The organism is Rummeliibacillus pycnus (assembly GCF_050459865.1).
Classification (GTDB): domain Bacteria; phylum Bacillota; class Bacilli; order Bacillales_A; family Planococcaceae; genus Rummeliibacillus; species Rummeliibacillus pycnus_B.
Window position 1 is genome coordinate 1 of the sequence record NZ_JBCMNM010000066.1, and the last position, 54,338, is coordinate 54,338.

Below are 54,338 nucleotides of genomic sequence, written 5' to 3' on the forward strand. Positions count from 1 at the left end.
GGGGTCTCACCTGTCTCGCTTTCCCGCAGGAGTCTACGCTAATTCCACATCAACAAAGATAGCTATACAAGATTTTTATTATAAATTTTCATATTTTTAAGATGATTTGTTTGGATATGCAATTCCTAAAATAGTAGAATCATTCCATTTGAAATTACTTATGAAATGTTTAGGCTCATATATTTCTATTTCTTTAATACAGTCTTCTCGTTTTTCATTTAAATGTAAAAGGTGATGCGTATAAACATTGTTTCTTTTTGTTAAAAAAGCGATAGTTTGTCTACTTTTGCCTTCGAATTTTTCGGCTTTTTTCCATTGAAAAACGTGTAATACGCTAACAAGATCACCATATACGTTTTTAGCGTTTTCAAGGTGTTTAACAAAATAATCTACCATTTTTTCGGTTTTCTGTAGTTTGTTTTTCTGTCTTATAGAGTCTTCTAACAGAGTTGCTTGGTAATAAGAATGTTGTTGTTGTTTTCTTACCGTCTCTCTGTCTATAAATGAGTTCCATTTCAACTAAATTTTTAATCCAGTTATCAATAGTTCTTGTTTTTGTACCAAAGAATTCAGCAATGCTATTTACACTATGCCAGCTATGGCCTTCTTTGTTGCTCGCGTGGAATGCGAAATAAAGATAAAGTCTAAGAGGCCCTCATTCACCAGCCCTTAAAGAATTTAAAGGGAATGCTAATTTTTTAAATAAAGGGAATTTTTAAACTATTACAGAATTTATTCTTATAACATCTAAATTTGATTTTCTAAGGAGGGAGGAATGAATGAAGAAAATATTTTTATTTCTTTTCATTTGTGTATTTTTAGTTGGTTATCAACAAAGCACAGACCAAGATACTACGAAGAATTCGAACATAAAATCAGAAGTTGCTTTTGTCCCCGACATAGAAATGGGATTAACATTAAAAGAAGCACTTGAAATGGCCCATAAAGAAGCAATTAAATGGAATAAAGAAGCGATGTTATATAGTGGAACTAGTGTTGACAAGGATAAAGCGCCAACAGGAATGGACGGCAGAAGAAAAAATTGGAACATCGAATTTGGTATACCAGGTAAAACAGACTATTATCTAGTAACTATCCGAGACGGAAAGGTACTAGATAAAGTGCATGTGCCTAATGGCATGGAAGCTATGCCTAAAAGTCAATTTATTTCTAAGGTTGAAGATTTTAAGTATGATACACCTGAATTACTAAAAGTGGCACTAAAAACCACCAAAATATATCCAGGGGACACTTTTGCTAAGGGATATAATTTTGGTTTCACTAAACACCTGAAAAAAAACGTTCCAATTGTGCAGGTTATCGGTTGGGATAAGGCCAAGAAAAATATGATCTATTTAATGTTCAACGCAGTAACAGGAAAGCTAGAAGATAATTTTGAAAGAGAACAATATAAAAACTAAAAGGGGTTGGGCAGCAACTGTTTAATCACTCGGCACCATCGATCACCATGAAATACATAGGGGTGACCGAAGATGAAGTCGATGCAACAATGGAGGATTTTTCTTTGTGAAACCAAGTAAGACGAAATTATATTAAAAAGATGATCTTCAAGAGATCATCTTTTTAATATAAATGTTCCCATTTTTATTTTGGAAAAATTTAACCGCAGATTTTTATTGTTGCAGCTGTACAACCTAGGGCACCAATCAAACCACAGACTGTAGCTAAACTAAATCCACCAATACCTGTAGTTATTCCTAGAGCAATTGCTAAAGCCCAACAAGCGGCACCCCCGCCAGCACCACATAATGCGCCTACAGCCCATTCACACCACCCCAAAGTTGAGATAGTATTTTTTTTCATTTCTTTGACAGCTTGGTCATAAAAATCATCTTGTGAGATGACATTACCATCCTTATTTATAATTTCACCTTTCTCATTAATATCCATTGAGAATGCCTTTTCATTATTAACTATCATACTGATGTTGATCAAATTATCGGATTTTTTGTATCCATACAATAATTTAGAAGTATTAACTACTTCTTTTTCTATATCATATACTAATTCAACATAAGCTAGATTATCCGATTGGATTTTCTCCCCAATTATAAAGCCAACCGTAGCTACTTCGTGACCATTAGTATCTGTATCTGTAGTATTAATAACTATATCTTTATCTTTTAATTTATTAATAACTGTTGTCTTAGCAAATTCCTTATATTCTTTGGTTTTTTTAACGTCTTTTAAAATATTTTTAAATTCTTTGTCACTTACGTTAGAAGTAGGAGTCTCTAAGCACTTTCCGTCACAATATTTTTCTCCTGCTGCAATTGCATTTGATACATTGAAAATAGGCATACAAACTAGTAAAAAAGCAAATAAGATGAGAAAACGTTGTTTAACTTTTTTAGACATATGAACACACCTTTCAATATATGATTTTGTTTTGCAAAAAATAGGAACAATTATATTATATATTCATTAACCGATAATGTATAATATAACCAAATAAAGATATTTAAAGGAGGTTCTATTTATGCTGAATATAAAAATGCTTGTAGGGATAGTGTTAGGTATATTAGTTGGCTTTTTTATAGCATTTTATTTCACTGGAAATTCAATAAATTGGAGTATATTAATCGGATTGTTAGTTGGAATAATAATAATGTTCTTCTTTACAAGTAGAAAAAAGACGTCAAGTTAGAAGATGGTTTGGAGAACATAGCTACTGATTATTTATTTACAGCAAAAAGCACCTTCTGGTGTAACAGAAGGTGCTTTTTGCCTTCAATGAGGAGATTGAAGCACAGTCCTTGGAAAACCGGTCTGTAGCGGAACATCCAAATCTGAATCTGGAAAAGTTATTTACATTTTTCTTTTAGTTGATGAATTAATATCAAAAAATAAAAGTTCCAAAAAACAATTCGTTTTTTTGGAACTTTTCAATCAATCCACTATTCATGTAAATAATTTTCTACACCTTTTGCAATGGAACTTGTTAATTTTTCTAAGTATTTTTTATCCGAGAGATTTTGATCATCTTGTGGGTTGGTGATATAACCTAATTCCAATAATATAACAGGTACTTTTGACCAGTTAAATCCTGATAAATCTGCTCGATAACTTATCCCATTTTGATAGAGAGGAAACTCTTTCCCAACATGTTGTACAATCGTTTTGGATGCCTTCTGGCTTTCTTTAAATACTCCTTTTGTGTATGGATTATTATTAGAAGGTGTTATTATAGAAAATCCTTTTGCATTAGGATTTTCTGCGCCATCCGCATGTACTCGGATGAATAACTCTGAATGATTTTTGTTCGCTATTTTAGCGCGATCACGATTGGATAGATCGACGTCATTTGAGTTCCGAGTCAAGACTACTTGATAACCTTTTTTCTTTAAATCTTTTTGGAGCATTTTAGAAAATTCTAATGTAATAGCGTATTCTGGTTTTTTCGTAACAACTCCCAATGAACCAACGGTAGCTTTATACTTAGTTTCCGATGATCCCGGTGCAACTGGTTCCTGCTCAATATTTGCACGCTGTTGATGGCCAGGGTCAATAGTGATAACTATTTTTTTAGTTTTCTGCTCCTTATTGGTGTTTTTTGGAGTATTTTCTTTCGTATTTTTCTTTGTAGCTGTTCCTATCACGCTGTTTTGATTTTTTTGCTTTTTGCTAGCTATTTCATTGGTAGAATCAATCGTATTCAAATGGTTTCTATCACTATTATTTAATAGTCCTTGATTTGTTTGATGATTGACTATCAAAATAACACTTGAGACAAAGAGCGTCATAATAATTAATGATAGTGTCAATTTTTTCATCTACATCGCCTCAATTCGTTGTTACTTATAACTATAGCAAACAAGCCTAGCTTTGGTCGCTAGGCTTTTTGACATATTCTAAAATTATACATTAACAATATCTATAACACGAACGAATTGGGCGCGTGAATGTGGATAACCTGCTTTGTCAATTTTAACTTTCACTATATTACCAATCATATCCTCAGTACCTTCGAATACAATTTTCAAATAGTTAGCAGTATAGCCAGTAAGTAAGCCAGCTTCTTCGCCTTCTTTAATCACTTCTTCTGGAATTACTTCTAGAACTTGATCTTCAAATTTCGAAGCATACTCTTTCGCAAGTTGATCATTTAAAGTTAATAAACGATGCACACGTTCATTTTTTACTTCTTCGTCAACTTGATCTTCCATACGAGCTGCAGGAGTTCCTGTTCGTTTTGAGAATGGGAATACATGTAGTTCTGCAAATTTATGTTTCGCAATAAAGTTATAAGTTTCCATAAATTCTTCTTCAGTTTCACCTGGGAAACCAACGATTACGTCAGATGTTACAGCAAGATCAGGTAACACTTCGCGTAAACGATCTAAACGTTCACCGAAGAATTCCATTGTATATTTACGACGCATACGTTTTAAAACGGTGTCAGAACCAGATTGAATTGGAATGTGTAAGTGATTTACTACAACTTTAGAGTCACGTAACACTTCAATAACTTCATCAGTTAATTGACTTGCTTCAATCGAACTAATGCGTAGACGTTTTAGACCTTTTACATTAGTTTCAATATCACGAAGAAGTTGTGCTAAGTTATAATCTTTTAAGTCTTGTCCATAACCACCAGTATGGATCCCAGTTAAAACGATTTCTAAATACCCAGCATCAACAAGTTGTTGCGCTTGGTGAACAACTTCTTTTGGGTCACGTGAACGCATTAGCCCACGTGCCCATGGGATAATACAAAAAGTACAGAAGTTATTACAACCTTCTTGAATTTTCAATGAAGCCCGTGTACGGTCTGTGAAGTATGGTACATCTAACTCTTCATATACTCTATTTTTCATGATATTTTTTACTGCATTAATTGGTTGACGTTCTTGCTTATATTGTTCAATGTACCCAAGCATCTTTTGACGATCTTGTGTACCAACAACAATATCAACACCAGGGATTGCCATAATTTCTGCGGGAGAAGTTTGGGCATAACATCCTGTAACACAAATTACTGAATCTGGGTTTTGACGAATCGCACGACGAATGACTTGGCGACTTTTTTTATCACCTGTATTCGTAACAGTACATGTATTAATGACATATACATCTGCTTGATGATCAAATTCTTTACGTTCATAACCTTCATCTTTAAACAGTTGCCAAATTGCTTCTGTTTCATAGTGATTCACTTTACATCCAAGTGTGTGAAAAGCCACTGAAGACAAGGCTGCTCACCTCTTTCATTCAAATTCATAAGAAATAGCAGAAAGCACATAGAAAGGTGCTGTTTCCGCTCGTAATATTCTAGGTCCTAGCGATATACACTGACATCCTAATTGTTTAAGAGCTTTTGCCTCTTCGCGATCGATTCCGCCTTCTGGCCCGAAGATGACAAGCATTGATTTATAATCATACACCTTTTTTAGTTGTTCAGCAAATCTTGTACGTACTTCTTGTTTGGCATCTTCTTCATCCGCTAGGAAGACAACATCATAGTTTTCCACTTCTTGTAAGAGTTTTTTGAAACTAATAGGCTCTTCAATAGTTGGGATATGTGTACGATGTGACTGTTCCGCAGCTTCTTTAGCAATTTTTTGCAAACGTTCTTGTTTCTTTTTACCTTTTTTATAGTCCCATTTTACAATCGAACGTTCTGCTTCAAAAGGAATAAATGAGTGCATCCCTAATTCGGTTGATTTTTGGACGATTAATTCTAATTTATCACCTTTTGGTAATCCACATGCGATCGTTACATCGATTGGAAGCTCAGAAGATGGTAGCGTACATTTTGTTTTTTGCACATGTACGCCCTCATCTGTAAGTTTTGCAATTTCACAAATAGTCGCTTCCCCATTATGTACGACGATAATTTCATCGCCGGAACGCATACGCATGACTTTCGAAATATGGTGAGCATCATCTCCGCTGATGATGGCTAATTCATTGTCGAATGATTCATTGATAAAATATCGTTGCATGAGTACACTCCATTAGTTTAGGCTTTACGAGAGATTATTGTTACCCAGTCTTCCATCATCATTACTTCATCAATAATGAAACCTGCACTTTCAAGAGATGCTTTAACATCCTCTTTTTTTGCTTCAATAATTCCTGAAGTGATAAAATATCCACCTGGTTTAACAACAGTATAAGCATCATCCGTAAAAGTCATAATGATTTCCGCTAATATATTCGCTACAACAATATCAGCAGGCTCTTTTACCGAATCAAGTAAGTTTCCTTGAACAACTTCAATATGATCTTGAACTTTGTTAAGTTTTACATTTATTTTTGCCGATTGTACTGCTACTTCATCCAGATCAAGTGCATGAACATGTTTTGCTCCAAGCATAGCAGCTCCAATAGCTAATACACCTGAACCAGTACCTACATCAGTGACAGTAGAATCTTTTGTTACATATTTTTCTAATGCTTGTAAACTCATAACAGTTGTGGGATGCGTTCCAGTACCAAATGCCATTCCTGGATCTAACTCAATGATTAGTTCATCACTATCAACTGGATTGTATATTTCCCATGTTGGGACGATAGTAAAACGGTTAGAAATCTTCACTGGATGGTAGTATTTTTTCCATGCAGTAGACCATTCTTCTTCGTTTATTTCACTAATAGATACTTCATTGGCCCCAATATTAATATCGAAATTAATAAGATTAGTGATTGCAAGTTTAATTTCTTCTACTGTTTCACCTAAAAAGCTTGTGACAGGTAAATAGGCTTTTACTATTACACCATCTATTGGGAAATCTATTGGATCTAATTCGTAAATTTCACCGAATACATTTTCTCTTATTTTGAATAGATCTTCTGAATCTTCAATAACGACTCCACTTGCTCCTGCCTCATGCAAAATATTTGAGATAGGTTCTACAGCTTCGTTTGTTGTATGGATGGATAACTCCGACCATTTCACTTGCAATCACTCCTCTAATTATTCACCTTTAAATTTTTTCTTTAATTTGTCTATTAATGAACTACTTTGTTCTTCTGGGATATCACCAGAGATACTAGCAAATTCTCGTAATAATTCTTTTTGTTTTTCAGTCAATTTTTTAGGTGTTTTGATTTGAACGATGACATGTTGGTCACCATTACCATAACCATGGACGTTTTTAACCCCTTTAGCCTTCAAGCGGAAACGTTCACCTGATTGCGTACCTGCCGGGATTTTCATTTTTACTTTACCATGAATTGTTGGTACTTCAATTTCATCACCTAAAGCAGCTTGTGGGAATGTAATTGGTAATTCTAAATAGATATCATCACCATCTCGTTCAAATTGTTCACTTGCTCGAACATGGAATACGATATATAAGTCACCAGATGGACCTCCGTTTACACCAGCTTCACCTTGACCACTTAAGCGTAATTGTTGACCATCATCTACACCTGCTGGGATATTGACTTTGATTTTTTTACGTTTCTTAATTGTGCCTGCACCATGACATGTTGAACATTTTTCTTTAATAATTTGCCCAGTTCCTTGACAATGATTACATGTGCGACGGTTAACCATTTGACCAAATGGTGTATTAATTGTTTCAGACGTTTGACCTGAACCATTACAGTATGAACATGTTTCTTTAGATGTACCTGGTTTTGCACCATTACCATGACAAGTATCACATGTTTCTTCACGTGGAATTTCAATTTCTTTTTCTTTACCGAACACTGCTTCTTCAAAACTAATCGTCATTCGGTATTGAAGATCATCACCTTTGCGAGGGGCATTTGGATCGCGACGAGTTCTACCGCCACCACCAAAGAATGAACTAAAGATATCCTCAAATCCACCGAAACCTTCAGCGCCTCCGAAGCCACCGAAGCCTTGATTTGGATCTTGATGACCAAATTGGTCGTAACGAGCACGTTTTTGGTCGTCACTTAACACTTCGTATGCCTCAGCGATTTCTTTAAATTTTTCTTCTGCTCCTGGTTCTTTGTTTAAATCAGGATGGTATTTTTTTGATAGCTTTCGATATGCTTTTTTGATTTCGTCTTGAGATGCTGATTTTTCAATCCCCAAGACTTCATAATAATCGCGTTTTTCCATCTTCCACACTCCGCTCTTTTCACATAATTTATATTGTATCATGTATCGATAATATGGCAAAAGTAATATTTTGCGAGTAGTCTTTTCTTTAAATTCTATCTTGTTTGAGGCTGTTTTTAGTTCTAATCAAACGCCATCCTCTTTTTATAAAGGCTTTGTGTAACATTACTATTAATATTACATCAGTTTTGATAGAGGTCGGTCGCCTTTAACGATTCCCTAGGTGAGATGTATTAAAAAAATCAAAAATATCATCTATCAGTGTATTAATATAAAAAGCCAAAGCCCGAGAGCGGTCTTTGGCTTTTTATTATTTCTCGATAACGATGGATATCTGACTTTAGTTACAGATAACTGTTACGACACGATATCGCTTATTTGCCTATCTTCTAAAACCAGGCGCGTTCAGCAGTATTATTTATCGTTAACTTCTGTGAAATCTGCGTCAACTACACCATCGTCTTTTTTGCCTGTAGCTTGACCTTCTGCACCAGCTTGAGCTTGTTGTGCTTCAGCAGCTTGTTGGTAAACTTTCATCACTAATGGTTGAAGAATACCTTCAAGTTTTTCTTTAGCTGATTTAATGCCTTCGATTTCACCAGCTTCAAGAGCTTTTTGTAATTCTTCTTTTGCATCAGTTACTGATTTCTTTTCATCTTCAGTAATTTGTTCGCCTAAATCAGTGATTGTTTTGTCTACTTGGAAGACTAATTGATCTGCTTCGTTTTTAAGATCAACTTCTTCTTTACGTTTTTTATCAGCTTCAGCATTTGCTTCCGCTTCTTTTACCATACGATCGATATCATCTTCAGATAAACCTGAATCAGATTGGATTGTAATGTTTTGTTCTTTTTGAGTACCTAGGTCTTTTGCTTTTACGTTAACGATACCATTCTTATCAATATCGAATGTTACTTCGATTTGAGGGATACCACGTGGTGCAGCAGGGATATCTGTTAATTGGAAACGACCTAAAGTTTTGTTGTCAGCAGCCATTGAACGTTCACCTTGTAGTACGTGAATGTCTACAGCAGGTTGGTTATCTGCAGCTGTTGAGAATACTTGTGATTTAGATGTTGGGATAGTAGTGTTACGATCGATTAACTTTGTGAACACGCCACCCATAGTTTCAATACCTAGTGATAATGGAGTTACGTCAAGAAGTACTACGTCTTTAACGTCACCAGTAAGTACGCCACCTTGTACAGCAGCACCCATTGCTACTACTTCATCAGGGTTAACACCTTTATGTGGTTCTTTACCAGTTGCTTTTTTAACAGCTTCTTGTACAGCTGGAATACGAGTTGAACCACCCACTAAGATAACTTGGTCAATTTCAGAAGCTGATAGACCTGCATCAGATAGAGCTTGACGAGTTGGTACCATAGTGCGTTCTACTAAATCAGCTGTGATTTCGTTGAATTTAGCACGAGAAAGTGATACTTCTAAGTGTAATGGACCAGCTTCACCTGCAGTAATAAATGGTAATGAGATTTGTGCAGTTGTTACACCAGATAATTCTTTTTTCGCTTTTTCAGCTGCATCTTTTAAACGTTGTAATGCCATTTTATCTTGTGATAAATCGATGCCATTTTCTTTTTTGAATTCTGCTACTAAATAATCGATAATTTTTTGGTCAAAGTCATCGCCACCAAGACGGTTATCACCAGCAGTTGCAAGTACTTCAAATACGCCATCACCTAGTTCAAGAATAGATACGTCGAATGTACCACCACCAAGGTCAAATACTAATACTTTTTGATCTTGATCCATTTTTTCTAAACCATATGCTAGAGCTGCAGCAGTTGGTTCGTTGATAATACGTTCAACTTCAAGACCTGCGATTTTACCAGCATCTTTAGTAGCTTGACGTTCTGCATCGTTGAAATAAGCAGGAACAGTAATAACTGCTTTTGTTACTTTTTCTCCAAGGTAATCTTCAGCATATTCTTTTAAGTGTGTAAGAATCATTGCTGAAACTTCTTGTGGAGTATATTCTTTATCTTCAACTTTTACTTTATAGTCAGTACCCATATGACGTTTAATAGAAATAATTGTATTTGGGTTTGTAATTGATTGACGTTTAGCCACTTCACCAACTTGACGTTCGCCATTTTTAAATGCTACAACAGATGGAGTTGTACGAGCACCTTCTTTGTTTGCGATTACTACTGGTTCGCCACCTTCTAATACAGATACGCAAGAGTTAGTTGTACCTAAGTCAATACCAATAATTTTACTCATTTCATTTTCCTCCTAGATTTCACTCATCATTTTATGATGTGTTTTATTCATTAACTTTAACCATTGCTGGTCGTAGTACACGATCTTTAAGCATATAACCTTTTTGCAATTCTTGTAAGACAATTCCAGCTTCTTTTGTTTCATCATTTTCTTGCATTACAGCATGATGAATATTTGGATCAAAAGAAGCATCCTCTGTTGCAATAGGTTCTAAGCCTTCATTTTTTGTTGCTTCTATTAATGAACGGTATACCATTTCGATTCCTTGTTTCATCGACTTAGCATCTTCCGTTGTTGCCTCAACTTGTAATGCACGTTCAAAATTATCTAATACAGGAAGTAATTCTGTTAGTAATTTTTGTGCACGATATTTTTCTTGTGCTACACGGTCAATTTGATTGCGACGTTTTAAATTGTCAAAATCAGCGCGTAGACGTATAAAACGTTCTTCCTCATTTTCTAGCTTTTCTTTTAATAGCGCTAGTTCGTCTCGATCATCTTCTTTTTCGATTTCTTCAACTGTTTCTTCATTTTCAGTTGTTTCTTCTACCGACGTATCTTCGATAGTTTCTTCATTTTCAACTAATTGTTCTTTTTCTTCTTTTGATTGAGACAATTGTCATCCTCCTCTAATGTCGGTCTCTACTTATTTCGTTTTGTAAATTGGCTTGATAAACCATTACTCATGAAATCTAATATAGAAACTACTCGTTTGTAATCCATTCGAGTAGGACCGATGATAGCAATAGATCCTTTTTGCTCTTCACCAACTGAATAAGATGCCGTAATAACGCTGCAATCTTCCATTGCTATATGGTGGTTTTCAGAGCCTATTCGGATATGAATTCCCGATTCATGTAATGGAAAAATCGATTGAATTTGACTCGTTTTCTCCATTAATTCCATAAGCATCCGAACTTTGTTTAAGTCATGAAATTCTGGTTGGTTAAGCATATTCGTCTTACCACCATAGAATATTTTACCTTCTCCTTGATACCTATTGATATCAAAGATTGACGAAAGTAAACCATCAAAAGTGCCTAAATGCTGTTTAATCACTGCCGTTGCCTCTTGCTCAAGCTTTCTATGAAGCTGCTCAAGCGGAACCCCTACAAGTCGTTCATTTAAAATATTAACAACTTTCTCAATATCCGATGGTGAAAAATTCCTAGGAATAGAGATTAGGCGATTTTCAACATGGCCGTTATCTGTAACGATAATAGCCACGGCTGAGTCAGCTGTTAAAGCAACAATTGAAAATTGTTTAACTTTATGAAGCTGAACATCTGGACCCAAAATAATGGAAGTGTAAGTGGTCAAATCCGATAAAATATCAGCAGATTGACGAATAACCTGTTCCGTCTCCATCATCCGATCTTGGAATACGGATTGGATGGTTTTGATATCTTGAGTAGTAATAACTTGAGGCTTTAACAAATGATCTACATAAAATCGATAGCCTTTTTCTGAAGGTACTCTTCCTGAAGAAGTATGGGTTTTTTCTAGGAAACCCAATTCCTCTAGATCGGCCATTTCATTTCGAATTGTAGCTGCACTAAAGGTCATGCCTTCCTTCTTCGCAATTTGGCGAGATCCCACAGGTTGTGCTGTCGCTATGAAGTCATCTATGATTACTTGCAAAATTTGCAACTGTCGATTTGTTAGCATGATCATCACCTCTCGTTGTTAGCACTCATCACAGAGGAGTGCTAATGCAATTATTAATTTATCACCTCTATAAAATGATGTCAACGGAAATGCATAGGTTTATAGTAAAAATTCTTCAAATACTTCATTCCCTACAAAACGACCATTCCTAGTTAGTTTTATATAATCTTCTTCCATTGCTATAAGACCTTTTTCTAATAGATCTTGCAATTGTTTTTCATAAACACTTTCAATAGTACAGTTGAATTTTTCATAAAAATATTTTTTACTAACACCAGCTGTTTTCCGTAATCCTAAAAATAGCTCTTCTTCTATTCTTTCCTGTTTTGTTTCAATATGTGTTTCATGAAACGGTTTTTCCCCATTTGTGATTGCTGACATGTATTTTTTTAATGGGCCGTGGTTTGAATAACGAGTACCCTTAATATAACCATGGGCACCAGCACCAAACCCTGCATATTCGTCATTATCCCAATAAATGCGATTATGGATTGAAGAATATCCTTCTTTACTAAAATTACTTATTTCATATTGATGTAAACCATGAAGCTCCATTTGTTGCATTAGTACATCATACATTTCAGCTTCTAAATCCTCGCCCGGTAAACGAAGCTTTCTTTTCGCCATTAAGTTATAAAAAATGGTTTTTGGTTCGACAATTAAAGAATAGGCTGAATAATGTGGTAGCTGCAGTGAAAATGCAATGTTCAATGTTTCCTTCCACTGTTGCATAGTTTGTCCAGGCAATCCATACATTAAGTCTATACTAATATTTTCAAATCCAGTTTTCTTAGCCTCTTCAATTGTATTGAAAACATGTTCGTTAGAATGAGTTCTACCTAATTTTTTCAATAAATCTTCTTGAAAGGCCTGTACACCTAAGCTAAGACGATTGACACCGCCGTTATACAGCACTTCTAGCTTTTCTTTTGTCAATTCATCAGGATTAGCTTCTGATGTAAATTCTGTGACATGTTCCTTTGGTATATACATACTTATTAACTCTAATAGTCTATTCAATTGTTTTGGTGATAATGATGTGGGAGTACCACCGCCTAAAAAAATTGTTTCAATGTTTGAAAAATCATGATCACGAGTCCATAAGCGCATTTCTTCGCCTAAGGATTCAATATATTCATCGACTGGCTGATTTTTAAAAAATACTTTGTTGAAATCGCAATAGTTGCAAATCTGATGGCAAAACGGAATATGGATATAAATACCTCTAGCCAATCTAAAACCTTCTTTCATATTAAGTGAAACTTTCATCAGTGGAGGAGCACTGATGGTTAGTTGAACCAATCGGGCTTTTACGAGCAGTTATCTGCCACCTTTCTTCTTCGCTTCTCTCTCAAATTTTGAGGTGGGGGTCTTACTGCACGTTAAATTCATACAAATTGATATTAGGTATAGTTTAATGTATTTCTCTCTATTATCAAAATGTCATGAATTATTCTAGAAGATGATGAACCATCAAGCCCATAAAAGTATTGAACGGATCCAATTGAAAACATCTCACCATTTCTCTACAAAGCTACTAACATAATGTTTAGGCCTGGTTTCCTTAAATGGCTATAAAAAAACCGTATGCTTTATTACATACGGCTTTGGACATTATTATTTTGAATATGTAAATCGATTTAAGTTAAAGCACTCATCACAAGCTACTTCAATCTCCATTACACCTTTTGATGTAAAAATAACTTTTGCAATATTGCCTTCCATTTCACGTGCCGCATTTACTGTATTTGGCGTGATTGGTGGATTGAAATAAACAGCTTTCCATTCAAATTCATGACCACAATTAAAACATTGATGCTTGTTTTTTATTTTTTCAAGATTTTTCATGGTTATCGCCTCCATATCTATTATTTCATATTCAAATTTGAGATAAAAGTAGATAAAGTGTCTAATTATGGAAAATTTTCACCATCATAGTTGTTCCGCTTCTCAACAAAAAAAGGAAACGTGATAAAACGCTTCCTTCTTTCCCTACTTATATAGCTCTCTTAAATTGAAGTTTTTGCTCTTCTAGTTCTTCTAATTTATTTTGCATATGAGTGATATGGCATTCAAAAGCCCCAAGCTTATCTTCGATTGATTTCATCAATCGTTCTAGACATTCAATGTCCTCTTTATATGCCAAAATACCACTTCCTCTAAATCAATTATTACCATTTTAATAGTTAAAAGCAAAATACGCAATAAATAATTACTTTTCATACATATTTTATACATAATTTAACAAAACTATTATACAAAAGACATCTTTAGTTTTTAGTAACATTAAAAACAATAGAACTATGAATATTACTTTTTCATTGTAAGTACAATAATTTGCAAAGTATAAACAAAATAAAAAGAAGAGCCACTTTTAGCTCTTCTTCTTATTATTAAATTTTTGCATTATGAAATGGATTCATTTTTTTATTTCTTAGGTTGATCGTCATCCATTTTCAGTACCGCCATGAATGCTTCTTGAGGTACTTCAACGGAACCCACTTGTTTCATACGTTTTTTACCTTCTTTTTGTTTTTCAAGAAGTTTACGTTTACGAGAGATATCCCCACCATAACATTTTGCAAGTACGTTTTTACGCATTGCTTTGATGGTTGAACGTGCAACTATTTTTTGGCCAATAGCTGCCTGTACTGGCACTTCGAATTGTTGACGTGGGATTAATTCTTTTAGTTTTTCAACAATTACCTTACCTCGTTCGTAAGCAAAGTCTTTGTGTACGATAAAGCTTAAAGCATCGACTTGCTCTGCATTTAACAAGATATCCATCTTCACTAGGTTCGATGGTTTGTATCCAATCAATTCATAGTCAAATGATGCATATCCTTTTGTACTAGATTTTAGCTGGTCAAAGAAATCATAAACAATTTCAGAAAGCGGAATTTCATAGAAAATATTCACACGAGTTGTATCGATATAATCCATTGTTAAAAAGTTACCACGTTTACGTTGGCAAATTTCCATTACAGCACCTACATAATCATTTGGCACCATAATATTCGCTTTTACATAAGGCTCTTCAATACGATCGATTTTTTGTGGTTCTGGCATCATCGATGGGTTGTCCACTTTAACTTCTTCACCATCTGTCATGTGTACATGATAGATAACACTTGGTGCTGTTGTGATTAAATCGATATTAAATTCGCGCTCAATACGTTCTTGAATTATTTCCATATGAAGTAATCCTAAGAATCCACAACGGAAACCAAAACCAAGTGCTTGTGATGTCTCAGGTTCATATTGCAATGCTGAATCATTAAGCTCTAGTTTTTCAAGTGCATCTCGTAAATCGTTGTATTTAGCTGTATCAATTGGATATAATCCGCAATATACCATTGGGTTTAACTTTCGATAGCCAGGAAGTGCTTCTGTAGCTGGATTATTAGCAAATGTAATTGTATCCCCAACACGTGTATCACCTACGTTTTTGATAGACGCTGTTAAATACCCAACATCACCGACTGTCAAAAATTTAGTTGGTGTAATTTTCGGTGTATGTACACCCACTTCGATGACTTCGAATTCAGCGCCTGTTGCCATCATTCGAATCTTGTCTCCTGGCTTAACTGTACCTTCAACAATTCGAATAGAAGTAATAACACCGCGATATGCATCGTAAACAGAGTCAAAGATAAGTGCTTGTAATGGTGCTTCAGGATCACCAAGTGGTGCAGGTACTTTTTCTACAATTTCTTCTAAAATATCTTCAATACCAATACCAGCTTTTGCTGAAGCTAACACAGCTTCTGAAGCATCTAAACCAATTACATCTTCTATTTCTCCACGAACACGTTCTGGATCAGCTGAAGGAAGGTCAATTTTATTGATGACTGGTAAAATTTCAAGGTTATTATCTAAAGCAAGGTAAACGTTTGCTAAGGTCTGTGCCTCAATCCCTTGCGCTGCGTCAACAACTAAAATTGCTCCTTCACAAGCAGCTAAGCTTCTTGAAACTTCATATGTGAAATCGACATGTCCTGGAGTATCGATTAGATGTAAAATGTAAGTTTCGCCATTTTTTGCTGTGTAATTTAATTGAACAGCATTTAATTTAATCGTAATTCCACGTTCTCTTTCTAAATCCATGGAATCTAGAAGTTGTTCTTTCATTTCACGTGCAGTTAATGCATTTGTTTTCTCTAAAATACGGTCAGCTAACGTTGATTTACCGTGGTCAATATGAGCGATAATAGAGAAATTTCGTATATGTTCTTGACGTTTGATCAATTCTTCTCGGTTCATGCGTTCCACTCCTAATTAAACTACTAGAATTATAGCAGTGATTCGCATTATATTGCAATGTTAGGATGATGTAGGTTCTACAAACGCTTCCTCTATTGCTCTTGCTAATATCGCAATGGAGCGGTTTAATTCTTCTTCACTATTCTCCACTCCACCAAGTTCAATCAAAATAATATTGTTAGACAGATCCTGGTTATAAATTCCATTTACCCCGGCACCTGTTTTTTTAATTACACCTCTTGATATACCAGGAACTAGACTGTTTAATTTTTTTGATAGTCGTTCAGCATAGGACTCGTTTGCTTGATATCGACTATTTTTACCCCCAATAACGAATGCCATTCTAGCATAAGGGGAGCCTTTGTACGTTGTGGTTGTAATTTCCCTTCCTGAAGAATCTCTATGAATATCCATGATTAAATCATAATCATGTTGTTCAATCTGTTTTTTCACATAAGGACGGACTGCATCATATGCCTGATAATAAACCAAATTCTGCTGCTTCATCACCTTCATGGTATCTACATTTAGAATATCTGTTTCAATTTTGTTTTGTTTGAAGTGGTTGACAAATGTGTCACCCAATGATTGAACATTCTCCGTATCATGATTGACAGTGATGGTTTCATTCCGTTTTTTTAACATGGGATAATAAGCTTCATGTGAGTGCGTAAAATAAATCAAGGTTTTAAAAGAAGTCGTAGTTTTTTTCTCCGAAAGTTTCGTCGCGACTGTTTTGTTTGCTGCATAGACAATTTTGGTATCCTGCTTTGTTGTTTCAATAATTGGTTTTGGTTCATCCCAAAGCGGGATTTTCGCTGCAATTATAGGTAGTGAAAAAAAGATTGCTAAGAATAAAACACTATATTTCCATCGTCTTTGCCGTTTTTGCATCCTATATCCCTCCTCCTGTTACTTTATGGAGAAAGGATATTATTTAGAACCTCTAAGAAGCACTCAACCATTTTGTACAGACACTTGCGAGCATATTAACATAGGCCGAAACCCAATCATCAATATTTTTAGGTGTAACAAAAAGACGTTGTTGTCCAGTTAATGCTTCTTGGAAAAGTTGAAGGCGTTCATCTTTATCCCACTTCACCCATTCGCCAAAAATCGGCAATAATGCCTCTGTTAATATTGGTGTATTTTCATCTACCGAATAGGATGAAACAGATAAGGCTGATGAAGGTCTCTTACCTTCTGATATTTTTGCTGAAATATATTTAAATAAAGATTCTACCGCATCTGTTATTAATACTGGACCATCTACTACTGTTGGTAATCCAATTGCAGTTACGGCACATCCCATTGTTTCTTCAGAAATTTCTTTTCTTGCATTACCTACTCCAGCTCCTGGTTGAATTCCGGTATTGGTAATTTGTACGGTTTTACACAATCTATCACTTGAATTCGTTGCTAGGGCATCAATAATCACAATTAAAGAAGGTTTAATATTATCAGCAAGTGCCTTTACGAATTCACTTGTCTCGTATCCTGTCTGCGCTGTGACACCAGGGGCGTAAATGATGCAATTATCTTGAATCATTATATCTTGGTTATGCAATTGCTCAATGGTCAATGGCCCGATTGCATCTGGTGTAATCGTACGATTTCCTAGACCGATAATAAGAACTCTTTCTAGTTGATCCTTGGAATGTAATTTTTGAAGCACTTTAATTATATTTTCTTCAAAAATTTCAAGTCCCTCTTGATCGTAAGCTTCTAAGGATGGAACTGATAATGTGACATAAGTACCCTCTTTTTTCCCAATATGCTCTTCACCTTCTTTAGAAACCGTAACTTGTGTTACTTTAACGATTTCCTCCCAATTCTCTTGTATGTCTATGCCATTAGATTCCCTTAATGTTGCACGTTCTTCTTCTGTCTTATGATTAATATATGCCTCTGTTTCATCTACTAGGTCTGTTGTTGACCATTGGAAATTTTCCATTTTCTCACCTCTTTCCTAGTTTGTACATTGTGTCAAGTAAATATTCTTTGCATTTCACTCTTGATTTTTCTATTAGGATTTTGCTATAATGATGCTTGTTGTATAGACACATAAACAGTTGAGAATTTACTCATCTCGATCCTTTCTAGGAGGTGAACGTTAATGCCAAACATTAAATCTGCAATCAAACGCGTAAAAACTAACGCTACTGCAAACGCACAAAACGCACAAGTAAAATCTGCTATGCGTACTGCTGTGAAAAAAGCTGATGCTGCATTAGTTGCAAAAGATGAAAACGCAAAAGAACTTTTAAGTGTTGCTGTTAAATCATTAGACAAAGCAGCTTCTAAAGGCTTAATCCACAAAAACGCAGCTTCTCGTCAAAAAGCTCGTTTAATGAAAAAAGCTTAATCCAATAGGATTCAAAAAGACTAGAGATTTTCTCTAGTCTTTTTTTGTTTGCTGATTTTATTCTATATATTTTTTAAAAGAGATAAATGGAAGAATAAATATATATTTTGGAAAATCAACTTTAAGAAAGAATAAAATAAGCAGATGGCTAATTAGAAATTCTTTACTGAACTTCTTTACCATCTGCTTTTTATCTTTCAAGCAATATTAAGTTAGAGATTTATTCTAGCTCCTGCTACGCAATAGCTTCAAGTTTGTATACATATTAAAATGCTAAATATTTTTATTTGCTAACGTTTATTAGAGATTTAGCTAGATTTCAATATTTACAACAATATCTAAATCTCACTTATGTAAACCCTATAAAGGTTTCATGAGAAATAGTTCCAAAAATCTCTCACGTCTCCCCCCCATTGATTTTAATTTCAAGTCCACTTCACTTAACCCATACAATGCCTTTAGCAAAGACTCATCAGAAACTTTGCGACGATCCTCCACAATTCTTTTCACTCGATAAGGATTAACTTTTAATTGTTTCGAAATTTGTTGAGGATGATATCCCTTAGTCAGTAAATAATAGACATTAGACATTAAACGAATTTGAGAAGCTAACAGTGCAACGAGCATAATAGGCTCTTGCTTTTGGCGTATTAAATCATGATAAATCGACAACGCCTCTGACACATCATTACGCATATAAGCATTAAGCATTTTAAATGCATCTTGTTCTAAGGTTTTGGCCACTAATTCTTCTACTAATGAGACGGTTATATTCGATTCCCCGCCAAGATATAAACAAATTTTCTCAATTTCTGATCGTAAATGTAACATATCCATTCCAACCAACTCGACTAGTTTGGATGTTGCTTCATCATTAATTGTTTTTCCCTGAGCTGATACCTCATTTTGCACCCAAACGGCTAAATCATGCTCTTTTGGCGTTTCTGCAAGCATATACTCAGCATGCTCTTTCATTTGCTTAGTAACCTTTTTACGTTCATCTAATTTTTCATATGGTGCAATAAAAATAGTTACAGACGTGTCTGAAGGAAATTCAAGCCATTTTGCAAGTCTAGTCAAATCATGATTAATCTTTTCTTTTGTCTTATCTGTTGCCTTCAAAAAAGAGGCGTTCTTAGCAATGATTAATTTCTTGCTAGAGAAGAAAGGAATCGTATCGGACTCATCAATCACAAAGTCAACTGGCTGTTCATCGAGATCGATTGTGATCGTCTCGAGTTCTCCTTCTTCTTCAAGCTTTGTTTTAATACGTCTAATCGTTTCATCTATAAAATAGGATTCTAGCCCAGCTAATAAATAAACGGGTGTTATTTTTCCTTTTTGAATTTCATTCCATAATTTTGAAAACATGTTCTTCCTCCTAGCACTACACTATATTTAGTATACATTCATTTTTTACAATCTGCGAGTATGTACAAATTGTGTCAAAGTTAGCTGAAGATGTTAAAATCTTCATTCAATATAGCTTTTTTCTAGGCGTTACTTTATAATTAATACGAATTAGGAGGGATATCAATGAATCCATTTGAAAAAGATGTACAATGTAAAAGAAATGACGCTCTTGATTCAGGCGTAGGCTTCGGCGTATCATTCGTATTCTTCGCACTTATGTTCATTATCGCAACTGTAATTGACTACGTTAATCTGTAAGCGTCTACCCGAAAAAGCTTTGTCATTTGGACAAAGCTTTTTTCATTTCTATTAATTGGTAGGTGGTCATAATTTGCCACCTTTCTTTTGTTACATTTACCTCTATTGATCCTACTTCTGCCGTATTCAGCGTTGGTAATTTCAAACTATTATACCGCTCAACAACTTCTTTATTCGGATGACCGTATCGATTGTTAAGCCCAGTAGAAAAAATGGTAAGTTTAGGATTCGTTGTTTCCAAAAAAGGCACTGCACTCGATGTTTTACTACCATGATGACCAGCCTTTAATATCGTCAAATTCTCTATCGATTGTGTATTATTTTTTACTAATTGTAATTCCCCTTCCTCTTCTAAATCACCAGTTAACAGTAATTTAAAAGCCCCATACCTTAGCAATAGGACTAGCGAATCATTATTCCCTTCATAATGAGTGTCTGTTGGAGATAAATATTCAAAATAGACATCACCTTCTCGCCACTTCTCGTTTGCCATTTTCTCTTTCACTGGTATCCTTTCTTTTTTCACCAAGTCTATCACGTCAAGCATAACAGACTTCTCCCATGAGCTTGGAGAAATGTGAATCTCATTCACTCTAATTTCTTCCATCACTTCTTCTGCTCCTTCTACATGATCAGCATCTGCATGGGTCATCAACAGTGTATCAACTTCCCGAATCCCTCTCCCTTTTAAATAAGGTACAACAATTCTCCGTCCAACCTCGTATTCTGTTTTCGATTGTTTCCACTGTTCCTGATTAAAACGTAGTAGACCCCCTGTATCGACAACGTAAACCTTTTTACGATAGGGTAGCTCAATTACTACACAATCTCCTTGTCCCACATTTAAAAAGGTAATGCGAACATCCTTATGCAAACTAGGTGCAATGTGAATTACAATCGCAGGAATCAAGATACAGAATGTGGCCATTATATAATGCCTTTTCTCAATACATACAAATGCCACTAAAACACCAATAAACGCTAGGCAACATATGATTACACTTGGCCTTCCAGTCACCCACATTTGATATGGAATTGCTTGTAACCACATAATGCTCTTTGTAACAAGCATTCTTAAAGGTTCATATATAAAGAATAATAATTGTGCAAGTGGTAGACATACGGTAGTCAAAACGAATAAAACGATATTAATTGGTAGTATGATTAATGAAAAAAGCGGAACAAAGATAATATTAGCCAAAAATGATGATAAACTTAATTCAAAAAAGTGATAGATGAGAAGAGGATATACTAACAATTGACAAACCGTTGTTATATATAAGGATTTAAGTATTGAGTTTTGTGTTGACTGTAAAATAGCGTTCGAAAAAACAAGCGCAACTGTTGCTAAATAAGAAAGCTGAAATCCTATTTGAAAAATGATACTAGGTTGATATAAAACGAATACAATAAAGCTTAATGCTAATGCATCATCAATTGATAGATTTGATAAGAATACTTTACAAAACATCACCATTTCTACAACGATTACAGAACGCCAAACAGAAGGTGCTCCTCCTGCAATACATGCATAGATAGGTAATGTAATCATAATAACGAAAGTAGCATGCTCTCGCCTTATATGGAGCCTTAATAACAATTCATAGATTAATACTGATACTAGCGCCACATGAAGCCCTGAAATGGCAAACAAATGGGTTATACCGAGTTTTTGATAGGCTCTATTTAAATCTTGATCCACATTTTCTTGTTCACCAATGATTAATGACTGTGCTTCTGCAACAAGGCTTTCAGGAAAAGTCTTCTCAATATGTTTTTTTATACGAAATCTTTGTTCTGCTAAACTAGCAGAAAGTGTTTTTTCTCTTTTAATATATGTCGCTTGTTCGATTTCATAGATTCCTTGAGCTGCATGACTTTTGATATAATTTTCCATTGAAAATGCATATTGATGAGCTGGTAAGGTAGGCTGTACTAATTTCCCTTTTACTTGAAATTTTATGCCACTTAAAGAGGATTGTTCGTACTTTTCTTTTTCATGCTGTGATCGAAATGTTTGGACTGCATATACTTTTTCACCAGTTTCAAGCTTTGCAAATCCTCTTAACTTTGAGCCATTAATTGTATAAGTATCTGTCCAGATTAAAGTTGTTTCTTTTGGTATGGGGTGTTCTCTATGATGTAGTGTTTGTGAGGTATAGAAGTAGGTAGAAAAAGAGATGATTACAAGAGCTGCAATCATCCAATTGGGTTCTTTTTTCCACCATAAAAAGAGACTATAAGGGATTATTAGGCCAAGTAGCCACATATTTAGATGTGCTGCTACAGAGGCTAGTAATATTACTAGAGCAATGTAAATTATTTTATGTCTAATGTTGATAGACCGAATAGTTCCTCCACCTTCTGTTCATATGGTTCCAATTCCTCAAGTGTGGCACCATGTTCGCGAAGCTTTGCCAATAAATCTACATAAAGTGCAATTTTCTCATTACTTAAAAAGTCAATTTTTCGTTCATCGAATGGAACATGCACGATATTTACACCTGCTTGTTCTAACAATTCAACAGCATATGGATTATTCTTGTAGTCAGTTGCATAGTATAAGTTTTTGATCCCTGCTTGAATAATTGATTTTGTGCAAGGTAAGCATGGGAAATGGCTAACATATAAATCTGCACCATTTGTCGGTGTACCATATTTTGCGCATTGTAATAATGCATTTACTTCTGCATGTACTGTACGAACACAATGGTTATCGACAACATAGCATCCTTTATCAATGCAATGATCATCACCAGAAATCGAGCCATTATATCCTCCAGCTATAATCCGTTTATCACGAACAATTGTTGCACCTACTGATAGTCTTGTACAAGTACTTCTTAAAGCTAGCAAATGGCTTTGTGCCATAAAAAATTGGTTCCATGTAATACGCTCCATATAAATGCCTCCTGAATAGATCTTCTTCTATCAGTTTAGATATAGACTTCATCTTTTTCAACAGTCAATATAGCTAATTACTGTACTGTTAGAAAATCTTTTAAAGATTCAAACGTCTTTTCACCAATACCTTTGACATTTTTTATATCTTCAATAGTTTTAAATGGACCATTTTCTGTTCGATAAGCAATAATTGCTTGAGCTTTAGATGGTCCAACTCCATTCAACGTTGTAAGGCCCGATTCATCTGCAGTATTAATATTAACTAAATCTGATTTTGAAGTATTCGTTGCTACACCATGAGTTGATGGTAAAGAAGTTGATGTTTCAGTAGAAACATCTGCAAGAACTTCTTCTACCTCTTCACCTTTTTGTGGAACATAAATGACCATTTCATCTTGAAGTTTTTGTGCATGATTAATCTGTCGCGATTGGGCATTTTTTGCATAACCTCCTGCAAGCAAGATCGCATCAATTACACGACTATCTGCATCGAGTTGGTAAACACCTGGGTTTTTGACCGCCCCTTTGACATCTACCATAATAGAGGTTGCTACCACCATACCTTCCTTTGCAACGTTTTTGTGCTCTGCATCTGTTTTTGTTTCAGAGTATTCAATAGGAAGTTGTTTATCATTTGGGATTTTAGAGAATAGTTCGTCCTGTGGGGGGGTGGACGATTGTTTGGAGAAATAAAAAAAGCTAATACATAAAACAAGTATCACAATGGGGATTCCATACTTTTTGTAATTTTTCTTCAAAAAAGAAGGAATTAGCTCGCACATCCTTTCTGATCAGAAGGCAAATTATACGAAGCTAATTCCAATATAAATGATTTTCCAATATTTGAAAAGACTATTTTACTGCACGTAAGAAAATTCTTTCAGATTTTTCAGTTGGTGCCTCTTCTAAATAGTCTGCTGTTACAGCGATCTCACTAAAGCCTGCTTGTTGCAGCATATCAATATACGTTTGAATATCAAATGTACGTTGATAATGATATTCTTCAAAACGTTCAAATAAACGATTTTCCTGCTGGATATAAAATACCATATCATGATGAACGGAATGAGGTGCTTCTCCTGCTTCAGTAATCCATAAATACGTTATCTCACCATCATCAAAGGTAAAAGGCGAATCCATAAAGATTTCATCCATTTTATATAAAGAATGCACATCAAAGAATAATTGTCCCCCAGATCGTAACGATTGATAAACGCGAGACAATGTTTCTTGTACTTCTTCTTGATTTGACAAATAGTTAATCGAATCGATTGGAATCGTTACAATATCTAGATTTTCAAATCCTTCTAGCTCATCCATTGACATACAGAATAAAGGCACATTAACTCCTTCTATCATAAAACGCTCAGCTGCGATTGTCAGCATCTCCTCAGATAAATCTAGGCCACTTACTTCATATCCTAACTTTGTAAACTCAGTAGCCATTTTACCTGTACCACAGCCAATATCTAAAAGCTTTTTATATTCCTTGGATGGTGCATATTTTGCAACCCAACTAATATAGTCGTCATAGGGAATATCAGTCATTAATGCGTCATATACTTCTGCAAATCGCCCGTAGCTACTCATTCAGCATCCACTGCTAAGAATTTCTCAGGTGCATCGCCCCATAAACGTTCTAAATTATAGAATTGACGTTCTTCTTTATGGAAAACGTGACATACCACATCACCAAGATCTACTAGAATCCAGCGTGCAGAATCGAATCCTTCAATACGTTTTACTTCATAGCCTTCTTTGTGAGCTATATCCGCAATTTCACGTGCAATTGCTTGAGTTTGACGATCTGAATTCCCGTGGCAAATTAAAAAATAATCTGCTAGCAATGAAATTCCTTGCATATTTAAAACAACAATATCTTCTGCACGTTTGTCATCTGCAGCCTTAAAAGCAATATCTAATAATGTATTTGTCATTCTTTCACTTGTCCTTTCTTTTGCAACAATAAATCGTTATAGCATTCAAACGAATCAGGGAATATGGGTTGATGTTTACTAATTAAAAATGATATTGAATGTGTTAAACACTTAATCATCAAATCGTGTAATTCTAACTCTTCTGATGCTTTTCTTAGTTCATGTACACCTGAATATTTCCGATTAGGTTCGATCATATCTGCAATATAAACGATTTTTTCTAAATTACTTTGTTCTAGTCTCCCTGTTGTATGGTAACGAATGGCGTTTAAAATATCTTCATCTGATACATTAAATTCCATTTTAGCTACATAAGCACCTACAGGACCATGCCATAGTTCATGATGATATTGAAGCAATCTTGGATCCATTTGTTGTTCTATAATTGTTTGCCTCATCCAGTCACGATCTGCATATTTACATGAATCATGCAAAATAGCTGCTACCTCTGCTTTTTCAGGATCCTCTCCAAAACGTTTTGCAAGTTTTATGGCTGTATCCGTCACACCAATTGTATGGATATAACGCTTTTCAGGCATACGGTCTTTCATCGATAATAATAATTCATCGCGTTCCATATAAACCTTCCTCTCGTATATACTGTTCAACGGCTGTCGGCACTAAAAATGTCACAGTTCGTCCTTCTTTTAATCGATTTCGAATCATCGTAGATGATAAATCCATAAGCGGTGCTTCTATTAGCTGTACAGGAAGTTTCGTCACACCAGCAGTACCTGGTCGATGTACACCAACAAATTGGACTAACTTGGTAAGCTCTTGAATATGGTACCATTCATCGAGTATATCAATCATATCGCCACCAATAATAAAATAGAATTGAGTATTGGGTTCAAGAGAAGTTAATCCTTTTAGAGTATCATATGAATAAGATACTCCTCCGCGCTCCATTTCATACGGTTCTATTTTAAAATATGGTATGGACTGAATGGCTAGTTCTGTCATATGCAATCTGTCTTTTGCTGTGGCATCTTCTGGTTTCACTTTATGTGGAGGTACCGCATTTGGCATAAAACGTACTTCATCTAATCCCAAAACATCATAAGCTTCATTTGCCATTAAAAGATGTGCCATATGAGGTGGGTTAAATGTACCGCCAAGAAGACCAACTTTTTTCATTTCATCAAATCCTTATTTCGCTTTTGGCAATTCGATTTTTCGATGTTCTCGTTTTGAAGCTTGTTTATATAAAACAACTGTTAGACCAATAAGTTGAACAAGTTCCGCATTGGAACCTTCAGCTAATTGTTCAGCTACATCATGTTTATCTTCTTCACAATTGTCTAAAATACGTACTTTTAATAATTCACGTACTTCTAATGCTTGTTTAATTTGCACAAGCATTTCTGCACTTACTCCGCCTTTCCCTACTTGGAATATTGGTTGTAAATGGTGTGCTTCTGCACGTAAAAAGCGTTTTTGTTTCCCTGTTAACATGTAATTATTTTCCTCCTAATTGCTCAAGCAGTAAATCTTTTACGATGTCTGCTTTTGGATACGAATCTGTCCAGTAGCTGTAGGCAAGTGCTCCTTGATGGATGAACATGCCAAGTCCTGTGACAACAGTCGCTCCTTTTTTCTTTGCTTCATTTAAAAACGGTGTCATTAAAGGATTATACACAATATCTGCAACAATTGCAGTGCTTGATAATTGATTCAATGAAAACGGCAATGTAAATTCACTATGATTTAATCCAGCAGACGTTGTTTGTACTAGAATTTCAAACTGGGTTAATTGTTCTTCAGCTTCAGTCAATGAAATAGCAGTTGCTTCTATGTCAAGCTCATCACAGATGGCTTGTGCCTTTGAAACCGTGCGATTGGCAATCGTAATATGTGAATAGCCTGTTGCAACAAGTGCAAATGCAATCCCTCGAGCAGCTCCACCTGCACCTATGACTAATACATGTTTGTTTCTATGACCATTGCCTACTACTTCTTCCAAAGAACGAACGAAACCTAAACCATCTGTATTGTAACCTTTATAGGCCCCATTTGGTTGTTTCACCACAGTATTAACTGCCCCCATTTTGCTAGCTGATTCATCTAGCTCATCTAAATACGGAATAATTTTTTCTTTATGTGGGATTGTAATATTCCAGCCACTACATCCAAGTGTCTTTAAAGCTTCTACAGATTGCTCTAAATTCTCTGGCAAAACATGAACTGGAATATAGCTAGCATCTCGATTTTCTTCTGCCATCCAAGCATTATGCATTAGTGGTGACATTGAATGCTCGATTGGGTCACCAATAACTGCGTACCATCTTCTCAAAACAATTCCCCCTAAATCAATGAAGGGCGAACTTGAACTTCTACACCTTCTGGGGCATATGCTGCAACTACTACGTTTGGATCTTGAATTGTTATCCAGCCAAGACCTGAGAATACGATATCTGTTTTTGCTTCTTTAATCGAAAATTCATGACGTACTAATTTCGGTAGTTGATCAATATACTTTTCAGATGGTGGAGCAAGTAATTCGCCTTTATGATTTGCATATAATTCATCAGCGTTTTCTAATTTTGTACGATGAATATTCAAATCATTTGCAATATGCACTGTAAATGCTGATCTCATTCCTTGAATAAAATCAAAACGAGCTAAAGCACCAATAAACAATGATTGTTCCGGATTGAGTTGGAATACTTTAGGCTTGATTTCTTTTTTAGGCATTATATATTTCAATTCAGATGGATCCAAATAATGTGCCATTTGATGGTGATTAATAATTCCTGGCGTATCATAAATGGCATGTCCATCATCTAAAGGAATCTCAATCATATCAAGCGTTGTACCTGGGAAGTATGAAGTTGTAATAATATCACCAGCACCTGTAGCTTGTTTAATGATACGGTTGATAAATGTTGATTTTCCTACATTTGTACATCCAACAACATAGACATCCTGCCCTCTACGGTATTCATTTATTGCTTCCATAGCCTCTTCCATGCCTGTTCCTTTATGGGCGCTTACAAGTAAAACATCAATTGGTTTTAAGCCAAGTGCTTTTGCTTCTCTTTTAATCCAATTGATGACCTTATTTTTTTTCACTGATTTTGGAAGTAAATCCACCTTGTTAGCTATCAATAACACTGGATTGTTGCCAACAAAACGATGTAAACCAGGCAGCCAGCTACCATTGAAATCGAAAATATCTACAATTTTAACAATTAGCCCATTATTCTTACCTAAACCATTTAAGATGCGTAAGAAATCATCATCTGTTAATGATACAGGTTGAAGTTCATTGTAGTTTTTCAAACGGAAGCAACGTTGGCAAATGATATCTTCCTTTTCTAAAGAAGATGCAGGAGCATATCCTGGTGCGTTTTTGTCTTCTGTTTGGATTTGTGTACCACAGCCGATACATTGTGGCATTTCATTCATTATTTTTCCTCCCAAGTTTTAATACCTTTTTTACTTAAATATTTATAAACACGTCGTTCGATAAAACGATTAAACCGTGTTACAAAACCATCTGATTGTGCAACAGGCTTTACTAGAATAGTGTGTAGTTTACTACGATTTGCACCCATCACATCTGTCAGCATTTGATCACCTAACATCAAGACTTCTTCTGGTTTCATATTGAGTAGTTCTAGCGCTCTTTTAAAACCTCTTACTAATGGCTTTTGAGCCTTGAAAATATATGGAATTCCTAATGGATCTGCAAATTTCTTCACACGAGGTTCTTTATTGTTAGATAATATTACAATTTGGATTCCAGCATCATGCATTTCTTTGAACCACTCTATTAGTTCCTCAGTTGCATCTGGTCGGTCCCATTCGATTAGTGTGTTATCAAGATCGGTAATAATTCCTTTAATGCCCATTTGTTTTAGCTTTTCCGGTGTAATCTCAAAAATGGAAAATGCAAATTCCTTTGGCATAATCAATTTATACAAATTTTTTCCCCTATTCTTCTTATTATGGCTATGTTAGAGGACACTGTTAATTATAAGATATCCAATGCGATAGCTTTTATTTTCATTCGAGCTACAGCTAACTTTTAAAATTATAACATATGTGCGAAGGCTTGACCCACCTGGATATGCGTACCTTGTACAACATTCTCTAAAAACTCTACACTGTTTTCGTCAAATAACAATACCACTGTTGAACCAAAACTAAAATAGCCTACTTCTTCCCCTTTGTTCCAGTTAGTTGAAGTATTCGTTATATGAATCGAATTCACAAACATAGCTCCTACTTTTATGAATGCACAACGTGAACCATTTTCTGTTACCAATTCAGTAATCTGTCGGTAATTTTTTGAGATAGGTTGGTTACCATAAGTTAAACCTAAGCTATTCACCGGATATGATTTCCGACCTAGCGTATACTGACTTGCTACTTTAGCATCCATCGGGCTATGGAATCGATGGTAATCAGCAGGGCTTAAATAAAATACGATATATTTTCCATTCAAATAACGATTCACGATTTCTTCTTTTCCAAGTAAATCCTTTAAATCATAGGTTTTGCCTTTTACGTAAAAGATTGAATTATTTTCGATATCTCCAAATGATTCAATTTTGGCATCTACAGGACTAGTATATACATCTTTCCCATTTGCAATAAGACGCGCATTTTCACTTAATTTGCGTATAAAAAATTCATGAAGACTTGGAAATGATTCATGTTTTTCTGAAACTTCTTCAAGGTTAATACCGTATATTTTAATGTATGACGAAATAAGCTTTTTACTAATTCGCGATGTTGTAAAATGCTTTAACAAGAAGGATGACCATCTGCCATTCGTTAATTCTACGACCGATCGATAAAATTTTTCTCTAATCAATTTAACACCTCATTTTTAAAAAGTTTTACAGTTACACCAAAAAAGCAGTATAATGTTAAAATACTGAACAAATAAAGGAGTGCTGTCCATTGTTTTTTATTTCTATAGTGGATACCACAATTAAAAAAATGAAATCACACTTAGCTAATTTAATCACAATCGGGAATATTTCATTTGGTGGAGCATCAATTATGGCTACCATAAATGAGTCATATAACTATGCTGTCTTGTTTATATTCATTGCCGCTTTTTTAGATCGTTATGATGGTAAAATAGCACGGAAATTTAATCAAGAGTCAGAGTTAGGAAAGCAATTAGATTCCATGAGTGATATTATATCATTTGGGGTGGCTCCTGCGTTACTTATGTATGAAATGACTTTAATGGGTTATGGCACGATTGGCATGATTGTTACTGTGTTATACATCGCTTGCGGAGCATTCAGACTCGCTAGATTTAATATTACAGAATCAAATGGATACTTCTGTGGTTTACCGATAACTGCTGCTGGAGCAATTTTAACAGTATCCTTCTTCTTCATTCCAATTCTTTCAACGGTATTCTATATGTTTTTGTTCCCGCTATTATCAATTCTTATGATTAGTACATTTTCATTGAAAAAAGTTTGAGAAATATTTTCAAATGACCTGGCTTTACAGGTCATTTTTTTGTTGTAAAAGAGTACTTCTTGTCATATGTTGTATTATTAACTATCACGAAAGGATGACGACAATCAGTACCCTTTTAACAGCCATCCTACAGCTTTGGGTTGAGCTCCCTGTCATTCTTGGCTATTTAAAAGGGCAATCATTTCCACAGCCCTTTACGAAGGAAGAAGAAGCAGAATGTCTTGAGCGATTTTTGAATGGTGATGAATCAGCAAAACTGGAGCTAATAGAAAGAAATATGCGGTTAGTAGCTCACGTCGTCAAGAAATTCCATCCAAAACATGAGCAATTAGATGATTATATCTCCATTGGAACAATTGGTTTAATGAAGGCAGTTGCAAGTTTTACTCCTCAGAAAAAAACGAGGCTAGCTACTTATGCTGCTCGTTGTATCGAAAATGAAATATTAATGCATTTAAGAAGTCAGAAAAAAGTTCAAAAAGATGTTTCTCTTTATGAAACAATTGGCTCTGACAAGGATGGCAATCCCCTTGAAATTGCAGATTTTCTCCAAAGTGATGACCCTTCTACTGAACAGCAAATCGAAAGACGTGAAGAAGAACAAAGATTATATGAACACTTAGATTTACTGGATGAGCGAGAATTGTTAATCATTCAACAACGCTATGGACTTGGACAGCAGGATGCAAAAACTCAAAAAGAGATTGCTCAAGAAATGAACATCTCGAGAAGTTATGTAAGTAGAATTGAGAAGAGAGCTTTAATTAAATTGTATCAACATTTCAAACGAAAAAAACCATAAAGGACGGAATTCAAAAAAATGAACTCAAAAAAGGAGTTGCCCATTAAAGCTACGGGCAACTCTTTTTATCTTTCGCCAACGGCTACACTAACGCCTCAACTTTAAGTTTAGTTTGTTGAAACTTCAGATACCATAACAAGACTTAAGACTGCTGTAATTGCAACTGCAGCTACCATAATGAATGTCATATTAGACCCTCCCAGCATCCCTAGAATGAAGTAACTTAACTACTTTAATCATACCACCCTATAGATGTAAGGAAGTGAGACCTTTTTGAACATCTCCTGTCAAATCTTTGGCGAAATTGTGACTGACTATATTTTAGAAATTACTTTTAAAACAATTTGTGTTGAATGTTTTGCTGCTACCGGTAAGAATTCATCAAAGCTAATATTCGATTCTTTTCCAGCTATATCAGATAATGCGCGGATTACAACAAATGGAGTGCCAAATTGATAACAAACTTGAGCTACTGCTGCTGCTTCCATCTCAACAGCTTTCATACTTGGAAAATATCCACGTACTGTTTCAACTCGTTCAGGATCATTCATAAATGAATCGCCTGTTGTAATTAAGCCTACAGCATATTGATGTTCACCAATTTCTGTTACCGCTTCCTCAGCGAGCTTTATTAGTTTTTCATCCGAATTAAATGCTGCAGGCATTTGAGGAACTTGTCCCATTTCATAGCCAAAGATTGTTGTATCTACATCATGATGACGTACTTCATCAGAAATGACAATGGCACCAACCTCTAGATTTTCATCATATCCACCTGCAGATCCTGTATTTATCACAACGTCCGGCTTGTATTGATCAAGTAAAATGGTCGTTGACATCGCGGCATTCACTTTTCCAATACCACTTTTCAATAAAATAACATCATGACCTGCATATGTACCTTCCGTATATTCACTATTTGCAATTGTTTTCGTTGAAGTATTTTCCAATGTATTTCTTAATAATTCTACTTCTTCTTCCATTGCGCCGATTACAGCAATTTTCATTAAATTCTTCCTCTCTTTTGTGAAACACTTTTCTATATAAAATGTTGGGGTAAGACTTCGCTAGCATCTACTTAAGACATACCGGTGAATGCCCTTGCGGTTACTCGTCGGAGAAATAGTATAGAACTATTTTATTTAACAAGTCACCTTCGCTATTTAATTTAAACAAAAGACGGCTATCCGTCAAGAATTGGATAACCGCCTTAGACTATTAATATGATCCTTTATAAGATTTTAGAACCTCTAATTTTGTTGGTTGCCAACCTTCGTTTTCGACCCATTTCAAATAAACTCGGTAATTCTTCTTTTTATCTTTAGAAGAAACGATTCCAATTGAAGTATCTGGGCTACCACCATTTTTTATATACCAAATAATCATATCGTTTTCATCAAGTCCTGTAGTTGTTGCAATTGTTGCGATTTTTTCTTTCCAGTCTACAGAATCCTTATCATAACTTGATACATGCGAACTACTATCAGCTTTTTGAGAAGTTTTAGTTGGTTTCCAATTCGAATCAGTAATAACTTTCATAACATTTTGGTCATTGGATGATTCAATTGTTGCTGTTTTACTTTCTTTATAGTTGTAATCAGCATTTGCTGTAGTATCAGAAGAAATATTACTATCAGTCGCTGTAGTGTCTTCTGTATTATTTTGAACATTATTATTAGTTGCATCTTGATTTGCATCAGTAGAAGTTTGATCTTGTGTGTCTGATTCTTCTTTTGCTTTTTCAGCCTGATCTGCTTTCTCTTTTTCTATTTCTTTTGAATCTTTCACTACTATGTTATCAGCTTTCTCCTCGTTGTCTTGTTTTTCATTGTTTGCTACTTTGTTATCGTTTGCAGATTCTTTGTCATTAGAACCCCCAATAACGATGAAACCAGCAACAATTAGGATTAGTCCGACAACAATTCCAATCAGCAGGTTTAAAACTTTGTCCATTTTTCGTTTACCTGTGTTTTTTGGCTTTTTTTCATTTGGGTTATATCGACGTCCAACTTCAGCCATATGTATCCCCCCTATACATCTCTATATATTGTGACAAATTTAAAGTTTGGCAAGGTACCCCTTTCCAACTTTAATATAATCATAACATAGAATCTGAAACACCTTCTACTCCAAGTCAAATACACGACTAATGTCATCTATATGAACAGCAGATAAAAAATATTCTAAACAAAGGTTCTATGTCAATTGTATGATTCGTTCTAGTGATTGCTCCTGTATCGCTTTGCTAGCTTCGTCGCAGTAAAAGATTGCTCCTTTAATTGATTCTTAGCAAAGGACATATCTCTACCTGATATAGACAACAATGTTGGTACAGTCACCTCGACTTTTCTATTGTTTTTTTCTTAATTGTATTTAAATAAAGCAACAAATAGTATAGAATCAAATAAAAAACTCACCCGATTAGGTGAGCTTTTTACATATTTAAAAGTTATTTAATTGAAATAATTTGAACATCCATATCTCCACCAGGAGTTATGATTTTCACTTTATCCCCTACTTTATTGCCAAGCAAAGCTTTAGCAATAGGTGAATCGTTTGAAATACGACCTTCAAAAGGATCAGCTTCTGCAGAACCAACGATAGTATAAGTTTCTTCATCTTCGTCTGGAAGTTCTTTAAAAGTTACTGTACGGCCGATTGTGACGATATCAGATGCACTTGTACCTTCTTCAATGATCATTGCATTACGGATCATTGTTTGAAGCAGTGAAATACGGCCTTCAACGAAACCTTGTTCGTCTTTAGCAGCATCGTATTCAGAGTTTTCGGAAAGGTCACCGAAACCACGTGCAATTTTAATACGTTCTACAACTTCTTTACGTTTTGTAGTAATTAAGTATTCTAATTCTTCTTCCAATTTTTGCTTACCTGCAGCAGTCATTGGATATTGTTTTTCAGTTGACAATAGTGTTCACTCCTTAAGTCACTTCTTAACTTAATAAAAATACTATGTCACAACTTCATAAAGAATGCGACATAGTTTCAAAAAGTATATTTGCTAATCAATTACCATGATATTACACAATACTATCAGTTTCAAGGATTGTTTTTATTTTTGTAACCATTAAATCAATCGCTACTTCATTTTGTCCGCCTTCAGGAATAATAATATCTGCATAACGTTTTGTTGGTTCTATGAATTGATTATGCATTGGGCGAACTACTGAAAGATATTGTTCAATAACAGAGTCCATTGAACGTCCTCGTTCATTAATATCTCTTAAAATACGTCGAATAATACGTAAATCTGCATCAGTATCGACAAATAATTTTATATCCATTAAGTCACGAAGGCCTGGATCAGCTAATACAAGAATTCCTTCAAGAATAATAACATCTTGTGGGTCAATGTGTATTGTATCGTTTGAACGTGTATGAAGCGCGTAATCATATATCGGTTTTTCAATAGATTGACGATTAAGTAAACGCTTTACATCTTCAATTAATAAATCGGTATCAAAAGCATCTGGATGATCATAGTTCGTTTCTAAACGTTTTTCAAACTCCAAATGACTTTGGTCTTTATAATAAAAGTCTTGTTCAATTACAACTACTGAATGCTCTTTAAAAACATCGTGGATGGCATGGGTAACACTTGTTTTACCTGAACCAGAACCTCCAGCAATACCTATAACAACTGGACGTTTACTTCCCATTATCGCATCTCCTTGCGCATCATATTATGCGGATATAGTTTTTGTTCACATTTGAAGCGAACAATTTGTAATGGGTGTCGTGCAGCATCTAGTGAAACTCCATCTTCATCCAAAACTTCGTCTATTACAACTGTAAAGTTTTCAATTTCAGGTCCAAAGAATTCCACTTCATCACCTGGTTTGAAATAGTTACGTTGTTGTAATGTAACCATCTTTGTATCTTCATCGTATTCTAAAACCATTCCAACGAAGTCAAATTTTGTTTGCTTACCATGTTCACCAAACATTTGTTGTTCATACCCTGGTTCACCTTCAAAGAATGAAGAGGCTGTCTCACGGTTCGCACATTTATCTAATTCTTCTAGCCACTCACGTTTAATCTTGAAGTTATCAGGATCTGCACAATAAGCATCGATTACTTTACGATAAACACTTACAACAGTTGCAATATAATGAATCGATTTCATACGACCTTCAACTTTTAATGAATCAATTCCTAATTCAATAATTTTTGGGATTGACTCGATTAATTTCAGGTCTTTTGGACTCATCGCAAATGCCTCATCACCTGTATCAAATAAAGGTTTTTGTTCACCGTCTTCCACAGCATATAAATCATAATCCCAGCGACATGATTGGCAACAGCCACCTCTGTTAGAGTCACGAGCTGTCATGTGATTAGATAATACACATCGACCAGAATAAGCGATACACATCGCACCATGTACGAATGATTCGATTTCAATATCCACTTTTTCTTTCATCAATTTAATCTCTTCTGCTCCTGTTTCACGTGCGAGAACAACACGATGTAGGCCTTCTTCTTTCCAATATTGGACTGCTTTCCAGTTTGAGAGAGATTGTTGTGTGCTTAAGTGTATTTCAAGCTTAGGTGCAACTTGTTTACATGTTTCTATAATTAACGGGTCAGCTACTATAATACCTGCTGCACCAGCGTTTTCGAGTGCACGTAAATAATCTTCTAGTCCATCCATATTTTCATTGTGAGCAAAAATATTGGTTGTTATATAAATTCTTGCACCGTATTTCTTTGCGAATTCTACACCTTCATGAATTTCTTCAATGGAGAAGTTTCCTGCATTGGAGCGAAGGCCGAACTCTTGTCCACCTATAAACACAGCATCAGCTCCATAGTGGACTGCAATTTTCAATTTTTCTAGGTTACCTGCTGGTGCTAAAAGCTCCGGCTTTCTAACGATGACTCTTTTACCATCGCGAATTTCACTGATATTAGCATTTTGTATTAATGTCACGAAAGTCTCCTCCTTCCTAATAAACGGTTTCTTTAAAGAAGAAGCCAGTATCAAGTGGACGAAGCTCTGGTTGAATTTCTTCAATTTTAGCTAATAATTCTTCTTTAATATCAAAATAAGCGTCTTGTGAATCAGCATATGCATCGATTGCTTTACGATAACATTCAGTTACCGTTACAAGATAATCTTCTGATTGTAGGACACCCTCAATTTTAAATGAGTCAATTCCTGCTTCAAATAGTTCATCTAATTCATCGATTATACACATATCATTCGGACTGTAGATATGGGTACCATTTAGATCTTCATAGATTGGGTATCTGCTATTACGTTCTTTGTCATATAAGAACATATTACGAGCATTTTTGCGATTTTCAACTTCCATTGCTTTTCCTTCATACAAAAAGTAATGGCCTAGAAGTGGGCGTTTTGATTGGAACATACAAGTCATACCATGTACTTGTACTTCAACCTCTACTTCTGCATTTTCTTTAATCTCAACGATTTCATCAATGCTAAGTTCACGTGCTAATACAGCGCGTGTCGCTCCACGTTTTCCCCAATAATTCGCTTGGAACCAGTTTGTTGCAATTGTTTCCGGATTCCAATGTAATGGAATTTCAACTCCAGCTTCACGTTTTGCTATAATCACTGCAGGATCGCCAAATACAATTGCATCTACGTCAATTTCCGCTAATTTTTGTATATATGTTACAAGACTATCTACACGATCATTATGGTATATTGCATTCATCGCTACATATACTTTTTTCCCTGCATCATGTATCAATGTTGTAGCTTCTGCTACTTGTTCAATATTGAATTCTCCTGCTAAACGCAAACCAAATTGTTGTTCACCTATTATAAAAGCATCTGCTCCTGCTTGGATAAGCGCTTTAACGTGTTCAACAGAATGTGGTGTCACGAGTAATTCAGGCTTTTTCATAATCGGTCACCTCTTTATACAAATCAATAAACCATCACCAACTGGGAAGAATGTAGATTGATAATCAGGATTAGCAATAATCCATTCCCCAAATTGGTGGAGGTTTCTAATCATTGTTCTTTTTCGTTTTGGAACATCTTTCATATCTATATCTGAAAGACCATGCATATACATATTATCGATGTATAATATACCGCCCTTTTTCACTAGCGGGCTATACTTTTCGAAAAACTTTTTATATTGTCCTTTTGCGGCATCAATAAAAACAGCATCAAAAGATGGATAGATACTTTCCACATCCACTTCTAACGCGTCTCCTTCAAGTAATACAATATGATCTTTCACAGTTGATCTAGAAAGAAATTGCTTAGCTTGTTCGATTCGTGTTTCATCACGTTCGATTGTTACAATTTTAGATTGAGGTAATGTTTCTGCTATTCGTATTGCTGAATAGCCAATTGCGCTACCGATTTCTAAGATCTTTGTGGGATTTTGTATACGAAGCATTTGAAGTAAGATTTCAATTGCCGGTAATTGCATTATAGGAACAAAATTTTCTTCTGCAAATTGTTCCATCTCCATAAGCAATGTAGAACGTGGTTGAATGAAGGACTTTGTATATGCATCCGAAATAGCCATACAACTCTCACTCCTAAATTTCGATCAAGCTTCAGTGGCTAGACACTCCCGTCATTCCATCATTTCGTCGAAAGCTGAAATTACCTTCGATTTGGAATCTCCAATGAGCTTCAGGTCTGGAAAAGCCTCATCTGCTTTTTTATAAAAAATACACTTAATCATATCATGAAAATAGAAGAAAAGCGAGAGACGCTCTTCTTCTATGTTTGTTACTTAATATGTTCTTCTACTTTCTTTAAGTGCTCATTATATGTTTTTGAGAAATGGTTGTTTCCATTTTTGTCAGCTACAAAGTATAAATAATCAGTTTCAGCAGGATTGATCGTTGCTTCTAAAGATGCTTTGCCTGCATTGGAAATTGGACCAGGTGGTAATCCAGTATTTTTATATGTGTTGTATGGATTGTCCACTTCTAAATCTTTATATAAAACACGGGATTTATGTTCTCCAAGTGCATATAAAACGGTTGGGTCTGTTTGCAATGGCATTTTCTTGTCAAGTCGGTTAAAGAAGACACTGGCAATCGTTTCACGATCCGTTTTTGCTGTTGCCTCACGTTCTAGTAAAGAAGCAAAAGTCAAGAATTTGTGAACAGACATATGTTTTTGTTTCAATTGTGCAGAGTATGCAGTCACAACTTCGTCCGTTTGAGCTACCATTTGTTCAGCAATTTCTTCAAGTTTTGGATTTGGTTCAAAGAATGGATATGTTGACGGGTATAAATAACCTTCTAGTGCATAGCGAATCTTCTTATTATCAACAGCTTTCGTAACTGTATTAGGATATTTTTTCTTCATATCCTTAATAAACGCTTGACTTGTCACCAAATCCATAAATTGTTTTTTCGAGTAATCCGTACTTTTTGCAACACGATCTGCAATTTGTTCAAGAGTTAACCCTTCAGGTATTGTAATCGTAAATTCAGGTTGACGATAAATTTTACCTGTTTTCAAACTTTGGATTATTTCATCAATTGTCATAGCCGGGGTCAACTTATAGGTTCCAGCTTGAAAGGCTGATTCATTCTTAAATTTAGTGTAATATTTGAACACCTTTGCATTTTTGATAATTCCGTTATTTACCAACGTTTGTGCAATTGAATCAATAGAAGAACCGATTGGTAATTCTACCTTTATCGCTTTATTATTATTTTTATCTACTGGTTTCAAAGCACTTGAAACATAAAAATACAAACTAATACCTAGAATAAGTGCAAGGGCAACAATAATGCTAGATATTGTTAATACAATTTTTCGAACGATTCGCTTTTCTTCTTGTCGTTCTTTTAATTTATTTATTTGATCTTGTTTTGATGAGTTCGTACCCACAGATTGTCCTCCTTTTAGAAGAGTAAAAACTACTGCTTATTTTACCTTTATCCAGCTCCGTGCGCTAGCTTTTTAATTAGATTAAGGCTAATCGAGCATTTTAAGTAAACCAATTGAAAGCTAGAATCACTGTTCAGGCATGTAAGCAGCTATTGGGGCTACACGTGCGCGTTCTACTTTAAAAAAGTTCAAATGTTGGGGTAAGGCATCAAAATATATCCAACGCATTTGTTCCGGTGTCTGCCCCCTCCGCCTGCTACTGGGGTGTCGCAAAAAAATTTCCACTGCGGGATCTTGACTATAAGTTTCGACAGGAGAGTCTGGGGATTCACCTTCACTTTTCTACTGTTTTTCTCTTAATTGTGTATACAACCCAACAACTATTATAAAACCATAAAAATAAGCGGAATGCTAAGAACTCATTCCGCTTTGTCTACTGGTATTAGTTACTCTTCACCAAATTCAGCATCAAGAGTGTTCAATACTTCTTCGACCATATCCCATTCTTCATTTGTTTCGATTGGAACAAGTTCTCCGCCTTCACCATCTTCAGCTGGGACAATTGCAGATGCGAAAATTTCTACTTCCTCGCCTGCTTCTGCACCTTCTTTATAGTATAGAACATAGGATTTTCCGAAGTCTTCAGAATCGAATGTATAAAGTACCGCATATACTTGTTCGTTTCCATTTTCATCTACTGCAATAATATGTTCGTGATCGTGATCGTGTTCATGTGCCATTGTTAGGTCACCTCTTCAGTTTATTTAGGTTATTTATTCTGCTTCAATATCTTCATCAAGTTCTTCAATAACTGATTCGATAAAATCCCATTCTTCTTCCGTTTCAATTGGTGATAATTCACCATCTGTACCGTCTTCAGAAGGGACGAATGATGAAGCATAGATTTCAACTACGCCATCTTCATCTTCAGAACCAATTACAGAATAAATAACATACGATTTTCCGAACTCTTCAGAGTCAAAAGTATGAAGTACTTCGCAAAGTTGTTCATTTCCTTCGTCATCAACGATTGTGATATGACGTTGTTCTAATTCTTCTTCCATTTTTTCACCTCATAATTGTTTTCGGTCCAAAAATCCTTGAAGGATCATGACCGCTGCCATTTTATCAATGACTTTTTTTCGATTTTTGCGGCGAACATCCGCTTCAATCAGTAGACGTTCTGCAGCCATCGTTGTCAATCGTTCGTCCCAAAGAGTAACTGGTAGAGAAAATGTGTCCTCTAACAGCTTTGCATAAGCTTGAGAAGCTTCCCCTCTAGGACCAATTGTATTATTCATGTTTTTCGGGAATCCTACAACGAATTCCGTCACTCCATATTGTTGGACGAGTTCACGAATACGTTCGATACCAAACTCTTCGTTCTCCTCATCGATTTTCACAGTTTCAATACCTTGGGCAGTCCATCCAAGTGCATCACTAACTGCTACTCCAACTGTTTTGGAGCCAACATCTAAACCCATTATTCTCATCATTTTTCCTCGTTATTCTTCTTGATATAGAACTTTACAAGTTCATCTAAAATTTCGTCACGTTCAAGCTTACGAATTTTATTACGAGCCTCCTGATGGCGAGGGATATAAGCAGGATCCCCGGATAATAGGTAACCAACGATTTGGTTAATCGGATTATACCCTTTTTCTTCTAGTGCTGCATGAACATGAAGCATGGTTTCTCTTACTTCTTGTTCCATTGATTCTTCTGGGAAATTAAATTTCATCGTTTGATCAAACTTACTCATGCTCAGCACCTCACTTTAAAGTTGTTAAAATAATTAATCTTTTCTAAGTTAGTATACCTGAATCTGACTACCTTTTAAATAGATTTTACATAATTATACACAGAATCCAAAGCTTCTACCAATTTAGAGCCATCTTTTGCTCCAGCCATCGCCATATCAGGACGACCGCCGCCTTTTCCACCGCAAAGTTCAGCTACATGTTTGACGATATTACCAGCATGATAGTTCCCACCAGCTATATCTTTCGTCACACCTGCACAAAGCAAAACTTTATCATCAGAAGTTGCTCCAAGTACAATAATACTATTATCCATTTTTTCTTTCAAATCGTCCATTAATTGGCGTAATTGGTTGTTATCTTTTGCTTCTACTTTCTTAGCAAGAACAGTAACATCGCCAATTTGTTGAGCTGCTGAAAGGATATTAGATGCTTGAGCACCGGCAATTTTAGCTGAAAGTGAAGTATTTTCACGTTGTTGTTCTTTTAATTCATGCTGTAAACTTTCAACACGAGTAACTAAGTCTTTAGGATTTGATTTTAACAGGTTAGCTGTTTGTTCAAGAATATGTTGTTCTTCTTTAGCTGCAAGGTATGCTGCTTGACCTGTAACGGCTTCGATACGTCGAGTACCAGCACCAATACCACCTTCAGAAACAATTTTGAAGAAACCAATTTCAGAAGAACATTTAACGTGAATACCACCGCAAAGTTCGATTGAGTAATCAGATACTTGAACAACTCGTACTACATCACCATATTTTTCACCGAATAAAGCCATAGCTCCCATTGCTTTTGCATCTGAAATTGACATTTCTTCGATTACTACAGGAATGTCTTCCCATACTTTTTCATTGACACTACGTTCAATTGCTTCTAGCTCTTCTTTTGTAACTGCTCCGAAGTGTGAGAAGTCAAAACGTAAACGATCTGGACCTACATATGAACCAGCTTGGTTTACATGATCACCTAGTGTATCTTTTAATGCACGTTGTAAAAGGTGAGTTGCTGTGTGGTTTTTGACTGTTAAATTACGCTCAGCGCGATCTACTTTTGCCAATACCGCGTCTTCAACATTCATTTCACCAGATTCGATAATGACTGTATGCAAAGGTTGACCATTTGGTGCTTTTTGAACATCTTTCACAAATGCTGTAAATGAATCATTTGAAATGGTACCGTGATCAGCAATTTGTCCACCCATTTCAGCATAGAATGGTGTTTCAGCTAAAATAACTAATACTTCTTCACCTTCTGAAGCTGTTTTAGCCTCTTGACCACCTACAACCATTGCAGAAACTGTTGTATGGGCTTCTAATGATTCAAAACCAACAAATTTACTTGGTTGAGTTAAGTTAGCTAATACTTCAGATTGGACATGCATTGAGTCAACATCTTGGCGTGCATTACGGGCACGTTGACGTTGTGCCTCCATTTCAGCTTCGAAGCCATCTTCATCAACTGTCATTCCAACTTCTTCTGCATATTCTTCTGTAAGTTCTACTGGGAAGCCGTACGTATCATATAAACGGAATGCATCTCTTCCTGGAATGACTGTGTCACCTTTTGCTTTTTGTGCTTCAACCACTTCGTTAAAAATAGCTAAACCATCATGAAGTGTTTCATGGAAACGTACTTCTTCGTTTTTAATTACACGAGCGATAAATTCTGCTTTTTCTTTTACTTCTGGGTAGAAGTCTACCATAATGCTGCCAACTGTTGGTACTAGTTCGAACATAAATGGTTTTTCGATACCAATTTGTTTTGCATAACGAACTGCGCGACGCAATAAACGACGTAACACATAGCCGCGCCCTTCATTTGAAGGAAGTGCGCCATCACCGATAGCAAATGCGACTGTACGAATATGGTCAGCAATTACTTTAAATGGTGTGTTGATATCTTCATCGCTACCGAAAATTTCACTTAAATCAATTTCACCAGGACGTTTGTAATTTCGATTTGCAAATCCCTCGATTTTTTCGATGATTGGCATGAATAAATCAGTATCAAAGTTAGTAGGAACATCTTGTACAACAGAAGCCATACGTTCTAGTCCCATACCTGTATCTATGTTTTGTTTTGGTAGTGGAGTGTATGTGCCATCTGGGTTATGGTTAAATTGAGAGAACACTAAGTTCCATATTTCAAGATAACGTTCATTTTCTCCACCTGGATATAATTCAGGATCTTTTGGATCATTACCGTATTTTTCGCCACGGTCATAGAAAATCTCAGAGTTTGGACCACTTGGACCTTCACCTATATCCCAGAAGTTTCCTTCAAGACGGATTAAACGTTCTTCAGGAATGCCAATTTCATCTTTCCAAATATCATAAGCTTCTTGGTCTTCCGGATGAATCGTAATTGATAATTTTTCTCCATCAAAGCCCATCCATTTAGGGTCAGTCAAAAATTCCCAAGCATAGTGAATTGCTTCTTTTTTGAAGTAATCGCCTATTGAGAAATTCCCAAGCATTTCGAAGAATGTATGATGGCGTGCTGTTTTACCCACATTTTCAATATCATTTGTACGAATTGCTTTTTGAGCATTTGTAATACGTGGATTTTCAGGAATCACTGAGCCATCAAAGTATTTTTTTAATGTTGCGACACCAGAGTTAATCCAAAGTAATGATGCATCATTAATTGGGACAAGTGGCATACTTGGTTCTTGTTTATGTTTTTTTCCTTCGAAGAATTCAATGAATTTACGACGAATTTCTGCAGATGTTTGCATGAATAGTTCCTCCTTTAATACAATGGCTTTGTTTAACAATACTGTTGATATTTTATCAGTTTAGCTACAGGCGGACGCTTTCCGCGGGCGAACCAACGAGCCTCCTCGTTCGCTACGCTCTCTGTGGGGTCTCGTCAGCTTCGGTTTCCCGCAGGAGTCGCCACCTTTCGCTTAAGTAAGATGCATTAAAAAAATCAACAATATCCTATAAAACCAAATACAATAAAAAAAACCCTCATCCACTGTAACAGGGACGAAGGTTAATTTTCGCGGTACCACCCTAATTATAATAGTTCTCACTATTATCTCTTAATTGACCTTAACGCGGTAAACGGCAGTTTTTGACTGCACTCAGGACGAGCTTTTCCAAAATGGTAGGTGAAGGATCTCTCAGCCAAGGAACCTCTTTCTGTACACTTTCCAAAAAGTACTTTTATCCATCAACGTTTTTAATATAGGGGTTCTTAAAATAGTACATTTGCCGAAAACGCTTTGTCTCCGACTTTACTTATACTTATTTTAAAAAATGCCAGTCATTATGTCAATTCTCATATTCCATAAAGTCATATGGACTAATCCCTTTCATACCAATCATCGGATGAATAATATTTACATTCTCTATAGTTAGTATTGCAGGCTCATTGTCAGTTATTTCTTCTATAGCTTCTTCAGTAACTGGAGATTCTACTCCTGTTTTAAGGGAAGTTACTTCTATAGTTTCTTCATTAGCATTTGTTACTTCAGACATTAGTTGATTATTATTTAAACGATCAGCTAGAGAGGTATGCCTTTGCAGGTCATCAGTTCTTTGGAAGCCATAAATGAATGTATCTGGCTCTCCGCAGAGTATTAGGAAGTTCTTTGCTCGAGTAATGCCTGTATAAAGTAGATTTTTCCTTAGCATTTTAGAATAGCCACGAACAATTGGCATTATGACCATCGGAAACTCACTACCTTGCGATTTATGGATCGAACAACAATAAGCCAAAGTTAGCTGATTTAAATCTCCCTTTTGATATGTTACTTCAATACCATCAAAAGAAACCACTAGTAAATCTGTTTTTTCAATCGTTTCCTTTGCCTTAATAATTGAAATAACTTCACCCATATCACCATTAAAGACGTTATTGTTTGGTTGATTCACAAGTTGCAAAACTTTATCTCCAATGCGATAAGTAGTATCTCCAAATGCAATTTCTTTCGTTTTTGCACTCACCTTTGGATTTATAAGTTCTTGTAGTATTTTGTTCATCGCATCAATACCAGCATTTCCTCGATACATTGGTGCTAATACTTGTACATCATGAATAGAGAAACCTTTTTTTATCGCACTTTTCACAACTTGACCAACAACATCCGTGATTTGATCTTGTCCAGATCGAATAAATGATCGGTCACTTGTTTTAGCCGATAAATCTTGAGGTATTTCTCCTTGTTTCATCTGATGCGCAAGTTCTATTATTGAAGAACCTTCTGATTGACGATAAACATCTTTTAATTCAACGGTTGGGATTGCCTTTGACGCAAGTAAATCCTTTAATACTTGCCCCGGACCTACTGGAGGTAATTGATCTTGGTCTCCAACAAAAATCACTTGGCAATCATCATTTAAAGCTTTTAACAACTGATGGGCAAGCCAAGTATCAACCATCGACATTTCATCAACGATAATAAGACGACCAGCTACTTCTCTCTCAGTATCTTCATCTTTTTCTTGTCCATTAAAGCCTAATAAACGATGGATTGTCATAGCAGGTAATTCAGTTGATTCACTGAGCCGTTTGGCAGCACGTCCTGTTGGTGCAACTAGAACAATTGGAAAATCCTCATCTTTTGCAGCATACTCTTTCGGGTTTAATGATAATCCATGCAATTCTGCAAAAACATCAACTATGCCTCTGACAACTGTTGTTTTTCCGGTACCTGGCCCCCCTGTTAAAATCATCACTGCTGAATTAATCGCTGTTTCAATTGCTTTGATTTGCGTCTCAGCATACGAAACACCAAAGCGTTCCTCTGCATCGCCAATTCGCTTACGAATTTCGGATGATGGAAATGCTGAGTGTTCTTTATTTTTTTTAACTAGTTCTGTAATCTTCGTTGCAATACCTATTTCTGAATAGTAAAGAGAAGGCATATAGATTCTTGTTTCTTCACCACATACTTTACCATCTTCACCTAGCTCAATAATACATTTCGAAATATCATCATATTCAATTGTGCATCGTTGACTTGTTTCCAATAATACCTTTGCTTCTGGCATAATTTCTTTAGCATCAAGAAACACATGTCCTTCGGATAATGAAGCGGTATTCAGGAGATGTAAAATAGCTGCTTTAATACGATCTGGATGATTACCGGTTATATGTAATCTCGCACCAAGCTCATCTGCACGTTGAAATCCAACACCTTCAACGTCTTCAATTAACCGATACGGATTTTTTTGTAACTCTTGCAATGTTTCGCCTTCATACATTTGGTAGATTTTCACTGCAATTTGCGCACCAAATCCCCATTCGTTTAGTTGAATCATAATACGATCTAGCCCGAGATTTTGTTCGAGTACTGAACGAAGGGTCTGCTTTTTGTCTTCTGTTAATCGTGGAATTTCATCTAGTGCATTGGGATTCTCAATAATCACTTTAATCGCATTGGGACCGAGTTTTTTTACAATCGTTTCAGCAGTACGATGGCCAATACCAGGAAATAAATCACTAGCTAAATATTGAACGACCCCAGTTTCGGTAGCTGGAATCTCTTTTTCAAAGGTATCAGCTTGAAACTGTAGGCCGTATTTTGGATGTTGCTTAAGATGGCCTGTATAACGATATAAGGCCTCTTCAGCAACTGAAGGAAAATAACCTGTAACGATTATTTCCTTTTCTTTATAATCTGTGTTCGTCTCTTGAATTTTCAATTTAACAATTGAAAACAAATTCTGTGGATTATGAAAAATAGTGACGACAGGTCGACCGACGATAAAAAGCTGTTCGTCTGTAAATAATGATAAATTTTCAGTCAACACTGTCCCCTTCTTTCAATTAGTTCTTTTTCATCGCAAGCATGTCATGAATATAACGAGCCTGATCAAATTCAGGTTGTAATGTAAATGCTTGTTTTAGATGATACATGGCATCATCAATTCGCTCGGTTGAAACGGCGTATAAAACACCTAAATTATAGTGCGCATCCGCATTATTCCAGTCTTCATCGATAACAAACTGTAATTCTTTTTCTGCCGGTTCAAATAATTCTAATGTACAGAGCATAATGCCATACGCCAGTCTAATTTGTAAATCTTGTGGTGCAAGTTCTGTCGCACGTTGCATATAAGGTAAGCCAAGTTTTAGTTGTCCTTCATGTTCAAAGCTTTTCCCTAACATATAATAAGCATCTGCACCTTCAATTCCATTGCGAATAGATTTTTCATATAATTTAGCAGCTTCTAAATAGCGTTCAGAATTAAAGTATAGATTAGCTAATCCATAATAAGCTGTGGCTGCATTTTCATCTAATGTTAATGCTTTTTGAAAAAAGCGTTCTGCTCGTTCAATATCATCCATTGAAGCAAGTAAATTACCAAAATTAATGTAACCTACTGGATTATTAGGATCTTCGTCAATTGCTTGTGTAAATGCTTTTGCAGCATCTTCGTATCGTTTTTCTTGAATGGCTTTTACGCCTTCTTCGTTAAAATCCACTTTTTTCACCTCTATTAACCAACATATGTTAGTCTTTCACCATTATTAAATACTTCATCGATGGTTGCGCCACCTAGACATTCGTCTCCATCATATAAAACAACTGATTGTCCTGGTGTAATTGCACGTGTTGGTTCACTAAAGGTTACAAGCCATTTATCATCACCGACAATTTCAACTTCTACTGGAACGTCTTTTTGTCGATAACGGAATTTTGCAGTTACATTAAATTTCTTTGGCATTTCGCGATTTGTTGTAAAACTTGTTTTCACTGCAGTTAAACTTGTAGAGAAAAGTTTGTCATTATAGAAGTTTTGTCCAACTAACAAGACATTTCTTTCTAAATCTTTTCCTAATACAAACCATGGATCACCATCTCCACCAATACCAAGACCGTGACGTTGTCCAATTGTGTAATACATTAGACCATCGTGCTTGCCCATTACTTTACCATCAAATGTTTCCATATTACCAGGTTGAGCAGGTAAGTATTGGCTTAGGAATTGTTTGAAATTACGTTCACCGATAAAGCAAATACCAGTAGAATCCTTTTTCTTAGCTGTTGCTAGATCTGCTTCTTCTGCAATTTCACGAACTCGTGGTTTTTCTAACTCACCAATTGGAAACATCACTTTAGACAGTTGTTCTTGTGATAATTGGTTTAAGAAATACGTTTGGTCTTTGTTTTGATCGATTCCACGTAACATTCTCGTTTCACCATCACGCACCTCTACTCGAGCATAGTGGCCTGTTGCAACGTAATCAGCACCTAGTTTCAAAGCATGTTCTAGAAATGCTTTGAATTTGATTTCCTTATTACACATTACATCTGGATTTGGTGTACGACCTGCTTTATATTCTTCTAAAAAGTAAGTAAATACTTTATCCCAATATTGTTTTTCAAAATTTACCGCATAGTACGGGATGCCAATTTGATTACAAACTTTGATAACATCTTCATAATCCTCTGTAGCTGTACAAACACCGTTTTCATCTGTATCATCCCAGTTTTTCATGAAGATTCCAATTACGTCGTAACCTTGTTTTTTTAGTAAATAAGCCGTTACAGAAGAATCGACTCCTCCAGACATTCCGACAACAACACGTGTTTGTGAGGGGTCCTTTGTTACGTTCATATATTTCACCTTTTTTCTGTTATTTCACTAAGCGTTTTACGATTTCAATCGTTTTTTCTACAGCTGTTTGGATGTCCTCCAATGTTAGACCATAACCAAAGCTAAAGCGGATAGAGTTGCGTAGTTCATTTGCGTCTTTTCCGAACATAGCAACAAGCACATGTGAAGGATCAATAGAACCAGCTGTACATGCAGAACCACTTGAAGCAGCAATTCCTGCTATATCTAAATTAACTAAGAATGATTCGACATCCATTCCTGGAAAACTAATATTTAATACATGAGGTAAATAGTGAATTTCATCACCATTTACATGATAAGTAATATCTGCTTCGTCTAATGCTTTTAAGAACGTTGTCCGGAAATTGTCAAATTGAAGTTGTTTTTCTTCAAAATTTTGTTGTGCAATTTTCGTAGCTTCTGCAAAACCAACAATTGCTGGCACGTTTTCGGTACCTGCACGACGTTTACGTTCTTGTTCACCTCCAAAAATAATTGGATGAATTTTAGCATTATCTCTTTGATATAAAAACCCTAAACCTTTTGGTCCATTTAATTTATGTGATGAAACAGAAAGCAAATCGACTTGAAGTTCATCAACATTAATTTTTTGAATTCCAAATGCTTGAACAGCATCCGTATGGAAACTTGCTTGATGGTCTTTTAATATTGCACCAATTTCTTTTATTGGTTGTAAAGTACCAACTTCGTTATTGCCAAGCATAACCGTTACTAAAATAGTATCATCACGAAGAGCACTTTTTAAATCATCCAGTGATATCAACCCTTTGTTATTAACTGGAAGATAAGTCACTTCAAAACCTTCATTTTCTAGTTGCTGACAAGTATGAAGTACTGCATGATGCTCGATTTGAGTTGTTATAATATGACGACCCTCAGCACATCTAGCATGTGCTGTACCAGCGATTGCTAAGTTATCTGCTTCACTTCCACCACTTGTAAAAATGATTTCTTGATCCTTTGCGCCAATCGCACCAGCTATAACAGTTCTAGCTTCGTCCAAATATTTACGAGCATGTCGACCAATGCTATGAATACTCGATGGGTTACCAAATACTTCTCCCATTACTTCCGCCATCTTTTCAATTACAGCAGGATGCATAGGAGAAGTAGCTGCATGGTCAAGATATATTTCTTTCATGATAAAATCTCCTTTTAAATGTAAAACATATAACCATCATCATTTTGTTCTTCTGTATAACTTGCTAAATCGTCAAGAGTTGTTGTTTCTAGTACATCTTTTACTGCGTCACGAACACGTAGCCATAGCTCTCGTTGTGGTGGTGCTTCCTCTTCAATTCCCTCTACAGGTTGAATCGGTCCTTCCAATACTTTAATAACATCAGCTGACGAAATCAAATGCGGTGCTTTTGATAGCATATAACCGCCATATGCGCCACGAACACTTTTAACAAGTCCTGAGTTTCTAAGTGGAGAAACTAGTTGTTCTAAATATGCTTCTGATAAATTATTTTCTGCTGCAATTTGTCTAAGTGGGATCGGTCCTTGTCCATATTGTTTGGCCAATTCAATCATAATTGTTAGGCCATAACGCCCTTTTGTTGATATTTTCATATATACACCTCTAAAATTAGCTATTTGTCTAGATTAAAGTATAGCATATTTCCTTTCATTCTACTCGGGAATGATTTATGATTATTGTTACGAGTTATCGAAAAATACTTGATTCATGAACTGTGATTTGCCCCATCTTCTAACGAAGAGTCGCCCTTTCACTTCAATTAGTTGCATAAAAACAACAATTTCATATCAAAGTAGCTATAGAAAAAATATTAACAACGTATATTCTCAAGAAAGAGGGGGTCAACATGCCAAATGAACCACTCGCATTTCGTATGCGACCACGTAACCTTGATGAAGTTGTCGGTCACCAAGAAATCATCGGACAAAATACTACATTATATAAAATGATCAAAAACGGTCATGTACCATCGATGTTACTTTATGGGGAACCAGGTATCGGTAAAACATCAATTGCTTTTGCCATTGCTGGTTCGTCTAACCTTCCTTTTATTGCTCTAAATGCAACACGTGCAGGGAAAAAAGATGTAGAAGATGTTGTAGGTGAAGCAAAGCTTTCTGGACAAGTACTCTTGTTTTTAGATGAAATTCATCGATTCAACAAATTACAACAAGACACATTACTTCCTCATGTTGAAAACGGCTCTATTGTATTAATCGGTGCTACAACCGAAAATCCATTTCATGATGTTAATCCTGCGATTCGCTCACGTTGTGGAGAAATTAAGCAGCTTAAGAGATTAACAGATGAGGATATTAATACACTAATTCTTCGTGCTTTAGAAGATAAAGAACGAGGACTTGGCCGTTATAAAATTCGTATGACAGATGATCAGCGTGCACTAATCGTACAAGCAGCCCATGGAGATGCGAGAAAAGCGTTAACACTTTTAGAATCTGTCTACTATTCTTCTGATGAAGAAAATAATGAAACGATTGTACAAGATTCTATTGTCAAAAATCTAGCAGAACGAATCGGCGTATATGGGGATAAAAAAGGAAGTCATTTTTATAATCTCATTTCAGCATTGCAAAAATCCATTCGTGGAAGTGATGTCAATGCAGCCATTTACTATTTAGCGAACTGTTTAGAAAATGGCGATTTAGTCGCGGTAAGCCGAAGATTACTAGTGATAAGTTATGAGGATGTTGGGTTAGCTGCTCCCGAAGTCGGCTCTCATGTCCTTGCAGCTGTACAATCTGCAGAACGTTTAGGAATGCCTGAAGCTCGCATCCCTCTTGCTCATGCAGTTATTGAAATGTGTCTTGCAGAAAAATCAAATTCTGCAATTTTAGCTATCGATGCGGCAACAGCTGCTATTCATGCTGGCAAAACCGGAGAAATTCCAATGCATTTACGTGATGCACACTATGCTGGTGCGAAAGTACTTGGTGTGGATGGATATCAATATCCACATAACACACCAATTGGTACATTCGGCGGCTGGGTTGAACAGCAATATTTACCTGATGAGCTTGAAGGAACGGAATTCTACCATCCAGTTATTGCAGGGCAAGAAAAAAGAATGGCAGGAATTTATGATCATTTTAAGAGTTTAAAAAAGAATAGAAAAAAATAGCCTACTGACCTTTGTTAGTAGGCTTAATCTAATAATTTATCAGATTGACCACCATCAATTGGAATAACTGCAGCATTGATAAATCCTGCTTCATCTGCATCAGATAATAGGAAATTTTGATAAACCACTAGCTGAATTGACAATTGAATTTAATAGAGTTCTTTATCTATTAGTAACACGTTTCTCAATACAAAAAACATAAAAGACAAGTAGACTTCGCTCTACTTGTCTTTTATTCATCAGTCATCTAAATAGCAAGCTTTTTGTATAACCGTATGATTACGTAGTAACTTTCAACACAGTTTTAATTTTTTGAATGACCCCACCCGAACTATAAGTAAGTACACTTCGTTTATAGAATGAGAAACTAACATAGAACAATACCACAACTGTTACGATTAATACGATTAATGCAATAAGCGGTTCTGTAGGTGATAAATCTGTTGCTCCCATTCGAAGTGGCATAACCATCACTGTTGTAAATGGGATAAATGAGAATACTTTTACTAGCATTGTATCTGGACTATATAAGCCTGACATCAAGACATAGAAACCTGCCACTCCTATAAACATGACTGGCATCATCGCTTGCCCTGCTTCTTCTACTTTTGACACAAGTGAACCGAATAGTGCTCCCATCACCAAAAATAGGAAAATAGATAACAATAAATAAGCTAGTGTATAAAAGACATAACTCATTGATAAATGATCAACGACATCTACGACTTTCCGCCATTTGGAACCGCCATCTACCGTTAATAACAGCAATATTTGTACGACTAATAATATCGCTACTTGTGTAAAAGCCAATAAATAGGTTCCTGTAATTTTTGCTAAAAAGTGAGTGGAAGGTTTAACACTTGCAAGTAGTACTTCTAACACTCTTGAACCTTTTTCAGAAGCTACATCTGTCGTTATGATTGATAAAAACGAGATGACAATAGAATATACTATAGAACCTACTAAAATAGAAGTTCCAATACCTGCAGCTTTTTCATCTTCACTCTTACCATTATCTTTTTTCGTATTTAAATTTTTCATATCGATAGGTGTTTGGGATTCAACAATTTGCGTTGCCTGTTCAGCTGATAAATTGAGTTGCTGTACGGAATAGATTTTCCCAGCGTATTGAATCTTGGATGACAAATTTGTCTGGTCATTGAATTCAAGTGGCTTAAAGGTAGCAATTACTGCGTTTAATTTATTATCCTTATCAGTTAGATAAACTGCTGCATCTAATTTTTCCGTTTTTACCTGTTTTTCGATTTTTGTTTGATCATCACTAGGAAATGAAAATTTCACATCACTATTAGATTGAAATACTTCTTTAAAGTCCTGTTTCGTATCATTTATCATAGCAATTTTGAGCGGTTCTTCAGAAAATAAAGCTGCCTTTATATCCGACCAAAACATTACCCCACTAACAATTGCAACATAAAGTAAAACAGAAAAAATAAATGACTTCGCTTTAATCTTTTGCTTATAAAGTTGGGTTACTAAAATCCAGAATTTAGTCATGCTCTCCACCTACCAAATCTTTAAAGATTTCATCAAGTGATAAATAATCCATACTGAACTTTTCCATATAATTACCTTTTCCAAGAATCTCAAACAGCTGTTTACCATATGATTCATCTTCTAACAATAGTGTGAATCCATCCTTTGTTTCCTTAACACTTTCAACACCAGGAAGTGCAAACAATTGTGATTTATCCAAACTAGTACGGATACTTAACTTTATCTTGCCATATTGGCCCTTTAATTCTAGTAAACTACCAGTAAACAATGACACACCTCTTTTTAATACACAAAGATGGTCGCATAATTCCTCTACATTATCCATTTGATGACTGGAAAAAAGTATCGTTGTTCCTCTTTCCTTTAAATACAAAATAGCATTCATCAATAATTGTCGATTCACTGGATCGAGTCCACTAAACGGTTCATCTAAAATAAGAAACTCAGGTTTATGGATAAAACTCGCAATCAACTGTACTTTTTGCTGATTCCCTTTAGAGAGCGTTTCAGCTTTTGCTTTCCTTTTATCTTCCAAATCAAATCGTTGAATCCAATAATCGATTTCACTCTTCAAATCTTTTTTTGCCCATCCACGTAAAACCCCGAAGAAATATAATTGATCCTCTACTGTCATAGAAGGAAATATCCCTCGCTCCTCTGGCAGATAACCAAGAACATCTCTGTTTACTTTATGCATGGTTTCTCCATTCCACGAAATATCGCCTTCTGTTGCCCCCTGCAAATCCAATATCATACGGAATGTTGTAGTTTTACCAGCTCCATTTTGGCCGATAAGCCCAAATATTTCTCCTTTTTCAATTGTAAAAGATAGCTGGTTAACTGCTGTGAAATCCTGATACCTTTTCGTTACTTGATCAATCACTAATGCCATAATTCTACTCCTTTTATGTGAAATTTCTGAACATAATACTTATACGTTTCAAACTTCGAAATGTATTCATTTTAAATAAAACTTATTAACAATAAATTTTTTTAATCAATTTCATAAATCCTTTTTCGGTTTTTAAATTAGAACATTCCTTAAATTTTCAATATTGAGATTTGGATGTTCCGCTACAGACGGCGCTTTCCACGGGCTTGGCTTCAAT

Annotated in this window: 55 protein-coding genes and 1 other annotated feature; of the genes, 6 read left to right on the forward strand and 49 right to left on the reverse strand. The window is 35.5% G+C overall.

The genetic code is table 11. From position 1 onward, the window contains the following. Positions 1–96: 96 nt before the first annotated feature. Positions 97–519 carry a hypothetical protein gene (locus ABE048_RS13680; protein ID WP_430311816.1) on the reverse strand — a complete coding sequence of 141 codons (423 nt, stop codon included), beginning with the start codon at positions 517–519 and terminating at the stop codon, positions 97–99. Positions 520–779: 260 nt separating this feature from the next. Between ABE048_RS13680 and ABE048_RS13685 the strand changes: the two genes are divergently transcribed. Continuing rightward, complete coding sequence (locus tag ABE048_RS13685; RefSeq protein ID WP_430311817.1) at positions 780–1,421, forward strand: hypothetical protein; 642 nt, start codon at positions 780–782, stop codon at positions 1,419–1,421. Between the two features lie 199 nt (positions 1,422–1,620). Here ABE048_RS13685 and ABE048_RS13690 read toward each other — a convergent pair whose 3' ends face one another. The 15 genes from ABE048_RS13690 to gpr all read right to left on the reverse strand — a co-directional run bounded on the left by ABE048_RS13690 (position 1,621) and on the right by gpr (position 18,191). Beyond that, positions 1,621–2,379, reverse strand: a complete 759-nt coding sequence (locus ABE048_RS13690; protein WP_430311818.1) for a halocin C8 precursor-like protein — start codon at positions 2,377–2,379, stop codon at positions 1,621–1,623. A 539-nt stretch (positions 2,380–2,918) separates the two neighbouring features. Beyond that, on the reverse strand, positions 2,919–3,794 hold the full coding sequence (locus tag ABE048_RS13695; protein WP_430311819.1) for an N-acetylmuramoyl-L-alanine amidase family protein: 876 nt from the start codon (positions 3,792–3,794) through the stop codon (positions 2,919–2,921). Positions 3,795–3,878: 84 nt separating this feature from the next. Continuing rightward, positions 3,879–5,213: a tRNA (N(6)-L-threonylcarbamoyladenosine(37)-C(2))-methylthiotransferase MtaB gene (gene mtaB / locus ABE048_RS13700; protein WP_430311820.1), complete on the reverse strand. Its 1,335-nt coding sequence runs from the start codon at positions 5,211–5,213 to the stop codon at positions 3,879–3,881. Positions 5,214–5,228: 15 nt separating this feature from the next. Then, the gene (locus ABE048_RS13705) at positions 5,229–5,966 is read right to left on the reverse strand and encodes a 16S rRNA (uracil(1498)-N(3))-methyltransferase (RefSeq protein ID WP_430311821.1); all 738 of its coding nucleotides are present in this window, start codon (positions 5,964–5,966) and stop codon (positions 5,229–5,231) included. 17 nt (positions 5,967–5,983) lie between these two features. Next, a complete protein-coding gene (gene prmA, locus ABE048_RS13710; protein ID WP_430311822.1) occupies positions 5,984–6,922 on the reverse strand; it encodes a 50S ribosomal protein L11 methyltransferase in 939 nt (312 codons plus the stop codon). A gap of 18 nt (positions 6,923–6,940) precedes the next feature. Then, a complete protein-coding gene (gene dnaJ, locus ABE048_RS13715; protein WP_430311823.1) occupies positions 6,941–8,062 on the reverse strand; it encodes a molecular chaperone DnaJ in 1,122 nt (373 codons plus the stop codon). Between the two features lie 414 nt (positions 8,063–8,476). Then, positions 8,477–10,306 carry a molecular chaperone DnaK gene (dnaK, locus tag ABE048_RS13720; RefSeq protein WP_430311824.1) on the reverse strand — a complete coding sequence of 610 codons (1,830 nt, stop codon included), beginning with the start codon at positions 10,304–10,306 and terminating at the stop codon, positions 8,477–8,479. 43 nt (positions 10,307–10,349) lie between these two features. Continuing rightward, a complete protein-coding gene (gene grpE, locus ABE048_RS13725; RefSeq protein WP_430311825.1) occupies positions 10,350–10,922 on the reverse strand; it encodes a nucleotide exchange factor GrpE in 573 nt (190 codons plus the stop codon). A 26-nt stretch (positions 10,923–10,948) separates the two neighbouring features. Beyond that, entirely contained in the window at positions 10,949–11,974 is a 1,026-nt protein-coding gene (gene hrcA / locus ABE048_RS13730; protein WP_430311826.1) for a heat-inducible transcriptional repressor HrcA, read from the reverse strand. Between the two features lie 99 nt (positions 11,975–12,073). After that, on the reverse strand, positions 12,074–13,207 hold the full coding sequence (gene hemW / locus ABE048_RS13735; RefSeq protein WP_430311827.1) for a radical SAM family heme chaperone HemW: 1,134 nt from the start codon (positions 13,205–13,207) through the stop codon (positions 12,074–12,076). 384 nt (positions 13,208–13,591) lie between these two features. Next, positions 13,592–13,822: a hypothetical protein gene (locus ABE048_RS13740; RefSeq protein WP_430311828.1), complete on the reverse strand. Its 231-nt coding sequence runs from the start codon at positions 13,820–13,822 to the stop codon at positions 13,592–13,594. Positions 13,823–13,970: 148 nt separating this feature from the next. Then, positions 13,971–14,120, reverse strand: a complete 150-nt coding sequence (locus tag ABE048_RS13745) for a hypothetical protein (RefSeq protein WP_430311829.1) — start codon at positions 14,118–14,120, stop codon at positions 13,971–13,973. A 281-nt stretch (positions 14,121–14,401) separates the two neighbouring features. Further along, the gene (lepA, locus tag ABE048_RS13750) at positions 14,402–16,237 is read right to left on the reverse strand and encodes a translation elongation factor 4 (RefSeq protein WP_430311830.1); all 1,836 of its coding nucleotides are present in this window, start codon (positions 16,235–16,237) and stop codon (positions 14,402–14,404) included. A 60-nt stretch (positions 16,238–16,297) separates the two neighbouring features. After that, a complete protein-coding gene (gene spoIIP, locus ABE048_RS13755; protein ID WP_430311831.1) occupies positions 16,298–17,131 on the reverse strand; it encodes a stage II sporulation protein P in 834 nt (277 codons plus the stop codon). A gap of 52 nt (positions 17,132–17,183) precedes the next feature. After that, positions 17,184–18,191 (reverse strand): GPR endopeptidase, encoded by a 1,008-nt coding sequence (gpr, locus tag ABE048_RS13760; RefSeq protein WP_430311832.1) that lies wholly within the window; start codon positions 18,189–18,191, stop codon positions 17,184–17,186. 162 nt (positions 18,192–18,353) lie between these two features. Here gpr and rpsT point away from each other — a divergent pair, with 162 nt between their 5' ends. Then, positions 18,354–18,602: a 30S ribosomal protein S20 gene (gene rpsT / locus ABE048_RS13765; RefSeq protein WP_430311833.1), complete on the forward strand. Its 249-nt coding sequence runs from the start codon at positions 18,354–18,356 to the stop codon at positions 18,600–18,602. Between the two features lie 360 nt (positions 18,603–18,962). Here rpsT and holA read toward each other — a convergent pair whose 3' ends face one another. Further along, entirely contained in the window at positions 18,963–19,973 is a 1,011-nt protein-coding gene (gene holA / locus ABE048_RS13770) for a DNA polymerase III subunit delta (RefSeq protein WP_430311834.1), read from the reverse strand. Between the two features lie 165 nt (positions 19,974–20,138). Between holA and ABE048_RS13775 the strand changes: the two genes are divergently transcribed. Next, positions 20,139–20,273, forward strand: a complete 135-nt coding sequence (locus ABE048_RS13775) for a YqzM family protein (protein WP_397539384.1) — start codon at positions 20,139–20,141, stop codon at positions 20,271–20,273. Positions 20,274–20,295: 22 nt separating this feature from the next. Here ABE048_RS13775 and ABE048_RS13780 read toward each other — a convergent pair whose 3' ends face one another. The 12 genes from ABE048_RS13780 to ABE048_RS13835 form a co-directional block, all read right to left on the reverse strand. Continuing rightward, positions 20,296–22,542 carry a DNA internalization-related competence protein ComEC/Rec2 gene (locus ABE048_RS13780; protein WP_430311835.1) on the reverse strand — a complete coding sequence of 749 codons (2,247 nt, stop codon included), beginning with the start codon at positions 22,540–22,542 and terminating at the stop codon, positions 20,296–20,298. A gap of 50 nt (positions 22,543–22,592) precedes the next feature. After that, the gene (locus ABE048_RS13785) at positions 22,593–23,174 is read right to left on the reverse strand and encodes a ComE operon protein 2 (RefSeq protein ID WP_403095742.1); all 582 of its coding nucleotides are present in this window, start codon (positions 23,172–23,174) and stop codon (positions 22,593–22,595) included. 77 nt (positions 23,175–23,251) lie between these two features. Then, positions 23,252–23,899, reverse strand: a complete 648-nt coding sequence (locus ABE048_RS13790; RefSeq protein WP_430311836.1) for a helix-hairpin-helix domain-containing protein — start codon at positions 23,897–23,899, stop codon at positions 23,252–23,254. Between the two features lie 130 nt (positions 23,900–24,029). Beyond that, on the reverse strand, positions 24,030–24,767 hold the full coding sequence (locus ABE048_RS13795) for a class I SAM-dependent DNA methyltransferase (RefSeq protein ID WP_430311837.1): 738 nt from the start codon (positions 24,765–24,767) through the stop codon (positions 24,030–24,032). Next, on the reverse strand, positions 24,764–25,114 hold the full coding sequence (gene rsfS / locus ABE048_RS13800) for a ribosome silencing factor (protein WP_430311838.1): 351 nt from the start codon (positions 25,112–25,114) through the stop codon (positions 24,764–24,766). Before rsfS ends, ABE048_RS13795 begins: the two co-directional genes overlap by 4 nt. After that, positions 25,111–25,692, reverse strand: a complete 582-nt coding sequence (gene yqeK / locus ABE048_RS13805; RefSeq protein WP_430311839.1) for a bis(5'-nucleosyl)-tetraphosphatase (symmetrical) YqeK — start codon at positions 25,690–25,692, stop codon at positions 25,111–25,113. The genes rsfS and yqeK overlap by 4 nt, the downstream gene beginning before the upstream one ends. Further along, positions 25,679–26,251, reverse strand: a complete 573-nt coding sequence (locus ABE048_RS13810) for a nicotinate-nucleotide adenylyltransferase (RefSeq protein ID WP_430311840.1) — start codon at positions 26,249–26,251, stop codon at positions 25,679–25,681. The genes yqeK and ABE048_RS13810 overlap by 14 nt, the downstream gene beginning before the upstream one ends. A gap of 12 nt (positions 26,252–26,263) precedes the next feature. Further along, positions 26,264–26,569, reverse strand: a complete 306-nt coding sequence (gene yhbY, locus ABE048_RS13815) for a ribosome assembly RNA-binding protein YhbY (protein WP_430311841.1) — start codon at positions 26,567–26,569, stop codon at positions 26,264–26,266. A 4-nt stretch (positions 26,570–26,573) separates the two neighbouring features. Continuing rightward, positions 26,574–27,407, reverse strand: a complete 834-nt coding sequence (gene aroE / locus ABE048_RS13820; protein ID WP_430311842.1) for a shikimate dehydrogenase — start codon at positions 27,405–27,407, stop codon at positions 26,574–26,576. An 11-nt stretch (positions 27,408–27,418) separates the two neighbouring features. Next, positions 27,419–28,522: a ribosome biogenesis GTPase YqeH gene (gene yqeH, locus ABE048_RS13825; RefSeq protein ID WP_430311843.1), complete on the reverse strand. Its 1,104-nt coding sequence runs from the start codon at positions 28,520–28,522 to the stop codon at positions 27,419–27,421. Continuing rightward, the gene (locus tag ABE048_RS13830) at positions 28,522–29,025 is read right to left on the reverse strand and encodes a YqeG family HAD IIIA-type phosphatase (RefSeq protein WP_430311865.1); all 504 of its coding nucleotides are present in this window, start codon (positions 29,023–29,025) and stop codon (positions 28,522–28,524) included. Before ABE048_RS13830 ends, yqeH begins: the two co-directional genes overlap by 1 nt. 125 nt (positions 29,026–29,150) lie before the next feature. Further along, entirely contained in the window at positions 29,151–29,933 is a 783-nt protein-coding gene (locus tag ABE048_RS13835; protein ID WP_430311866.1) for a phosphatidylserine decarboxylase, read from the reverse strand. Positions 29,934–30,025: 92 nt separating this feature from the next. On the opposite strand from ABE048_RS13835, the gene pssA reads away from it, so the two are divergent. Together pssA and sigK are read left to right on the forward strand one after the other, a co-directional pair. Then, positions 30,026–30,565, forward strand: coding sequence for a CDP-diacylglycerol--serine O-phosphatidyltransferase (pssA, locus tag ABE048_RS13840; RefSeq protein ID WP_430311844.1), 540 nt, complete (start codon positions 30,026–30,028; stop codon positions 30,563–30,565). Positions 30,566–30,668: 103 nt separating this feature from the next. Next, on the forward strand, positions 30,669–31,367 hold the full coding sequence (gene sigK, locus ABE048_RS13845; protein ID WP_430311867.1) for an RNA polymerase sporulation sigma factor SigK: 699 nt from the start codon (positions 30,669–30,671) through the stop codon (positions 31,365–31,367). Between the two features lie 314 nt (positions 31,368–31,681). Here sigK and mtnN read toward each other — a convergent pair whose 3' ends face one another. The 18 genes from mtnN to cymR form a co-directional block, all read right to left on the reverse strand. Then, positions 31,682–32,374 (reverse strand): 5'-methylthioadenosine/S-adenosylhomocysteine nucleosidase, encoded by a 693-nt coding sequence (gene mtnN / locus ABE048_RS13850; protein ID WP_430311845.1) that lies wholly within the window; start codon positions 32,372–32,374, stop codon positions 31,682–31,684. Between the two features lie 211 nt (positions 32,375–32,585). Beyond that, entirely contained in the window at positions 32,586–33,386 is an 801-nt protein-coding gene (locus tag ABE048_RS13855; RefSeq protein ID WP_430311846.1) for a YrrS family protein, read from the reverse strand. 430 nt (positions 33,387–33,816) lie between these two features. After that, the gene (gene greA, locus ABE048_RS13860; protein ID WP_430311847.1) at positions 33,817–34,293 is read right to left on the reverse strand and encodes a transcription elongation factor GreA; all 477 of its coding nucleotides are present in this window, start codon (positions 34,291–34,293) and stop codon (positions 33,817–33,819) included. A 112-nt stretch (positions 34,294–34,405) separates the two neighbouring features. Next, a complete protein-coding gene (udk, locus tag ABE048_RS13865) occupies positions 34,406–35,044 on the reverse strand; it encodes a uridine kinase (RefSeq protein WP_430311848.1) in 639 nt (212 codons plus the stop codon). Continuing rightward, on the reverse strand, positions 35,044–36,309 hold the full coding sequence (locus tag ABE048_RS13870) for a peptidase U32 family protein (protein ID WP_430311868.1): 1,266 nt from the start codon (positions 36,307–36,309) through the stop codon (positions 35,044–35,046). The genes udk and ABE048_RS13870 overlap by 1 nt, the downstream gene beginning before the upstream one ends. Positions 36,310–36,334: 25 nt before the next feature. Next, complete coding sequence (locus ABE048_RS13875) at positions 36,335–37,264, reverse strand: peptidase U32 family protein (protein WP_430311849.1); 930 nt, start codon at positions 37,262–37,264, stop codon at positions 36,335–36,337. Between the two features lie 6 nt (positions 37,265–37,270). Continuing rightward, entirely contained in the window at positions 37,271–37,903 is a 633-nt protein-coding gene (locus ABE048_RS13880; protein WP_430311850.1) for an O-methyltransferase, read from the reverse strand. A 209-nt stretch (positions 37,904–38,112) separates the two neighbouring features. After that, positions 38,113–39,231, reverse strand: coding sequence for an endolytic transglycosylase MltG (gene mltG / locus ABE048_RS13885; protein ID WP_430311851.1), 1,119 nt, complete (start codon positions 39,229–39,231; stop codon positions 38,113–38,115). A 446-nt stretch (positions 39,232–39,677) separates the two neighbouring features. Further along, entirely contained in the window at positions 39,678–39,971 is a 294-nt protein-coding gene (locus ABE048_RS13890; protein ID WP_430311852.1) for a DUF1292 domain-containing protein, read from the reverse strand. Between the two features lie 33 nt (positions 39,972–40,004). Beyond that, entirely contained in the window at positions 40,005–40,295 is a 291-nt protein-coding gene (locus ABE048_RS13895) for a DUF1292 domain-containing protein (RefSeq protein ID WP_430311853.1), read from the reverse strand. 9 nt (positions 40,296–40,304) lie between these two features. Continuing rightward, positions 40,305–40,724, reverse strand: coding sequence for a Holliday junction resolvase RuvX (gene ruvX, locus ABE048_RS13900; protein ID WP_430311854.1), 420 nt, complete (start codon positions 40,722–40,724; stop codon positions 40,305–40,307). After that, positions 40,724–40,993 (reverse strand): IreB family regulatory phosphoprotein, encoded by a 270-nt coding sequence (locus ABE048_RS13905; RefSeq protein WP_430311855.1) that lies wholly within the window; start codon positions 40,991–40,993, stop codon positions 40,724–40,726. Before ABE048_RS13905 ends, ruvX begins: the two co-directional genes overlap by 1 nt. A 74-nt stretch (positions 40,994–41,067) precedes the next feature. Further along, entirely contained in the window at positions 41,068–43,731 is a 2,664-nt protein-coding gene (gene alaS, locus ABE048_RS13910; protein ID WP_430311856.1) for an alanine--tRNA ligase, read from the reverse strand. Positions 43,732–43,977: 246 nt separating this feature from the next. Then, positions 43,978–44,184: a binding site (T-box leader), on the reverse strand. Positions 44,185–44,272: 88 nt separating this feature from the next. Continuing rightward, positions 44,273–46,753: an SF1B family DNA helicase RecD2 gene (recD2, locus tag ABE048_RS13915; RefSeq protein ID WP_430311857.1), complete on the reverse strand. Its 2,481-nt coding sequence runs from the start codon at positions 46,751–46,753 to the stop codon at positions 44,273–44,275. Between the two features lie 19 nt (positions 46,754–46,772). Next, positions 46,773–47,432, reverse strand: a complete 660-nt coding sequence (locus ABE048_RS13920) for a tetratricopeptide repeat protein (protein WP_430311858.1) — start codon at positions 47,430–47,432, stop codon at positions 46,773–46,775. A gap of 14 nt (positions 47,433–47,446) precedes the next feature. Beyond that, positions 47,447–48,568: a tRNA 2-thiouridine(34) synthase MnmA gene (gene mnmA, locus ABE048_RS13925; protein ID WP_430311859.1), complete on the reverse strand. Its 1,122-nt coding sequence runs from the start codon at positions 48,566–48,568 to the stop codon at positions 47,447–47,449. A 19-nt stretch (positions 48,569–48,587) separates the two neighbouring features. Continuing rightward, a complete protein-coding gene (locus ABE048_RS13930) occupies positions 48,588–49,730 on the reverse strand; it encodes a cysteine desulfurase family protein (RefSeq protein WP_430311860.1) in 1,143 nt (380 codons plus the stop codon). A 14-nt stretch (positions 49,731–49,744) separates the two neighbouring features. Further along, the gene (cymR, locus tag ABE048_RS13935; RefSeq protein WP_430311861.1) at positions 49,745–50,164 is read right to left on the reverse strand and encodes a cysteine metabolism transcriptional regulator CymR; all 420 of its coding nucleotides are present in this window, start codon (positions 50,162–50,164) and stop codon (positions 49,745–49,747) included. Positions 50,165–50,418: 254 nt separating this feature from the next. Here cymR and ABE048_RS13940 point away from each other — a divergent pair, with 254 nt between their 5' ends. Further along, entirely contained in the window at positions 50,419–51,711 is a 1,293-nt protein-coding gene (locus ABE048_RS13940) for a replication-associated recombination protein A (RefSeq protein ID WP_430311862.1), read from the forward strand. A 279-nt stretch (positions 51,712–51,990) separates the two neighbouring features. Here the strand turns inward: ABE048_RS13940 and ABE048_RS13945 are convergent, their stop codons facing one another. Beyond that, positions 51,991–53,229: an ABC transporter permease gene (locus ABE048_RS13945; RefSeq protein WP_430311863.1), complete on the reverse strand. Its 1,239-nt coding sequence runs from the start codon at positions 53,227–53,229 to the stop codon at positions 51,991–51,993. Further along, complete coding sequence (locus ABE048_RS13950) at positions 53,222–54,121, reverse strand: ABC transporter ATP-binding protein (protein WP_430311864.1); 900 nt, start codon at positions 54,119–54,121, stop codon at positions 53,222–53,224. Before ABE048_RS13950 ends, ABE048_RS13945 begins: the two co-directional genes overlap by 8 nt. Positions 54,122–54,338: the final 217 nt, after the last annotated feature.

Excerpts from the sequence above, each read along its gene's own strand:
- mtnN (WP_430311845.1), bottom strand. The coding sequence starts at position 32,374 with ATGAAAATTGCTGTAATCGGCGCAATGGAAGAAGAAGTAGAATTATTA.
- ABE048_RS13705 (WP_430311821.1), bottom strand. The coding sequence starts at position 5,966 with ATGCAACGATATTTTATCAATGAATCATTCGACAATGAATTAGCCATC.
- ABE048_RS13795 (WP_430311837.1), bottom strand. The coding sequence starts at position 24,767 with ATGAGTAGCTACGGGCGATTTGCAGAAGTATATGACGCATTAATGACT.
- ABE048_RS13890 (WP_430311852.1), bottom strand. The coding sequence starts at position 39,971 with ATGGCACATGAACACGATCACGATCACGAACATATTATTGCAGTAGAT.
- hrcA (WP_430311826.1), bottom strand. The coding sequence starts at position 11,974 with ATGCTAACAAATCGACAGTTGCAAATTTTGCAAGTAATCATAGATGAC.
- alaS (WP_430311856.1), bottom strand. The coding sequence starts at position 43,731 with ATGCAAACATCTGCAGAAATTCGTCGTAAATTCATTGAATTCTTCGAA.
- ABE048_RS13775 (WP_397539384.1), top strand. The coding sequence starts at position 20,139 with ATGAATCCATTTGAAAAAGATGTACAATGTAAAAGAAATGACGCTCTT.
- ABE048_RS13685 (WP_430311817.1), top strand. The coding sequence starts at position 780 with ATGAAGAAAATATTTTTATTTCTTTTCATTTGTGTATTTTTAGTTGGT.
- rsfS (WP_430311838.1), bottom strand. The coding sequence starts at position 25,114 with ATGACAAATACATTATTAGATATTGCTTTTAAGGCTGCAGATGACAAA.
- mnmA (WP_430311859.1), bottom strand. The coding sequence starts at position 48,568 with ATGAACGTAACAAAGGACCCCTCACAAACACGTGTTGTTGTCGGAATG.
- ABE048_RS13875 (WP_430311849.1), bottom strand. The coding sequence starts at position 37,264 with ATGAAAAAGCCTGAATTACTCGTGACACCACATTCTGTTGAACACGTT.
- ABE048_RS13945 (WP_430311863.1), bottom strand. The coding sequence starts at position 53,229 with ATGACTAAATTCTGGATTTTAGTAACCCAACTTTATAAGCAAAAGATT.
- ABE048_RS13895 (WP_430311853.1), bottom strand. The coding sequence starts at position 40,295 with ATGGAAGAAGAATTAGAACAACGTCATATCACAATCGTTGATGACGAA.
- yqeH (WP_430311843.1), bottom strand. The coding sequence starts at position 28,522 with ATGAATGAAATGCCACAATGTATCGGCTGTGGTACACAAATCCAAACA.
- rpsT (WP_430311833.1), top strand. The coding sequence starts at position 18,354 with ATGCCAAACATTAAATCTGCAATCAAACGCGTAAAAACTAACGCTACT.
- spoIIP (WP_430311831.1), bottom strand. The coding sequence starts at position 17,131 with ATGCAAAAACGGCAAAGACGATGGAAATATAGTGTTTTATTCTTAGCA.
- ABE048_RS13855 (WP_430311846.1), bottom strand. The coding sequence starts at position 33,386 with ATGGCTGAAGTTGGACGTCGATATAACCCAAATGAAAAAAAGCCAAAA.
- dnaK (WP_430311824.1), bottom strand. The coding sequence starts at position 10,306 with ATGAGTAAAATTATTGGTATTGACTTAGGTACAACTAACTCTTGCGTA.
- ABE048_RS13740 (WP_430311828.1), bottom strand. The coding sequence starts at position 13,822 with ATGAAAAATCTTGAAAAAATAAAAAACAAGCATCAATGTTTTAATTGT.
- dnaJ (WP_430311823.1), bottom strand. The coding sequence starts at position 8,062 with ATGGAAAAACGCGATTATTATGAAGTCTTGGGGATTGAAAAATCAGCA.
- holA (WP_430311834.1), bottom strand. The coding sequence starts at position 19,973 with ATGTTTTCAAAATTATGGAATGAAATTCAAAAAGGAAAAATAACACCC.
- yhbY (WP_430311841.1), bottom strand. The coding sequence starts at position 26,569 with ATGTTAACAGGGAAACAAAAACGCTTTTTACGTGCAGAAGCACACCAT.
- ruvX (WP_430311854.1), bottom strand. The coding sequence starts at position 40,724 with ATGAGAATAATGGGTTTAGATGTTGGCTCCAAAACAGTTGGAGTAGCA.
- ABE048_RS13950 (WP_430311864.1), bottom strand. The coding sequence starts at position 54,121 with ATGGCATTAGTGATTGATCAAGTAACGAAAAGGTATCAGGATTTCACA.
- cymR (WP_430311861.1), bottom strand. The coding sequence starts at position 50,164 with ATGAAAATATCAACAAAAGGGCGTTATGGCCTAACAATTATGATTGAA.
- lepA (WP_430311830.1), bottom strand. The coding sequence starts at position 16,237 with ATGAACCGAGAAGAATTGATCAAACGTCAAGAACATATACGAAATTTC.
- ABE048_RS13905 (WP_430311855.1), bottom strand. The coding sequence starts at position 40,993 with ATGAGTAAGTTTGATCAAACGATGAAATTTAATTTCCCAGAAGAATCA.
- yqeK (WP_430311839.1), bottom strand. The coding sequence starts at position 25,692 with ATGGAACGCGATGAATTATTATTATCGATGAAAGACCGTATGCCTGAA.
- ABE048_RS13695 (WP_430311819.1), bottom strand. The coding sequence starts at position 3,794 with ATGAAAAAATTGACACTATCATTAATTATTATGACGCTCTTTGTCTCA.
- ABE048_RS13780 (WP_430311835.1), bottom strand. The coding sequence starts at position 22,542 with ATGTGGCTACTTGGCCTAATAATCCCTTATAGTCTCTTTTTATGGTGG.
- ABE048_RS13940 (WP_430311862.1), top strand. The coding sequence starts at position 50,419 with ATGCCAAATGAACCACTCGCATTTCGTATGCGACCACGTAACCTTGAT.
- ABE048_RS13690 (WP_430311818.1), bottom strand. The coding sequence starts at position 2,379 with ATGTCTAAAAAAGTTAAACAACGTTTTCTCATCTTATTTGCTTTTTTA.
- gpr (WP_430311832.1), bottom strand. The coding sequence starts at position 18,191 with ATGGAAAATTTCCAATGGTCAACAACAGACCTAGTAGATGAAACAGAG.
- ABE048_RS13810 (WP_430311840.1), bottom strand. The coding sequence starts at position 26,251 with ATGAAAAAAGTTGGTCTTCTTGGCGGTACATTTAACCCACCTCATATG.
- ABE048_RS13880 (WP_430311850.1), bottom strand. The coding sequence starts at position 37,903 with ATGGCTATTTCGGATGCATATACAAAGTCCTTCATTCAACCACGTTCT.
- udk (WP_430311848.1), bottom strand. The coding sequence starts at position 35,044 with ATGGGAAGTAAACGTCCAGTTGTTATAGGTATTGCTGGAGGTTCTGGT.
- ABE048_RS13785 (WP_403095742.1), bottom strand. The coding sequence starts at position 23,174 with ATGGAGCGTATTACATGGAACCAATTTTTTATGGCACAAAGCCATTTG.
- ABE048_RS13930 (WP_430311860.1), bottom strand. The coding sequence starts at position 49,730 with ATGAAAGAAATATATCTTGACCATGCAGCTACTTCTCCTATGCATCCT.
- ABE048_RS13830 (WP_430311865.1), bottom strand. The coding sequence starts at position 29,025 with ATGCCAAAGGAATTTGCATTTTCCATTTTTGAGATTACACCGGAAAAG.